A 56,031-nucleotide genomic window follows, 5' to 3' on the forward strand; every position below is an offset into this window, starting at 1 on the left:
TAAGGGCGCCGAGCGGGCTCGCCGCAAAGAGGGTGGACGCTCGTCGGCGATCTTGCTGAACAACGCAGGGAGGAATTGCCGCAGCCGAGCCGAACATTTCCTTCGCCATTGATGGGTGTCAAGCGACGCCCGGTGCTTATCGCTTAAGGTGATGTTATCGACAAGTCGGAGTGCGACTTCGTTGGCGAAGCTGCATTAGTAGGAGAAGCATCTGTGAGTGCACCTCTGCTGTTGACGTTCAACCCCGGCTCTTCGACGATCAAGCTCGGCTTGTTTCGAGTGACCGATGGCGTGCCCGTGCGTTTCGGTGCGGGCAGCATCGACTTCGGCCGCGTACCGCTGGCGCTCGAAATTTCGAACGCAGGGCAGTCGGCGACGATCGAGTTGAGCGCTTCGCTCACGGAGGATCTTCATGATGCGCTCGACGAGACCCTCGATTGGCTCTCCACGCATTTTGCGTTCAATGATTTCGCGTCGGTCGGACATCGCGTCGTGCACGGTGGCGATCGCTTCTCGGGCCCCGTCACGATAGACAGTGAGACGCTCGCCGCCATTGAGGCCCTCAGCCCCCTGGCTCCTCTCCATCAACCGGAGAGCGTGCGGCTGATCCGCGCGATCCGTGAATTGCGTCCGCACGTGCTGCAAGTCGCATCGTTCGATACCGCGTTTCATCGCACGCAGGCCGACATCGTCCGGCGCTTCGCGATTCCCCGACACTACTTCGACGAAGGAATCAAACGATATGGCTTTCACGGGCTTTCCTATCAGTACATAGCGACGCGGCTTGCCCGCGAGTTCCCGAAGCTGGCGGCGGGGAAGGTCGTCGTTGCGCATTTGGGCGGCGGAGCCAGCTTGTGCGCGCTCGATGCATGCGTGAGTCGAGACACGAGCATGGGCTTCTCGACACTCGATGGCGTTCCGATGGGGACCCGCTGCGGGGCGCTCGATCCGGGCGTCGTACTGCATCTTCTCGAGCGGAGAGGACTCAGCCCCCGCGAAATCGAGGACATCTTGTATCGTCAATCCGGATTGCTCGGTCTATCCGGTATCAGTGCTGAAATGCGCGAATTGAACACCTGCGGCCTGCCGCACGCTCGCGAAGCAATCGATCTGTTCTCGCTCCGTATTGCCGGAGAGATCGCCCGTTTGACCGCTACTCTTGGCGGGCTCGATGGATTGGTATTTACGGCGGGAATAGGTGAACATCAACCCGATGTACGAGCATCGATATGCGAGCACCTCCAGTGGCTCGGCGTCGATCTGAATGCACGGCTCAACGAGGATAACGCACGCATCATCAGCAATGAGGGAACCCCTGTCACGGTGCTCGTATTGGCCACCGACGAAGAATCCGTCATTGCTCGGGACACGGCATCGGTGCTTCGTCGTGGCGAGCGGCTTCCGGCCGGAGTGTGAAGGGTCGATGGGTGACGCGACGCGGCGCGGTACCGGCATGAGCCGGCCGGCGCCGCGGTGTGCGATTCAAATGCGTGAGAGCCGTTCGAAGTCGAGGATGCGGATTTGCTTCTCGCAGGCGTGCACAATGCCGTCCTTTCTGAATTTCGAGAGCATGCGGCTGACGGTCTCGAGCTTCATTCCCAGATAGCTACCCATCTCTTCACGCGTCATGCGTAAGTTGAATTCAGCGCTCGAATAACCACGCATTTTCAAGCGCTGCGATAAGTTCAACAAAAAAGCCGCGACGCGCTGCTCGGCGCTCATCGTCCCAAGGAGCATCATGATCTGCGATTCGCGGACGATCTCGCTGCTCATCATTCTATGCACGTGGCGCTGCATCGATTCTTTAGTGCGGCACATTTCCTCTAGTAAGCAGAAGGGAATAATGCAGACGTAGCTATCTTCCAACGCGATTGCATCGCAACTATGTTGACCGGTGCAGACACCGTCGAATCCGAGTGTTTCCCCGAGCAACTGAAACCCGGTAACCTGTTCGCGCCCGTCTGGCATTCTGATCACAGTCTTGAACGAGCCGGTGCGCACTGCATAGATGCTTTGAAACTTGTCGTCGGCGCGATAGAGTGCCTCGCCGGTCTTGACTTTCCGCTTCGCCTGGATCAGCGAATCCAACTGATAGAGCTCGCGCAGGGAAAGCTCGACAGGCATGCAAATGGAACGCAAGGTGCACGCCGAGCAACTCGGCGACTTCTGCTGCAAAACAGGCTCGCCAAGCGAGCGTGCGTTGTCGCATGCGGTGGCACCGCCAGCACCGTCTCGCGCGTACTGCGTCTCGTTATACATCGCAGCCTCCAGGTCGAGCCGTAGTCGGACCGTTCTCGAGGCGAACAATTCACCCGACCACCACTGCAGTATTCCCCAGTTTGCAATGAATCGATATAGGCGCTGTACGAAGCTGCGGTAGGAACAGCGGAAGGCGTGTAGGAGATCTCCTACGTAGGGGTAAATGGTCATACAAGCGTCATCGGCAACTAGCCGCCGAAGCGCTGTTGGCAACAGACAGATCGTCGCGGGCAAGCGATCGCTTTGCGGGTTGATAAGCGGCGTGCAGTGCGACTGCATGCCGCATCCCTCTTGTGTTTCTGCAAGCGGGCGTGGCAAAAAACAACCGCCCGTCGCCAAGTAGGCGCGCAACGAAGCCACCGCCCGTGTTTAAGCGGGCGCAGAAAAAAAAGACCACCCTTGGTGGTTGCGCGAAACCGACGAATTCAGTTTCGCGCGAAGGCCGTCAATGCGACATCAATACGGGTACCGTCATCGTTCGGAGCAGGGCATGCGTGACACCGCCCAGGACTCTTTCACGAGCACGCGCGTGGGCATATGCCCCCATGACAAGGAGATCGGCGTGCGTATCGCTGACCTGATTGAGAAGCGTTTCCCCTGTGCCGACACCGGAAATGCGAGGTATCGATTTAAATGCCGCGCGCACCCCATGCCGCTCCAGATAGCCGGCAACATCGAAGCCCGCGGGCGCTTCCCGGTCCGGGTATTTCTCGACGGTGCAAACCGTCACGAAGCGCGCGCGTTTCAGGATCGGGATCGAATCGGCCAGCGCCCGAGCGGCTTCGCGGCTGCCGTCCCATGCCACGACGATGTTCTCGCCAAATGTCGCAACGTGCCCTGCGTACGGCAGGACGATCACCGGCCGTCCCACGTTCATCACCATGTCTTCGACGAAGTCGCGAGCAACATACGAATCCTGATCGTCCGGATCTTCTTGCCCGAGTATGACGAGGTCGGCGTGGCGCGCATGGAGGACTGCCTCGTCGAGCGCCGGCCCCGGAGGGGCACGCCATTCGAACGAGCATCCTGCCTGTTCGGCAGCGGTGATGAAACGATCGTGCGCACGATTCGCCCGCTCAGCGTGCTGCGCTTCCAGTGCCGCTGGAACGAGACTCTCGTCGCCTTTCAGAAGCGGACGAAACAGATCCTGGCAAACCACGTACAGGCCGATCAAACAGGCGTCGTACTTGAGAGCAAGGTCGAGTGCGAAGCTTACGCGCTCATGGCTTTTTCGGCTGTCGTCGATATGGACAAGCAATGTCTTGTAAGTCATGGTGATTCCTTTTCGGGTTGGCAGGTCGCCCCCTGTGTGTTTATTTGTCGTCGATGCTTGAGGGGACTAGAAAGACAGCACAGCTCGTTGTCCGTCTGAGTCGATCAGTGCGTCATCAGCACAGGTACGGTCATCGCTTTTAGAATGGCGCGGGTTGCGCCTCCCAGGACGATTTCGCGCCAGCGCGAGTGGCCATAGCCACCCATTACGATGAGATCTGTGCCAAAGTCCGCGGCACGCGAAAGCAGCAGTTCGCCTATTGGGACGTCTCTCACGCCCTCCATCTCCTCGGTGACCACGTTGACGCCGTGCCGTGCAATGACGTTGGCGATATCCGATCCGGGAATGCGGCTTGTCGGTGCCTCGGCCTTGAGCGCATTGACCGTCAGTACCACGACTTGCTTCGCGCGAGTCAGGAAGGGAAGAGCGTCGTGCAGCGCGCGCGTCGCCTCACGACTTCCATCCCAGGCGAACAGGACATTCTCGCCGACGCTCGCGAATTCGACCGCATACGGTAGGACCAATACGGGGCGGCCTGCGGAGAGCAGGAGATTTTCGATGAACTGTTCGGCGACAAACGATTCGGCGTCTTCCGGATTGCGCTGGCCGACGATTGTCAGATCCGCGAGCCGAGCTTCCTCCGGAACGAGACGATTGGCGTACCCCTCCGAAAACTTCCATTCGCCGACCACTTTCTCGCGTGCGATTTCCGCTTTGAAGAAGCGTTCGAGCGCAGTACGGCGTTCGGCGCGCATAGCTTCGACTTCGGCGAAGTAATCGGCTGTGCCGGCCATCACGTAAAACGATCCGGGCTCCGGTCTGAACACTGTCAGAAGGCCAGTCAGGTGTGCGTCGAACTGCTTGGCAAGATGCAGCGCGAACTCGAGGCGCGGCCTCGCGGATGCGCTCAAGTCTAGATGCACGAGGATGCTCTTGTAACTCATTGCGATTGCTCCCGGAGAGAGGGACACGGAATTCGGCCCTGCTTTGCAGTCTAGGAGCGCATGCCGCGCGAGGGTTGATGACGGTCAAGCGATGCATGAGCGATTGGCGGCGCTTCACGTTAGTTTCCGCGCGGTTGATTGATGTCAAACGCCGGCGAGTGCAGCCACCTAGAGTCGACTACGTCACGCGGCTGCATAGCAAACGCGGCGCTTGCCTGGACCGTGACGAGTACAAGCCGCGCACGTTCGAACTGGAGCACAAAATGTCTGGCAAACGCGTTGCCTTCGTGACAGGAGGCATGGGAGGGCTCGGCGCGGCAATCTGCCGCCGTCTTCACGCAATGGGAATGACGGTCGCGATGACGCACTCGCCGCGCAACGACCATGTGACGACATGGTTGATGCGAGAGCGCGATGCTGGCCGCCAGTACCACGCTTATGAGGCGGACGTGGCGGAGTACGACTCCTGCGCGCATTGCGCCAAGCGCGTGCTCGATCAGCATGGCACGGTCGATATTCTCATCAATAACTCGGGCATTACGCGCGATGCCACCTTCGCGAAGATGACCAAGACCGATTGGGACGCCGTGCTTCGCACCGATCTCGATGCGTTGTTCAACATGACCAAGCCGTTTATTGGCGGAATGATCGAGCGCCGGTTCGGCCGCATCGTCAACATCGGTTCGGTGAACGGATCGCGAGGGGCATTCGGGCAGACGAATTACTCGGCTGCCAAAGCGGGCATCCATGGCTTCACGAAGGCGCTCGCGCTTGAGGTCGCAAGGCATGGGGTGACAGTGAATACTGTCTCGCCGGGGTACCTCGATACCGCGATGATCGCCTCGGTGCCAGCGGAGATCATGGATAAAAGAATACTGCCGCAAATTCCTGTCGGTCGCCTCGGCCGCCCAGACGAAGTGGCAGCGCTCGTCGCGTTTCTCTGTTCGGACGATGCAGCGTTTATTACCGGCGCGGAGCTCGCGATCAATGGCGGAATGCATATGCGATGAGCTAAGCGGCAGGCCGTGATGCCGCGCCAACGCCCCCACCCGAGAGCATCGATTGACCGGTATCAACCATGTCCGTGTGGCTTTCCATATTCTGGAGACTGCGGAATCCAATAAGAAAGAGAGCGACGTGTTCGCGCTCCAGCTGTAACGACGTTTCGGTACTCAACCCGAGGAACAAACATGTTGAAATTTCGTACTCAAAAATCCCGATTGGCTCGACTGCCTGTTGCATTGGTAGCCGGTCTCACGATAGCGAGCGCCGTTGCATTCGCGCAGGAGATGGCGACGATTCGTCCCGTCACCGAACATGGCATCACCTATCTGAGCGGTGGCGTCGGTGAGGACGAGGTATCGGCGATGCGTGCGATGGCGCCAAAATTCAATTTGCATCTGGTGTTCGCGCAAAAGAGCGGTGTCTACCTGGCCGACGTTGATGTGGGCATCTTCTCTACATCGGGGGAGCAAATCGCTGCAATGAAATCCGAAGGGCCCATGTTGTTCGTTAGCCTGCCGCCGGGACGATACCGCGTTACGGCGACATCGGATACGGTCAACGTGACGCACTGGGTTACCGTGCCGGCCCGCGGTGGCGCCGACGTCAATTTCTACTGGGGGTGAGCCTTTTTCGCAGGTCGGGTGCGGGTCCTCATGGCGGCGGCAATATGAACCCACGGACTCGCCAGGGTGACGATGTCTCGATGAGCCAGGAGGTTGAAATGAAGACGGACAAGCAATTGAAGCAGGAAATCGAAGAAGAGCTGGAGTACGATCCCGCGGTCACTTCGGCCGAAATCGGCGTCGAGGTGAGCGGCCGCGTTGTGACGTTGTCGGGCCACCCGACCAACTATGCGGAAAAGCTCGCCGCGGAGAAGGCGGCCCAACGCGTAGCGGGCGTCAAGGCTGTCGTCGTCGAGATGGAAGTGAGACTGCCGCATGCCGACGTACGAAGCGATGAAGAGACGGCCAATGCAGTGCGTTCGATGCTGCACTGGACGGTCGGCCTTTCGGAAGAAGCGGTGAAGGTACAAGTTGAAAAGGGGTGGGTCACGCTGAGCGGTGCCGTGCCGAATGCTCATCTGTCCCATCTGGCAACTCGCACGGTCAGTCATATGCGCGGCGTGACTGGCGTGTCGAACCTCATCGATGTGAGCAGCGGGGAGTCGGTCAATAACATTGCAGAGAAAATCGGCCGGGCATTGCAACGTCATGCAGAGCGTGAAGCGAAGCACATTCAGATTAATGTGCGCGACGGGTCTGTCACGCTTACCGGAAAAGTAGGCTCGTATGCCGAGCGCTCGGCTGTCCGCGGTGTCGCCTGGTCGGCGCCTGGCGTGCGCGCCGTCATAGACGATCTCCACATCGAATGAATGGGTGAATCAGCCAGCTACGGCCGACCGCGGCGATGGCGCCGCGGCTTGCCGTGTGCGTTCGGCGAGGAGCTTGCGGAGTGCGGCGTACACGGCGGTGTCACTGGCTCAAGACCCATTGCACGAGCGTGCGCGCGTCCTGCTGCGAGATTGGCCCCCCGCGTTCCGAGGGTGATGGCATCGGGGTGTCGCCCCAATGAGCCCTACCTCCCTTGCGTAGCTTGTGCTCGAGCATCACGCTCGCGTTCGGTTGATCACGATAGCGCTCAGCAATCTGACGGAACGACGGTGCGAGAAACGGCGCGTCGATCGTATGGCAGAACATGCAGTGCTGCCGGTCGATCAGGTCGGTGGGCTCCGGCTTTGCCGATGCCGTCCAACATTGCAAGCCGGCCAGTAGGCCGGCCATTCCGATCATCCATCGTTTATGCAAACCATTCATCACGAGCACCCGAGTGCGCCTTTCGCGTTGATTTCAGTCTACGGGTGCGGGTGCATTTCGCGTTGACACGCGTCAAGCGGGACGCGCGCGGGCGACCAGCCGAGGTTGTCGGAGCGTCCGACATCGCGTCAACGCGGGGCCGACCGGGTCCGCGACGGAAGTAACGTGCACATGGGACGGCCGGCATCTATCGATTCGGCGATGAGTTGATGCGCGTCAACCGGGCCGGCTCGGTGCTGTCTAGAGTGGTCTTACTCCGTCTCGTGCCGACCGACCGCGAGCCTGCATTGGGGTTGTAACTGGACCGACGGAATAGTCCGATGCGAGAGTGACTTCTCGGGGCTCAGGGGAATTCGCTTGACACTACTAGCCGACGGGCGCCAACGAGGCATTCATTATGACGATGTCAGGAAGGGTCAGCGACAGCGATTGGGCGGTTTCGGCTACGGTCGATCCGGTATCCGGTGGTTTTACCTGCGCGATCGAGGTTGAGCACAGCGATGAAACGCGAAAATTCGCGCACCAATTCAAGCATCACCGAGTCTTCGAGACGGAGCGGGAAGCGGTGCTCGATGGCTTGCGCGAGGGATTGGTCTGGATCGAACGGAAGATGGCGCACTCGATCCTTTGTAGCGGAGACGGGTGATCAAATCCGATGAGCATTGATGCAGGACGCGAAGGCCGAACTGCATTGGAACCCCCTATCGACACTAGCCATATCGATGTGAAAGTTCACAACGGAACGCTTACGTTGAGCGGCACGGTCCCCACCTGCGCGCCGCATTTGAAACCATAAGGCGTCAATGCGAAGCTCAGTGCATGGCACGATGCTGACATTGAGGCGGCGCGGTTGCCAATTGGGTGGCCAACCGTCCCGTAGCCTGTGAGGCGAGAACATCATGGCTTATCGAAGAATCATGCTGGCCGTGGACGGCAGCGCGTCATCGAAGCGGGCCACGCTGGAAGCGACGCGAATCGCCGCGCTTGCGCAAGCATCGGTGCTCGCGGTCCACGTCGTCGACCTCAAGTCGCTTCTTGCATCCGGCGAGGCTTATGCGCAGTCCTTGAAGGGCAACAGGGAGGGACACATCATCCTTGCCGAAGCGCGCGACGTCCTTCGATCCGCCGGAATCGCAAGCGAGGAAGAACTCGTCGAGACGAATGGGACAGGCGATGACATAGCAAGTTGTCTAGAGCGCTGTGCATCGCGTTGCGCGGCGGATCTCGTGGTCATGGGAACGCACGGCCGGCGTGGCGTCAAACGGTTGATGCATGGCAGCGTGGCCGCGCGATTTCTGACCTTTTCCACTCGTCCTGTCCTGGTCGTGCGGGCTGACAGCGACGAGGAAAGCACATAACGCCACGCCGGAAGGCGAAGCGACTGGACATTGGCATGCCGCACGATTCAGGTTAGAGGTGGCCATTTCCATCGGGTTGACGGGCGTCAATCAACTTTTCGGGGCGCGTCGTGCCTGCTGAAAGCGGGCTGGGGCGTCATTGGACGCATCTCAGGTCGTTCGTCATACCTAAGCCGTCGCCTTCCTATGTTGACGGCGCGTTCTGTATGAGTCAGCACACCGCTGCGTTCAGCGCGGTTATAAAATCGCGTGACAGCGTCAATTGGGCTGAGCCGAGAGTTGCGGACTGTGCGTTACGACAGTCGAGCCGAATTAATCCCCGGAGACTGAATTGGAGCCCCGCAAGCCGCTGATCGGTCTGCGCCAGCAACTCTTCCAACAGGTGGTGGAAGCGGCACCCAACGCCATGGTGATGGCGGACCGGGACGGCCGTATTGTCTTCGGTAACGCACAGATGGAAAAGCTTTTCGGCTATTCGCGCGAGGAGCTGCTCGGGATCAGTGTGGATCGCCTGGTGCCGGAGCGCTTTCGCGCCGCCCACGCTGACTTCCGTCATGCCTTTTACGCCGACCTGAAAACTCGCCCGATGGGCATGGGCCGCGACCTCTTCGCCCTGCGCAAGGACGGCTCCGAATTCCCGGTCGAGATCGGACTCAATCCGGTCACGACAGACGAGGGAGTATTCGTCCTCGCGGCAATCGCGGATATCACCGAGCGCAGGCGGCTGGAGGAGCGTTTCCGTCAAGTGGTGGAAGCGGCCCCGAACGCAATGGTGATGGTGGACCGCGAGGGGCGAATCGTCCTCGTCAATTCCCAGACGGAAAAGCTGTTCGCCTATGCCCGCGAGGAGCTCTTCGCGAAGTCTATCGAAACACTGGTACCGGAGCGTTTGCGTGGGGGACATCACAGCTATCGCGAAGCGTATTTCGACGAGTTGCAGCCTAGGCCAATGGGCTCGGGCCGCGATCTTTACGGACGTCGCAAGGATGGTTCGGAATTTCCGGTCGAAATCGGGCTCAATCCCGTGCGGACTTCGGAGGAGGTGTTCGTCCTTGCTGCCATCGCGGACATCACGCAGCGCAAGCGGGCGGAGCACGAACTGCTGAGAAGCACGGAGGAGCTCAAGGAGTCGCGCGCGGAACTCCAGCGCCTTTCCGCGAATATCCAACACGTACGCGAAGAAGAAAAGGCACGTGTCGCTCGCGAGCTGCATGACGACCTCGGCCAACAACTGGCCGCGCTCAAGATCGAGGTCGGCAAGATCGAAAACCGTGCGGAAGGCGCGAGGACCGCAATGAGCGGAGCCGACCTTGGCAATGTCGAAGACTTGATCGATCGGCTTGTCGTATCCGTGAGGCGTATCGCAGCCGATTTGCGCCCTGCGATTCTCGACGATCTCGGTCTGCTTCCGGCAATCGAATGGTTCACAGACGAGTTTACGTCACGGCATCGCGTTCGCGTCATCAGACATATCGCGGCCGACGATATCGAGTTCAACCGCAAGAGCGCGACGGCAATATTCCGGATTGTTCAGGAATCGATGATGAACGTTGCGCGGCATGCGGGTGCGACCGAGGTGACACTCGAAATCGAGTGCAAGGGAGCGAACTGTGTCGTGACTATCACGGACAACGGCCATGGCTGTCCAAGCGATGAGCGCCCATCGCCCAACTCGTTTGGTCTGCTGGGCATGCGTGAACGCGCGGCGGGGCTCAACGGCGAGCTATCGATCCGGACGGCGCCGGGCCGGGGCTTTGCGTTATCCGTTTCATTGCCTCTTGCGGCGATAGTGGGCCCGGAGTGAAGTGCGAGCGCGCCCAGCCAGCAATCCCAATTCGTTCATAGCATCACCGTACCGGTCGACCCGAAGGCTCGACGTTCGTTTCCCCTTGTTAAGCCCGGCGCAGGTGACGTCAACGCCCACGAGTTTGCGGCCGCTGACGCTTGCCTCGAAGTCTGCAATCAAGCGTCGTCCCGCGGCGACGGATTGAGCAGAAGGACGAACGCGGCCACCCCGACGACGATCGCGCCAATGCCGTAGTGAAACGCTTCATCAGTATCGAACACAAGACCGCGAATGGCCATGCCAAGACCGGCCAGCACGGCGAATACCGAAATTGTCGCGAGAGCGATGCGAACCCTGCTTTGTACCATGGCCTTATCCTTGCCGCGATGCGAGACCCACGCGCTACTGATCAAGCTGCCATCACTTCGTGCTTCGGCGCGGCCGCCTCAACACCACCAGGAACGAGCAACACGGGACAGCAGGACATCCGCACGAGCCGTTCGGCAACGCTGCCGAGCAGAAACCGCTTGACGCCTCGACGCCCATGCGTGCCCATGACGATAAGGTCGCAGCCGGTCGCGCGCGCCTCTTCGAGAATGCGCTCGGCGACGGTGCCGCCCGGCGCATCGGCCTCGACGACGCGCGCGGTACCCCTGACATTCTCGCGCTGCATCAGCGCTTGCGATTCGGCTTTCAGTTGTTCGCCTTGTTGCTGAAGTGCGTCGCGCACGATCGATGGATCGAAGCCCGGTGCTTGATAAGCCACGATTGGCACATCGATGACGAATAGCGGTATCAGTTCCGCCCCGGTTTCGCGTGCGAGCGAGAGTGCGAAGCCGAGCGCGCGCTGGGCGCTTTCGCTGCCGTCGATCGGCGCGAGGATGCGTTGGTACATGTTCGATCCTACCTGTGCGGACGTTGAGAACGGCGCAACCGGAGCGCTGCGCTTGATTGCAGTGTAGGAGCGGCATTGATTTGCCAAGTTGACGCCAATCAAGTGAGCGCGGCTAGAGCTGCGTCAATTGCGGTTCGCCGGAAAGCTTGGGCGCCGTGCGGATCGCTCTATGAAGAGTCTCGAGGCAGACTCCTAACGCTGCCGAAACCCATCGCAGCGTCATCATCCCTGAAACCGCGCATCTCCCGGCCGAAAGCGACACCCGAGCCGATATCTCGAACCCGGATGCACGAAACGTGCGAACGTCACTGCCGCGCCGGTCATCCAGGTGCGTCTCACGAGCACAAGGCATGGCTCATCAAGGCTGATTTCGAGGAGCGTCGCTTCGGCGCGAGTCGGCAGGCACGCATCGACGACGTGCTCGATCTCGTGCGCGGGCAAGGTCGCGGCGAGGTACTCCGATGGCTGCAGCGCATTGAAGTCCTGCTCCAGGAAATCCGGCACGGCAGCTGGGTTCACATAGCGATCCTCGAGCCGCACCGGCACGCCATTCTCGCGATGAACGCCGACCAGATGAAACACGGATGAGCTGGGCGGCAAGCCGAGCGCGTTCGAGACGGCGAGCGGCGCGCTCTCGCGTTGCACGAGCACGGTCTGGTAGTCATATTCATGACCCCGCGCGCGAATTTCCTCGCCGATATGCGCGATCATGAGCAGCGTCGACTGCGGCTTTGCCTCGGCCACGAAAGTGCCCACGCCCGAATGCCGCGTGATCCATCCTTCCCCGGTCAGCTCTCGCAGCGCGCGGTTGATCGTCATGCGCGAGACGCCGAGCGATTCGACGAGATCCAGCTCGGAGGGAATGCGGTCTCCGGGTTGCCAGGCACCCGATTCGATCTTTCCGCGAATGAAGCTTTTGACCCGCGCGTAGCGCGCCATCGGCATGTCGGACTCGCCTGCATTGTCCGCGGTGGGGGTGGGCTTCACCGACGTCGGTGCCGGCATGCCTGGTCTCCTCGCTCTTCGGGGTAGCGTGGCAGACATCATCAAGCGGGCTCGTCTTGCGCGCCCCGCGACCAGAACGCATTGCGATCGAAGTAGTTCTGCAGAAACTGGCGCAGGCGCGGATGCTTCGCGTCGTGGAATACTTCGCGCGGCTTGCCTTGCACCGCGATGCGCCCTTGATCGATGAACACGACCTTGTCCGCCACCTGCGCCGCAAAACCCATTTCGTGCGTGACGACGGCCATTGTCATGCCATCGCGCGCGAGCTGCTTCATTACCTGCAAAACTTCACCGACGAGCTCGGGATCGAGCGCCGAAGTCGGTTCATCGAAGAGCATGATGTGCGGCTCCATCGCGAGCGCGCGCGCGATCGCCACGCGCTGCTGTTGGCCGCCGGACAGCTTCGCCGGATAAGCGTCGCCCTTGTGCGACAGGCCGACCGTCTCGAGCATCAGGTCGGCGCGCGCACGCGCCTCGTGGCGCGAGAACCGCCGCACGCGCAGCAGCGCCTCCATTACATTGTCGAGCGCGCTCATGTGAGGCCATAGATTGAACTGCTGAAACACCATGCCGATATTGCGCCGCACGCGATTGATCTCTGCGCTCGATGCGCGTACGCGCCGCCCGTGTCGCTCGCGGTATCCGAGCAGTTCGCCTTCGATGCGCACTTCGCCTTCATCATAGGTTTCGAGCCCGGCGAGACAGCGCAGCAGCGTGCTCTTGCCCGAGCCTGAAGGGCCGATCACGCAGACGACTTCCGACTTGCCGATGTCGAGATCGATGCCGCGCAGTACTTCGGTTTCGTTGAAGCGCTTATGCAAGCCGCGCACTTCCACGAGCGGCGCAACGGACGCATTCACGAAGATCGGCCCCTCGTTGACTTCGGAGGGAGAAAGCGGGGAATCGATCATGGCAGGCGAGTCCGATACGTTCAAGCAAGAAAGCGGGTCACGCGTGCTTCGACCCAGATCCCGGCGCGCGAGGCAAGCTCGACGAGCACGAGATAGCAGACGCACAGTGCAAGCAAGGTCTCGACGAACGCGAACGTCGCCGAACCGATGCCCGTCAGCACGAACGTCAGCTCCGGCACGGTGACGATGGAGAGCACTGCCGTTTCCTTGCTGAGCACGATGATGAGGTTGATCAACGCGGGCACGATCAGCACCAGCATCTGGGGAATCTGGATGCGCCGAACGGTCTGCCAGCGCGTGAGGCCGAGACACGACGCCGCTTCCAGATGGCCACGAGGCACCGCCCCGAAGCCCGAGCGGAAGGCCTCGGCGAAATACGCGCTGCCATAGAGCCCGAGGCCGAGAACGCCGGCGGTGAGCGGCTCGAGCGTAAGGCCGAACGAGGGCCCACCGTAATAGAGCAGAAAGAGCTGCACGAGAAACGGCGTGCCGCGAAAGAGCTCGATATAGACGCGCAGCGCGCCGCGCACCCATCGTCCGCAAAAGAGGTGCGCGAGCGCGATCAAGAAACCGATGACGATGCCGAGCGCGACACCGACCACCCACGTGCCGAGCGTCGTCGCGAATCCCGCGCCGATGGCGGGTAGATTGTGCGTGAGAATGGTGGGATCGAATTGCTGCATGGCGACCGTCTCAGGCGTGCTGCAAGCGTAATTCGGCGGCGTGCGCGGCAAATGAAAGCGCGCCGCAGATCACGAAGTAGATGAGGCCCGCCGCGGCATACGCTTCGAGCGGACGATAGCTGCTCGCTGCGATGTTTTGCGCGGTGCGCGTGATTTCGGCCACGCCCACGACGGAGATCAGCGACGACGCCTTGATGAGCAGCACCATCTCGTTGACCAGCGAGGGCAGCGTGAGCCGGAACGCCTGGGGCACCTGAATACGGCGCAACATGTCGAGCGGCGAAAGCCCCAGCATCTGCGCGGCTTCGAGCTGCCCCGGCGGAATACTCAGGAAGCCGCCGCGCAGGATTTCAGCAACATAGGAAGCCGAGCAGAGCGCCACCGTGCTGATGGCTGCGACGAGCGGCGGCACGTTGATGCCCACGAACGGCAGCAGGTAATACACGAGCAGCAGTTGCACGAGCATCGGCACGCCGCGGAAGAAGAATACGTAAGCGCCGCCCGCCATCTTCCATATCTTGATGGAAGATAGCCGCGCGCTACACACCGCAACCGCGACGAAGAAACCGATCAACAGGCCCGCGAGCGAAATGCCAACCGTGGCGAGCGCCGCGTGCAACAAGAGCGGCACGCCTTGAGCGAACACACTCAGGCTGAACATGGCATCGGTTTCCCTGAAAAAAATCCGGGAACGTGCTTCAGTAGTTCGGGACGGGCATCGTGGAAGGCACGTCCATCGCTACGCCGAACCACTTCTTCTGCAGCGTGGCGAGACGGCCGTCCTTGTTCAGCTTCACGAGGGCTGCGTTGAAAGCATCGAGGAGCGATTTGCTGTCCGCATCTTTGCGTAGGCAGTAGGCGAAGTACACCTTCGCGCCGAAGGGCGGCTGCACCACGGCGAACGTTTCGGGCCGCTGCTTGGCCACGTAGGCGATGTTGGTCATCGAGTTCGCCACGGCCACGATACGGCCGGCCGCCAGATCCGCATACGCCTGATTGTTGTCGATGTACTCACGCACTTCCGGCGGCTTCGGCAGCGTGGCGACGTAGGCCTTCAACTGATCGAGCTGCGCCGAACCCTTGCCGCCGCCCACCACCTTGCCCGATACATCGGATGATTGCTTGATGGTCGAATCGTTGGCGCGCTTGAGAAAGGCATCGGTGGCATCGGCGATGGGCAGCGTGTACGCATAGCGCTCCATGCGCGCCTTCGTCACCGTAAGCGGGCCGCCGACCATGTCGAACTTTCCCGCTTCGAGGCCGGGCAGCACGCTCGGCCACGGCAGGTCGATGAAGCGCACCTTTACACCGAGTTCCTTGCCGATCTCGGCGAACAGGTCCTTGTTGAAGCCTGCTTGCTGGCCGTTCTCCAAAAAGTCGAACGGCGCGAACTGCATTTCGGTGCCGACGACGAGCTCGCCTGCCTTCTTCACCTTCGCAAGCTGATCCTCAGCGTAGGCGCACGCACTCGCGGCACACAGCGCGACCATCAGTACATGTCGTTTCCAGCCTGCAAGCATCTTCATGAGACGTCTCCGAGGTGGCGCGCGAGAGGGCGCGGTGGTCGAGCGTTGGGCTCAGTATATACCGCGAAAATTTGCGTACGGGAACAAAAAAACGATGCTCGGTTTCACTGATGCGGGCTCGTCCGCCGATCAATGAAAAGGCCGACAAAAACGCCTTGCATTGCAGCTTGCATGTGCCGTTTTGGCGGTATATACAACGTAAGAAGCGTGCACGCCGCACGCTCTCCACCGCGAGGAACCGCCGATGCCCGCTGCTCGAATTCCCGTGATCGACTTCGCCGGCGTGATCGAGGGCGATGCCGCCGCGCTTGCGCGCGCGGGGCGTGAAATCCATCAGGCGTGCACCACGATCGGCTTTTTCTACATCGTGAACCACGGCGTGCCGCAAACCGTCATCGACGCGGCCGCCGAGGCGGCGCGCACGTTCTTCGCGTTTCCGGTGGAGACGAAGCGGCGCGCAGCGGTAAATCAACGTCATCGCGGCTTCAACTCGCTCGGCGATGCGACCATGTATCAGGCGAAGAAGCCCGATTACAAGGAATTCTTCAGCATCGGCCTCGAATTGCCGGAAGACGATCCGGACGTGCTGGCGGGCCAGGCGCTGCGCGGGCCGAACAATTGGCCGGACTTCATGCCCGCGTTGCGCCCGGTGCTCTACGGCTATTACGAGGCGATCGGCGCATGCGGCGCGCATCTGCTGCGCGCCGTGGCGGCGAGCCTCGGCATCGACGAGCAGTTTTTCGCGGCACGTTATGGCAAGCGGATGCAGCGCACGCAGATGGTCTACTATCCGCCGCAACCTCCACAGTCTGACGCCGACCAGTTCGGCGTCGCGCCGCACACGGACTACGGCTGTATCACGCTCTTGTGGCAGGACGACGTAGGCGGCCTACAGGTGCGCGAAATTGCGAGCGATACATGGATCGATGCGCCGCCCATGCCGGGCAGCTTCGTGGTGAACGTAGGCGACTTGCTCGCACGCTGGACGAACGATCGCTTCAGATCGACGTTGCATCGCGTCATCAACGCATCGGGCCGCGAACGCTATTCGATCGCGACGTTCTATGACCCGACTTACGACGCCATCGTCGATCCGGTCGATCTCCGCACGCCTGCCGCAGACTCGCGCTATGCGCCGGTCGCGGCAGGCGACTATATTCTCGGGCGCATCAACGACTCCATGGGCTACCGCAAGAAGCGCGCGGCAGAGCGGGGCACGGCTGCATGAGCGGTGCATCGTCAGCCGTGCTAGAGCGCGTCATCGCCGCGCTGCGCGGCGCGCTCGGCGATGACGGTGTGCGCACCGGTCAGGCGATACCCGAGCAGGCGATGACCGACTGGACCGGCCATGCGCCGATGCGTCCCGCGGCGCTGCTGCTGCCGCGCTCGACCGATGACGTTGCGCGCTCGCTTGCCATCTGTAACGAAGCGGGTCAGCCCGTGGTGCCGCAAGGCGGCATGACCGGGCTCGCGGGCGCCGCGATCGCCCGTGCCGATGATATTGCGCTGTCGCTGGCGCGGTTCGCGGGCATCGACGAAATCGATCCGGCCTCCGCCACGATGACCGTGCGCGCGGGTACGACGTTACAGGCCGCTCAGGACGCCGCGAGCGCGGCGGGTTTCGAGCTCGGGCTCGATCTTGGCGCGCGCGGCTCGTGTCAAATCGGCGGCAACCTCGCGACGAATGCCGGCGGCAATCGCGTCATCCAGTCGGGGACGGCGCGCGATCAGGTGCTCGGTCTCGAAGTGGTGCTCGCGAGCGGTGCGGTACTGAGCTCGATGACCAAGATGACGAAGAACAACACGGGTTACGACTTGAAGCAGCTTTTCATCGGCTCGGAAGGGACGCTCGGCATCATCACGCGGGCCGTGCTGCGTCTCAATCCGCCGCGCGGGCGGCGCCATACGGCGCTCGTTGCGGTCGATGGTTACGATGCGGTGGTGAAGTTGTTGCGATCGTTGTCGGCGCGCTTCGGCAACGACATCGGCGCTTTCGAGATCATGTGGCCGGACTTTTTCGATTTCGGCGTTGCGCTGACGGCGCATGCGCGCTCGCCGTTCGCGGCGGCGCATCCGCTCTATGCGCTGATCGAGCATGCCGGGCTCGATGCGTCAGACGAGGGTGAAGCGTTCTTTGCCGTGCTGGCAGAGGCGCTCGATGCCGGTCTCGTGCGCGACGCGGTGCTTGCGCAGTCGGTCGCCGATGCACGCGCGCTTTGGGCCGTGCGCGAATGCACCGCCGAGTTTCCCTCGCGCATGGATCCGGTCAACTTCGACGTGAGCCTACCCATCGGTCTCATCGGCGAGTTCGTCGATGTGTGCCGCGCGGCGCTGGATAAGCGCTGGCCTTTGAACCGCAGCTACTTTTTCGGGCATATCGGCGACTCGAATCTGCATGTCACCGTGGACGGGCATTCGATTCCAGGCGTCGCGCACGACGACGTTTACGGCTTTGTCTACGAGATGCTCGCGCCGTATGGCGGATCGGTTTCGGCCGAGCATGGCATCGGATTGCTCAAGCGCGCCTACTTGCCGTTCTCGCGTTCGCCCGAAGAGCTTGCGGCCATGCGCGCGATCAAGGCGGCGCTCGATCCCAAGGGCATTCTCAATCCGGGCAAGGTGATCTGAGCTGCCGTATCCGAGCGCATAGCCGCTTGCAAGGCTTTACGGGTTATGATTTTGCCGCGGACGCAATGGTGCGCTACACTTCGATCGAAAAAAGCGCTTTCGAACCAAGCCACCAGAGACTGCACGAAAGAGAACATTGCCCACAAACGCGGATCCGCCGTCGTCCGGTTTTATCCAGAGGAAAAAATGACAATCAAACTCATGGTCTGGAACGCGCAGCATATGGACAATCAATCTTCTTTGAAACATTCTGGAGCGTTCAAGGAAAAGATCGACTTTCTCGACAAATACCTCGCGATGCAGAAGGACATCGACGTGCTAGCTTTTCTAGAAACGGGAAAGACGGGGAACGTCAATCAGACGCTGGAAAATGAGCTGTTGAAGACGAAAACCACCTACGTTCCTGTCGGTCATCTGGCGCAGGAGGGCGGAGCGTTCAAGAATACGACGCTCGGGATCAGCGTGTACGTCCGTTCAGACGTCGAGTCCGATTTTTGGATGGCAAACTTCACGTATGTGCTGAATCACAAGGAAAGACGGGCGCCGGTGACCATTCAACACAAAAGCGGGAAATATTTTTCATTCTATCACGCGAATGCCAATGAACGAACGTCTTTTGGATTTATAAGAGAGGCTATTCAATATATAAAGCAAAGCGAGAACGCGGGTGATGAATTGGTGTTGTTCGCGGGCGACATGAATTACGATTACCACAAGATGAACGAACAACTTGAAAAGCTCACCAAACTGGGTCCGGACGGCCCGGGATTCACGCATAGCAAGTTTCAGATCGTCAGGACCAGAAAGCTGGCCGAGGATATGGCGCGGCGCTATGAAAGCGTCATCAATTCCAGCAAGCTCAAGGCTCACTTCAACCGAACCTATGCCAGGAATCGGCAGGAGCAAAAGGAATTCATCAACTTACTTTCCACGGGTGCCGTTTTGGATAAGAGGCAAGCGACGAGACTCGAAAAATTGGATCGGTATGTCAAGGAGATCGATGCGGCCTTCGTTGTCGCGGAAGGCCAATACGACCGACAGTATACGGTATTCGAGAATGTTGTTCCGAAGGAAAGCGTGGTCGTGACCAACCGCTTTCTCGATTACGCATTTGTTGACGAAAAATCGAAGTGGAGCGCGGTTTGCCACGGCTCGATTTCGGTGATCAACGTCGCGGGTGTGGTGATCCAGCAGCGGTTTTGTGCCGGTTTGCCCATGCGAAGCGACCATTTTCCGGTCATTTATACGTACGCAGATGCTTGAGGCAAGTCGGCCTCAGTGGCGCGCACGCAGCATCTTTGCGCGCCGGTCCTGTAGCGCAGGTAGAAACTCTTCCCTTGCGACTGGCGGACCGTGCCAGTACGGGGCTTCGACAGCCAGTTCGAATACCCGAGAATCTCGTGAGAGTTCTTGGGGACGTTGTAACTGAGCAGGAAACGCATGAACCAAAAAATGAAGACGATCTCGATTGCTGTTGCCGCAATCGCGAGCTTGATGTGTGCCAACGCATACGCCACCCGTAACGCCGGCGGTGTGGATGACGCCGAGGGGGCTTACGCCGTGTTGTTCCCGCTGGCGCAGGCGGTACCGAAGCCGCGATTGACGCCGGGCGCACTGAATCCCGATGTGACACAGGCGACGATACATTCTACGATTTGCGTGAAGGGCTATACGCGCACCATTCGGCCAGAGGAAGGTTACACGCGGCGCCTCAAGCGAGAGCAGATCGCCGCATACGGCTACAGCGACCGACGGCTGCGTGACTACGAGGAAGATCATCTCGTGAGCCTGGAACTCGGCGGCTCGCCGACGGACCCGCGCAACCTTTGGCCCCAACCGCATCACGTCGTCGGAGGATGGGGCTCGTACGCAAAGGACCGCCTCGAAAACAAGCTGAAAAGTCTGGTATGCAAAGGTCGCCTGCCGCTGGCCGATGCGCAGAGCGCAATCGCGAGCGACTGGATCGGTGCCTATAAGCGGTTTGTCGGCCCGGCGGCGGACGACACGCGCGAGCGCAGATACGGAGACTGACGCACACTGCTACTTGCGAACGAAAGCGCTCCGTCATCGGCTCAACGCGTTGCGAGTGCCGGCGGAATCGCTTACCGATGAAAATAGTCGGGCAGGCGAAAGCCGTCAAAAGCATGATTATCGAGAATCGCATGGCGGAATTCATCCGACTGGTAAGCGGCCACGATATCGGCCGTCGCGCGTGAATTGCGGTTGGTCGCCTTCACGACGACCTGATTCACATAGGGCGATGTCATCTGCTCCAGCGCCAGCGCGTCGACGAGGCGATGACCGCTCGCAATCGCGAAGTTGCCCTGGATCGCCGCATAGTCGACATCCTCGAGCGCGCGCGGCGCCTGGGCGGATTCGAGCGGCACAATGCGGATGCCGGCCGGATTCGCGATGACATCGTGCTCGGTCACATCGACAGGATTGGGATTCGGTCGGATGCGAATCCAGCCGATGTTCTGCAGGATCTTCAGCGCACGCTCCATGTTGACGGGATCGTTCGGCACGGCGATCGTCGCACCGCGCTTCACCTCGGCGAGCGAACGATGCTTCGTCGAATAAAGGCCCATCGGCGGCGTCGGCACCTGTACGACAGGGACGAGATCGGTGCCGTTGCGATCGTTGTACGACTTGAGGTACACGCTGTGCTGCATCACATCAGCGGTGATTTCGCCGCTATAGACGGCGTGATTCGCTTCGAGGCCAGTGCTGAATTCAACGTACTGCACTTTGTAGCCCCTGCGTAGCAGTTGCGGCTCGATACCCTGACGAAACTCGTCGGCATACGGGCCGGGAACGAAACCGATACGCAGCGTCTGAAGTGTTGTCGCTGCTGTATCGTCGGCGGCATGTGTTGCGTTGGAGGACAAAAAAAGGATCGCACTGATTGCGATCGTGGCGAGGCGCGTGAAAAGGGTGGGCCTGTGCATCAAGACATTCCTCATCATATTTATTTGATGCCGATTATCGCGAAGCGTGGTTGCCGTGGTCAAAGAACGAATCCATCAATCGATAGCCGTCCTAGTGTTATCGGGGTCGCTGCCTGCTGCACGTATCGAACGTGCGCACGCCATTTCCGCCACACGAATAACGTAAGCGCAAATCCGTTGTTACTCGAGCGAAGGCGCGTCTCTATACTCGAACGCTTGTCTGCCGTCGAAGCTTCGCTGTCCGGTGCGCGTGCCGGCCTGCATGTCACGAAACGAGGAACAACGAATGTCCGCTCAAGACCTCTCGAATTGCGCCGCGCGTGCACCGCTCCAGGCAGCGCTCGCCGGACTGCCGGCGCTCGCAAAAGCCATCGGCGAAGGCGCCGCGGCGCGCGAGGCACGGCGCGAACTGCCGTTCGATGCCTTCGCGCTTTTCCGGCAATCGGGCCTCGGGCGTTTGCGCCTGCCTATGGAATGGGGAGGCCTCGGCGGCTCTCTCGAAGACGAGTTTCATGTGATTGCCACGCTCGCCGCGCAGGAGAGCAACCTTGCGCACGCGTTGCGCATTCATTTCGACCAGACCGAGACGTTGCTTCTTTCGCCGCGCACACCGTTCAACGAGGCGCAGATCAAGAGGATCGCGGACGGCGCGATTTTCGGCGGCGCATCGACAGAACTCGGGACGTCGCGTCCTGGTGAAATCACGACGCAACTGCGTCGCGACGGCCCACATTTTCGGCTGAGCGGCCGCAAATACTATGCAACGGGCACGGCGTTCTCCGACTTCGCACGCCTGAACCTGCACGATGAGAACGGCAACGCCGTGATCGCCATCGTCCCCGTCAAACGTGAAGGCTTTCGCGTGCTCGACGACTGGGACGGAATGGGTCAGAGGATGACGGCAAGCGGCAGCCTGGAATTCGACAACCTGCTCGTTCGCGAAGAAGAGGTGACGCCTCGCGTGCAGGCGTCACTGGTTGGCCGCCACTGCAGCGCGCTGCGACAGTTGCACCTTGTGGCGGTGGGCGCGGGGATCGTGCGCAACGTGGTGGCGGACGCCAAAAACTACGTGCTGCGGCATGGCCGCCCTGTGCTGCACAGCCCTGCGCCGTCCGCGCGCGAAGACGCGTTCATCCAGCAGGTCATCGGCGAGCTGGCAGCTCACAGCCATACGGTCGACGCACTCGTGCGCGACAACGCCCGCGTGCTGGAGCGCTCTTCGCAGGCGATCCGCAACGGCGATCCCGGTGCGGAAGCGCTCGTGCTCGAAGGCGCACTCGCGACGGCACGCACGCAACTGGTCGTCAGCAAATTGGCGCTGTATGCGGCCGAGCGCATGTTCGAAGCAGGCGGTGCATCGGCAACCTCGCGCGCGCACAACTTCGACCGTCACTGGCGCAACCTGCGTACGATCTTCAGCCACAATCCGCTGACGCATAAAGCGCGCGTGATTGGCGAGTACGAGCTGAACGGCGTGACGACGCATTTGACGGAAGGCCGGGTTTTTTGAAGAAGAACGGTACGCGCGGCGAGGCATCGCAGATGCATAGCGCGCAACCGCATATCGATGTGCCGATTTCTTCGTGGCGGCGGGTGGGCCGGCATTCGACAATATCCGCGTTACGTTCAACCGGGGTTTGCTAGACGATGAGCCGTGTCACGACAGAGGCAGTGCCGCGTCGCCTGCATCTAAACATCAACATCCTTCACTCAGGCTTTGTCCCCTCGGCGTGGCGGCTCGACGATGCGGACCCGCGCGCATTCGTCGACGTGAATCATTACATGCGCGTCGCGCAAATCGCCGAGGAGGGCAAATTCGATGCGGTCTTTCTTGCGGACAACGCGGCGATTGTCGACCAGATCGATTTCCGCCCGATCACTGCGCTCGAGCCGACGGTGCTGCTCGCCAGCATTGCCGCCGCGACAACGCGCATTGGCGTGATCGGGACAGCGTCGACCAGCTACAACGAGCCGTACAACATCGCGCGGCGATTCGCGACGCTCGATCACGTGAGCAATGGGCGTGCGGGATGGAACGTCGTAACGACGGCGGACTTGGCGTCCGCGCGCAACTTCGGCCGCGATGCCGTACCCGGTCACGCGGAGCGCTATCAGCGTGCCGCCGAATTCACCGAGCTCGTGAAGGCGCTTTGGGACAGCTGGGAGGACGATGCGTTCGTGGGCGACAAGGCGGGTGGCCGTTTCGTCGACGTGTCGAAAGTGCATGCCGTTGGGTATCGGGGCCGGTACTTCGATGTGCAAGGGCCGCTCAATTTGCCGCGATCGCCGCAAGGGCATCCCGTCGTGGTGCAGGCGGGCGGCTCGCCGGATGGACGCGATCTGGCCGCACGGCATGCGGAAGCCGTGTTTTCGGCTTCGCAGTCCTTCGATGAATCAGCGGCGTACCGGCGACACCTCAATGCACGCGCTGCTGCATACGGTCGGCAAGGCGTGAAAGTGCTGGCCGGTCTCACGACGATCATTGGCTCGACTGAAGCCGAAGCTGTGCGCCGCCGAGACGAATTGATCGACCAGATTCCATGGCGCTACAGCCTCAACCGCCTGGCCGGCACGCTCGGTATCGACGTGGAGCGGCTGGAGCTCGACGAGCCGTTGCCCGACGATCTCACTCTGCCCGCGGGCGGAAATGGGAACCATACTTTTTTTCACGCGACCATCGCTCAGGCTCGCCGGCATGGCTACACCGTGCGCGAATTGATCCGCTCGCTCGCGGGCGGAACCGGCCATCGTGTGATAGTCGGTACGCCCGAGCAGATCGCGGACGACATCGAGCGATGGTTCAATGGCGGCGCGGCCGACGGCTTCAATCTGATGCCGGATGCTCTGCCGAGCGGCCTGCGCGACTTCGTGGACGGCGTCGTGCCGATCCTTCGGAAACGCGGCATTTTCCGCAGCGAATACGAAGGTACAACGCTGCGCGAACACCTTGGGCTGACGCGTCCCGACCATTCGCAGTCATGGCGCAAGCGCGCCTAGCCCACCCCCGCCGTACCGATGTGCAGGTCGAGCAGAGCTCCCATCGGCACACGCTACCTGAGCGAGCAGCTCACCTAGCGAATCGCCCGCAGGGCCCGCTTCGCGCTCAGCATCATCAACAGGCTCGACAGGGCGTTAAAGACAAAGAGCCCGCTCGGGCCGATGACGGTCATCAGCAGGGAGGCGATAGCGGGGCCGATCAGACCGCCGATCGAAAACAGCAGTAAAAGTGTGGCGGAGACTGCCACGCGCAGGTGGGGTTCGGTGCGGTCGTTGACGTGCGAGACGATCAATCCATATTGCGTGAACGTCACCGCGACAAACGCGAGCATGCCAACCCAAACGACCGCGGGCACATGAAAAACAACGAGCACGAGGCTAAGACCCGCGGATATCTGCGCCGTCGTATAGACGAGCCGCCGCCTGTCGATGCGGTCGGACAGCCGTCCCATCGGCCACTGCGGAATGAGCGCACCGATCAGCGCCACGCCCATGAACGTCGATAGCTCGGAAGTCGAGAAACCCGTGCGCGCGAGGAACACGGGCGTCATCGAATAGAACGTGCTGTAAAGAAAGCCGGCCAGTATGCAGCCCGGTATCGCAAGCGGCGTCGCGTGCGCCATCGAGCGAAGACTGTTGCGCCAGCTATGGGCGGGCAAGCGATCGAGGCTTTCGTCGGCCACGCGGACGGGCCACCCTTCGAACAGCGAAACGGGCATGACCGCGGCGGCGAACAGCGCGGCAACGAGCGAGAACAGGCGGCCGTCGGGACCGTCGCCCAGGTGCAGCAGGAACTGCCCTGTCCCGACCGCCAGATAGTTGAGGCCCGCGTATAAGCCAAAGATTTGTCCCCGGTTCTCGTTGCGGGATGTTCCGCTGAGCCAACTCTCGATCGACGTATACAGTCCCATGAACGCAAAACCGGTCAGCGACCGGATGAGCGCCCATGCCAAGGGCGACTCGAAGACGTTGAACGCCAGTGCAAGGATGGCCACGGCCGCTGAGAAAGCAACGAACGTCCGGTGCTGGCCGATCCTGTCGATGAGCCGGCGGTTGCATACCGCACCGACCACGAATCCGCCGTAGTAGCACGATTGCACCAGCCCGACGACGAACGTCGATACGTCGGCATGCAGCATCCGCAAGGGAATGAGCGTCTGGAAAAGCCCGTTGCCGACAATGAGCAACGCATAACCGCTTAGCAGTCCGGCGAGCGATTGATAGCCGCCGAGCGCTTGGGCGCCGGGCCGGTGTGTCGTCGCGGCGGCGGGTGGCGTTCGCCGCCCGAGAAGCTTGGCCTCGGAGAGTGGCCCGGTTCGCACGGGCTCCTGGGGGGGCAGGTCCGTTTTTTCCCGGCTGGTGCCGGGCTCTGAAAGTGATTCCTCGCGAAACTCTGACATGACACCTTCTTGGTCACCGCCGTCTTTGCGACACCGGGCTTGCTCTGTTCAAGGGGCGTTCGATCCGCACAGCGCGAGGAGACAGCATCTCCCCGGAGCGGGCGCAAAGTCATCAGGATAACGGGCTCTTATCGAGATGGTAAGAGACAGTGAGCGTTCGGCCGCGTATGGGGCGGCTCTCTATCGTCGCGGAAAATGGGGTACGAATTCGTGAGACGAACGGGGGAGGGTAGCCCGACCGAGGTGTGAACGCGGTGCAGCTCGAGGCAGCTCGAGATGTATCACTCGACCTTGATGGGCGAAACGCGCCGTTCGATTGACGGCCGGACGTTGCTGAGCGTGCGCAGCCGGTGGTGGAACGTATGGTATCCGCGGCGTTGCAGGCAGTCCGTGCATTGCCGCGGCGAGGGATTGCTCCTGCCTGACCGATCAGAGCGATTTCGTCAGTTCGGGCACGACTTCGAAGAGGTCGGCCACGAGACCATAATCGGCGACGCCGAAGATGGGCGCTTCCGCATCCTTGTTGATCGCGACGATGACCTTCGAGTCCTTCATGCCCGCCAGATGCTGGATGGCGCCTGAGATGCCCACCGCCACATAGAGTTCGGGCGCCACGATCTTGCCGGTTTGGCCGACCTGCAGATCGTTGGGCGCATAGCCCGAATCCACGGCGGCGCGCGAGGCCCCGATCGCCGCGCCGAGCTTCTCGGCGAGCGGATCGAGTAGCGCGAAGCTCTCCGCACTGCCAAGGCCACGGCCACCCGAAACGACGACGGGCGCCGCCGTCAAATCCGGGCGTTCGTTCGCGGCAATCTCGCGGCGCACGAACGTCGACAAGCCCGTGTCGGCCACGGCGGCGACTTCCTCGAGTTCAGCGTTGCCGCCTTCCTTGGCCGCTGCTTCAAAAGCGGTGGTGCGAATCGTCGCGACCTTGATGGGGTCCGGCGACTGCACGGTCGCAATGACGTTGCCGGCGTAGATCGGGCGCTGGAACGTATCGGCCGAGTCGATCGCGATGACGTCCGAAATCTGCGATGCGTCGAGCTTGGCCGCAACACGCGGTGCCGTGTTCTTGCCCGCGGCCGTGGCGGGAAAGAAGATATGCGAGTAGTCCTTCGCAAGGGCGATCACCTGTGCAGCGAGGTTTTCCGCGAGGCCGTCGGCGAGATGCGGAGCATCGACGAGGACGACCTTGTCCACGCCCTCGATCTTTGTCGCCGCCTCGGCTACGGTGCGCGCGCCGCTGCCCGCGACCAGCACGTGAATGCCGTTCGCCAGCGCACCTGCGGCCGAAATTGCATTGAGCGTCGAGCTCTTCAGTTGGACGTTGTCGTGTTCGGCAATGACGAGGGTAGGCATTCAGATCACCTTTGCTTCGGTTTTCAATTTCTCTACGAGCGCGGCTACGTTCGCAACGAGGGCACCCGCCTTGCGAACCGGCGGCTCGACGACTTTGAGCGTCTTCAGGCGTGGTACCGGGTCGACGCCGAGGTCCGCGGGCTTGATCGTTTCGATCGGCTTCTTCTTCGCCTTCATGATGTTCGGCAGCGTGACGTAGCGCGGCTCGTTCAAGCGAAGATCGGTCGTGATGATGGCCGGAAGACGCAGAGAGACGACCTCGAGTCCGCCGTCCACTTCGCGCGTGACCGTTGCCGTGCCGTCGCCGATCTCGATGTTGCTGGCGAACGTGGCTTGCGGCCAGTCGAGCAGGGCGGCGAGCAGTTGGCCCGTTTGTCCCGCATCGTCATCGATTGCCTGTTTGCCGAGAATCACGAGCTCAGGGCGCTCGCGATCGATGACCGCCTTGAGCAGTTTCGCCACGGAGAGCGGCTGCAGCTCGACATCGGTCTCGACCAGGATGCCCCGGTCGGCGCCGATCGCCAGCGCCGTGCGCAGCGTTTCCTGGCTTTGCGCGACGCCGCACGAGACGGCAACGACCTCCGTCGCCTTCCCCGCTTCTTTGAGGCGGGTCGCCGCTTCCGTGGCTATCTCATCGAACGGGTTCATCGACATTTTTACGTTGCCGATATCGACGCCGCTTTGATCGGATTTGACGCGAACCTTGACGTTGTAATCGACAACGCGCTTGACTGCCGTAATCACCTTCATTGTTGCAATCCCCACTATTTCAATTGTTCATGCGAATGGCGGCAGGCTCGATGACGACGAGCACAGGCGGCCTGATCTCATGGGCTGGCGCTGACGCGCACACGGCAGGCGTGAGCCACAGAGGCCGATCGACCAGATATACGATCATCGCCTGCCCCGGTTCGGCGGTGCCGGCCGTCGAGGTCGGCTGCTCGCTATAGCTGCACGCGCTGTCGAGCGCAACAACGACGGCCGCACAACCGGGCGGAACGATCGTCGCCTCCCGGATCGCAAGAACTTTCGCTCGATACCGGCCAGACGAGCTCATCACGTTCAATACCGTGACCGGCCCATTCATGAGCCCGGCATTCCACGCCGTTCCGCCGTCATACTCGGCGGCCTCGAACGGCTTCAGTACGACGGCCGACGCTTCGTGACGCAGCGTCACGCCGCTGCCGCGCACGACGAAAGAAACGCGCGTGATGCCGTCGAAGCGGGAGTAAGGACCATCGCGCTCGACCTCGGCGAGACTGATTCGCCACGCGCCATCCTTTACCGCGAGAGTTCTCGTGATTCCGCCGCCGTTTCGCCATGGCTCCGCGGGCACCGCGGAGAGCGAACGGATCTCGATGGCAGACATCGTTGGCGTCTCAGGACACAGCGCCCAGGCCGTACTTGCCCGTCAACAATTCGCCCGTCGCGAACCGTTCGATCGAGTACGGCTTCAGCGAAACGTCAGTCGGCAGGCCGAGTGCTTCTTGCGCGAGAACACGGCCAACCGTTGGCGAGAGCTTGAAACCGTGGCCGGAGAACCCATAGCCCAGGACGAGGCCTTCGATGCCGGGAAGCTTGCCGAGCACGGGGTTCCAGTCGGGCGTGACGTCATACACGCCTGTCCAGGACGACGCGATCCCGGCCGTCTCGTATTCGGGGAAGCGTTCCGCCACTTGCGCGCCTACCTCGATTACGTAATCCATCGGAATATCGCCTTGCTCAGTTTCGGCCATGTTGAGCTTCTCACCGACGACGCCTTCGCTGACGAGCATCTGATTGCCGCCATAACTGCGGTAATAGAGCATGCCGGTCGATGCCAGGTCCTTGAAGACGGGCATCGAATAGGTGTACTTGGCGGCTTCACATTCGAGCGCGAGCACGGCGTGGCGCTCGGGCATGAGCGGAAGATCGCGCCCCGTCCAGCCTGCCAGCTCGGGCGTCCAAATGTTCTGCGTGCTGATGACCGTCGAAGTTGTGAAATCGCCGATGTTGGTCGATACCCCGACAACCTTGTCGTTATCGAACAGGATCTTGTTCACCGTGACGTTTTCCCGGACTGTCACGCCGCCGCGCCGCGCGGCACGCGCGAAGCTCGTGGCCACGAGATAGGCATCGGCGAAGCCGGCTTCCGGTTCATAGCCGATGAGCGCCGCATCGTCGAACCGTGCGATCGGCAGCAGTTCCTTCGCCTGCTTGGCATCGAGCAACTCGAGCGGGATGCCTTGATCCTTTTGCTGGGCGAGCGACGCGCGCAGCGGTTCGAGCTTGTCCCCCTCGCTAGCCACGATCATATAGCCGCACTTCACGAGGCCGCATGAGGCTTCGTCGTCGCCGAGGTACGTCGCGAAATCGTTGAACACCTCCCACGATTTGCGGGCGAGCTCGACGTTCTCCTTGACCGAGTAGTGGGTCCGCAGAATGCCCGAGGATTGCGAGGTCGTTCCGGCACCGATGGTTCCCCGGTCGACGACCAGGACGTTCTTCGCGCCCAATTTGGACAGTTGGAAAGCCACCGAGCTGCCAATGACACCGGCGCCAATCACAACAACGTCATAAGTGTTCACGGTCCGTTCCCTTTTCGAGCAAGGCATGGACGAAGTGTGAGGCGAGGAAATCCGGGGCACGAGAATATAAGCGGAATCGATGCTTAGCAGAAGCGAACCTTGCCATCGCGAGGCAAGAGCCGCCGCAGCGAAGGCGGTTCTCGCGCGTTGATGCCTATTCGCGCTTCGCACCCGAACATGTGATATCGGAGGGCGGGTTTGAATGAACCACACTGAAATCTATTCGTTGTCCGAAGGAATAACGATGTGCCAAAACCTCGTTTGGTCGCGCCGCGGGTCGCTGATAGTTTATGCATAGAGTCGGTCTGATGGGCTCACTTTCAACTCACGCTCACGCATTCCATGACATTTTCCCACTTCAACGACGCGCCCATTCTCTCGCGAGGTGCCGATTACGAGCAGGTCGCTTCGCGTTTTCGGCCGATCTTCGATCGTATTGCCGAAGGCGCAATAGAGCGCGAACGCGAACGCACGCTTCCCCATGAGCAAATCGCCTGGCTCAAGCAGGCTGGCTTCGGCGCGGTACGAGTCCCGGCCGAGTACGGTGGTGCCGGTTTGTCGCTGCCGCAACTCGTGCAATTGCTCATCGAGCTCGGCGAAGCGGACACGGCATTGCCGCAGGCACTGCGCGGTCATTTCGCTTTCGTCGAGGATCGTCTCAATGCGCCGGCAAGCGCGAACCGCGACACATGGTTCCGGCGCTTCGTTAACGGTGAAATCTTCGGCAACGCGTGGACGGAGGTTGGAGATGTGGCGATCGGCGACGTCATCACCCGTGTTTCGCGCAACGGAAACGGCTGGGTCGTCAATGGAACGAAGTATTACACGACGGGCAGCATCTTCGCGGACTGGATCGACGTCTATGCGCGCCGCGACCCGGATGGGACGGATGTGATCGCGGCGGTGAGCACGCATCAGCCGGGCGTGAGGACGACCGACGACTGGGACGGATTCGGGCAACGTACGACAGGGAGTGGAACGACGGTATTTGAAGCCGCGCACGTCGACGAAGAGAACATCATCGACTTTTCGACGCGCTTCAAATATCAGACGGCGTTCTATCAACTGGTCCTGCTTGCGACTACCGCTGGAGCGGGGCGCGCAGCGTTGCGCGACATCTCGCGCGAAGTGCGCGAGCGCCGACGCGTCTTCAGTCACGGAAACGCGTCGTCGGTCAGCCAGGACGTGCAGGTTCAACAGGTGGTCGGCCAGGTCGCGGCGCGGGTGTTTGCCGCTGAAGCAACGTCAGTCAGCGCGGCGCAGGCCTCACAGCGGGCCTACGAAGCGCGTTTCGGTGGCGACGAGCGCGAGGAGCGCGACGCGAATATCGCCGCGGAGCTCGATTCCGCAAGAGGTCAGATTGCCGTAGCGTCACTCGTCCTTCAAGCGACAACCGATCTGTTCAATGCGCTCGGCGCCTCCGGGACAAGCGAGTCCAGGCTGCTCGATCGGCATTGGCGCAACGCCCGCACAGTGGCATCGCACAATCCGATCATCTACAAGGAGCGCATCGTCGGCGCGTGGGAAATCAATCGCACGGAGCCGCCATACGTCTGGCAGATCGGCAACGGCAGGTCGAAGTAGGTACCGCCGGGAGCAGCCCATCAATTTTTTTCTGCCTGCGTTCATGACACTTCTTTCTATGGATTGCACGAATACAACGACACCACCATGGAGCGATGTCGTGGAGGCCGTTTCGAACTCGCTCACTGAAACTGCGGCGGCTCGTGACGAGGCCGGGGGGACGGCTCTCAATGAGCGAAATCTTCTACGCAGCAGCGGGCTCCTGAGCCTCACGGTTCCGGCCGACCTCGGCGGGTTGAACGCCGACTGGCGCTCGACGCTCGACGTCGTTCGCCGCTTCGCGCGCGTCGACAGCTCGATCGCACATCTGTTCGCCTTTCATCACCTGTTGCTCGCCACCGCGCGCCTGTTCGGACAACCTGCGCAGTGGCGCCCGTGGCTCGAGCAAACCGTCGAGCACCGCTGGTTCTGGGGTAATGCGCTCAATCCACTCGACAGGGGCACGACGGCAACCACCGGCGAGCCGGCCTCGGGCGGCGGCTATGTCTTTACAGGACGTAAGACGTTTTGCTCGGGGGCGGCCGATTCGGACAGATTGCTCGCGTCGGCATTCGATTCGAACGGACGCCTGCTGATTGCCGTCGTGCCGACTGCGAGAAAAGGCATCTCGGTCATCGACGACTGGGACAACATGGGCCAGCGTCAAACAGACAGCGGAACGGTCGTTTTTGAGAATGTCGAAATCGAGCGAGGCGAACTGCTGCTCGACCCGGGGCCGTTATCGACACCGTTTGCCTGCCTGCGGCCGCTGCTCGCCCAACTGATTCTCGCGAATATCTATCTGGGGCTGGGCGTGGGTGCCTTGCATGAGGCTCGCGAATTCACGCTGAAGAACGGGCGAGCCTGGGTCGCATCGCCGGCCCCCAGTGTTCGCGAGGATCAATATGTGCTTGCGCATTACGGCGATCTCTGGCTCGCCCTCGAAGGTGCCCGGCTACTGGCCGATCGGGCTGCCGATCTCTTTGACGAAGCATGGCAACGCGGCACCGCGCTGACGGGAAGCGAACGCGGCAAGGTTGCTATCGCCGTGGCGGCCGCGAAGGTGTCGGCGGCGCGGGCGGGGCTCGACGTTGCGAATCGAATGTTCGAAGTCACGGGCCCGCGTGCGACCACAGCCCGGCTGAGGTTCGATCGGTACTGGCGCAACGTGCGTGTCCATACGCTTCATGACCCGCTCGACTACAAGGTGCGCGAGCTCGGCGACTGGGCGCTCAACGAGCGGTTCCCCACGCCGTCCTTCTATTCCTGACATCGCTCGTTTCACTCGAAATCAACGTATTTCACAATTTTAGGAGTCCCAATTATGAGCAGTAAGTTGAACGTCGTTGCCGTCTCGGGCGGGCTGCAACGCCCCTCGCGCACCTTGGTGCTGACGAAGGCACTGTTGCGTACACTCGGCAAGGCGCTACCGATCGAGACTCATCTGATCGAGCTTGGCGAGATTGCTCCTCAGCTTGCAGGGGCGGTGTACCGGACACAGCTCCCGGCGGACATCGAAGCGAAAATACGCCTGATTGAATCCGCGGATCTGCTCGTCGTGGCGAGTCCTGTTTTCCGCGCCTCGTACACGGGTCTTTTCAAGCATCTCTTCGATTTCGTCCATCATGAAGCGCTGATCGACGTGCCCGTCCTGCTGGCAGCGACGGGCGGCAGCGACCGGCATGCGCTCGTCATCGATCATCAACTGCGTCCGCTTTTCAGCTTCTTCCAGGCGCGCACCCTGCCCATCGGCGTCTATGCATCCGAGCAGGACTTCAGCGGCTACGACATCGGCAGCGATGCATTGCTCGAACGCATCGACCTCGCGGTGACGCGAGCATTGCCGATCGCGCTCGCGGCTCGTTCCGCGGATACGTCGCGCGAGGCGACGTCACTCGCCGCGTAAGTGCCTTTCTCTTGACTCTAGATCAGCGGGACATTTTCATGAGCAACAACACATCTTCTGGCGATGCCGTCAAATTCGCCTACTGGGTGCCGAACGTGAGTGGCGGCCTCGTCGTCAGCACGATCGAGCAGCGCACGGATTGGAGCCTCGAATACAACCAGAAGCTCGCGCAAACGGCGGAGCGTGCGGGATTCGAGTATGCATTGAGCCAGATCCGTTTCACGGCGGGCTACGGCGCTGAATACCAGCACGAGTCGGTTTCTTTCAGCCAGGCGCTGTTGCATGCCACGACGAAATTGAAGGTGCTCGCGGCCATTCTTCCAGGCCCGTGGAACCCGGCCGTCGTGGCGAAGCAGCTCGCCACGATCGACCATATTTCTGACGGGCGCATCGCGATCAATGTCGTCAGCGGCTGGTTCAAGGACGAATTCACCGCGATCGGGGAGCCTTGGCTCGAGCATGACGAGCGCTATCGCCGCTCGAAGGAGTTCATCCAGGCGCTCAAGGGCATCTGGACGCAGGACAACTTCACTTTTAGGGGCGACTTCTATCGGTTCACGAACTACACGCTGAGTCCGAAGCCCGTGCAGAAGCCTCATCCCGAAATCTTTCAAGGGGGAAGCTCGCGCGCCGCACGCGACAACGCGGCGAGTGTCTCGGACTGGTACTTCACGAACGGCAATACGCCGGAGAACCTGAAGGCGCAAATCGACGACATCAAGGCCAAGGCGGCTAAAAACAATCACCAGGTGCGTATCGGCGTGAACGCGTTCATCATCGCGCGCGATACCGAAGTGGAAGCGAAGGCCGTGCTCGATGACATCATCGAAAACGCACACATCGAAGCGGTCAACGCATTCGGCGACGCGGTAAAGCAGGCGGGCAAAGCATCGCCGGAAGGGGAAGGCAACTGGGCGAAATCGACGTTCGAGGACTTGGTCCAGTACAACGACGGCTTCCGCACGAATCTTATCGGCACGCCCGAGCAGATCGCGGAACGGATCGTCGAGTTGAAGTCCATCGGCGTAGATCTCGTCCTCGCGGGCTTCCTGCACTTCGTCGAGGAAGTCGAGTATTTCGGCAACAAGGTGCTGCCGCTCGTGCGCGAGCTGGAAGGACGTCAGCGCGAGAAGGCCGCGGCTTGAGGCGGACCGCCGCTCGCCCGTCGGCGGCATCACGCTGCCGCGACGCGTTTCGCCATTCCAGCCATTCCTTCACCTAACGGATCTCCGATGAAGCTCTCAACCCCGACGAACGCGCGGCCGTTGCTGTCGCTCGATCGTATCTCGCTGTCGTTCAACGGCGTGCCGGCCGTGACCGACATCAGCTTTGACGTCGTCGCCGGTCGCATCAGCGCGCTGATCGGTCCGAACGGCGCGGGCAAGAGCTCGCTGCTGAATGTGATCAGCGGCATCTATCGGCCGCAACACGGGACGCTGCGTTTCGACGGCCGCGAATACCGGCGTATCACCCCGTACGCCGCGGCGCGCGCGGGAATCGGCCGCACGTTCCAGAATATCGCGCTGTTTGCGCGGATGAGTGTCTTCGACAACGTGTTGACCGGGCGCAGCCTTCACCGGCGGGGCGGATGGCTTGCACAGACGCTCGGCATGCCCGCCGCCCGCCGCGATGATGCCGAGCAACGCGGATACGCGGAAGCGGTGCTCGATGCGCTCGATCTGCAGCGCTATCGCGAGACCGAGGTTGGCACGCTGCCGTACGGCATCCGCAAGCGCGTCGAGCTCGCACGCGCGCTGGCCGGCGCACCCCGGCTGCTGCTGCTCGACGAGCCAATGGCCGGCATGAACGCGGAAGAAAAGCGCGCAATGGCTGGTTACATCCGCGACGCCAATGCGCGTTTCGGCGTGACCGTGGTGCTGATCGAGCATGACATCGGCGTCGTGATGAGCTTGTCCGACCACGTCATCGTGCTCGACTACGGACGCAAGATCGCCGATGGCGCGCCGGCACAAGTGCGCGCGAACCCTGACGTGCTGGCCGCTTACCTCGGCACGCAACATTGAGGGACCGCGTCATGACGTTCTTCACCGAAGTGCTCGTGGGCGGACTGCTTGCCGGCGTCATGTATTCGCTTGTCGCGATCGGCTTCGTGCTGATCTACAAGGCGTCGGGCGTGTTCAATTTTTCTCAGGGCGCGCTCGTGCTGTTCGGCGCGCTCACGTTCGTGAGCCTGATCGAGCGGCACGTCGCACCATGGCTTGCATTCGCTCTCACGCTCATTGCATTGTCATCGATCGCGCTGGCGATCGGCCAATGGGTGCTGAAGCCGCTCGTCAATCGGCCACCCATCGTGCTGTTCATGGCGACACTCGGGCTGAGCCTGATTCTCGAAGGCGCGGCCCAACTGCTGTGGGGCGCGCAGGTTCATGGTCTCGATCTCGGTATCGATGACCGGCCGCTCGCCATCGGCGGCGTGATGGTCAGCCAGTTCGACCTTTTTGCCGCCGGCTCCGCGGCGGTGCTCGTGGCCGGACTCTCGCTGCTGACGCGTTTTACGCGCTTTGGGCTGTCGCTGCGGGCGGTCGCTGATGATCCCGTAGCAGCGCTCGCTGTCGGTATCCGGCTTCCGCGCATTTGGGCAGCGGTGTGGGCGCTCGCCGGCTTCACGAGCCTCGTTGCCGGACTGCTGTGGGGCGCGCGGCTCGGCGTCCAATTCTCGCTGTCCCTCGTCGTATTGAAGGCGCTGCCGGTGCTCATCATCGGCGGCTTCTCGTCGATCGGCGGTGCCATCGTGGCTGGCCTGCTGGTCGGGCCGGCCGAAAAACTCGCCGAAGTTTACGTCGGCACGGCGATCGGTGGGGGAATCGAGAACTGGTTTCCGTACGTGCTCGCGATGCTTTTCCTGCTGATCCGGCCGGCGGGCCTGTTCGGCGAAACCCCGGTCGAACGTGTGTGAGGAGCCGATGTCGTCGATTCAGATTGAACCACTATCCACGCGCCCCGAGTTCGCCCGCAGGTCCTGGCCGGGCCGCGCGCTTTTGGCCCTGGCGGTCGCCGTGCTCATTGCGCTTGCTCGCGTTGGCAGCGACTACTGGCTAAGCGCGATCCTCGTGCCGTTCCTGATCCTGTCGCTCGCCGCGCTGGGGCTCAATCTCGCGACCGGCTACGCGGGGCAGCTATCGCTCGGCTCGGCCGCGTTCATGTCTGTGGGCGCGTATACGGCATACAACTTCGCGGTGCGCGTACCGGCGCTGCCGTTCGCGATCGATCTCACTTTCAGCGCGCTCGCTGCCGCCGCGGTAGGAACGGTGTTCGGGCTGCCGAGCCTGCGAATCAGGGGCTTTTACCTGATTGTCTCGACGCTCGCCGCGCAGTTTTTTATCGAATGGCTCTTTACACGCGTGAGCTGGTTCTCGAACGACGATGCATCGGGCGTGCTGAGCGCGCCGGCCGTGACGGTCTTGGGCCATCGGATCGACACGCCGGGCACTCGCTATCTGCTGGTCCTCGCTGTCGTGGCCGCAACGTTCGCGGCGGCCGCGCGGCTTGTACGCAGCGAGCTCGGGCGACGCTGGATGGCGATCCGCGACATGGAGACGGCCGCCCGCGTGATGGGATTTCGGGTCGGCCAGGACAAGCTGCTCGCGTTCGCGTTCAGTTCGGGCGTGCTCGGCATCGCGGGCGCACTGTGGGCGTTTGCCTATCTCGGGACCGTCGAGCCCCACGGCTTCGACCTGAACCTGTCGTTCCAGGTGCTGTTCATCGTGATCATCGGCGGAATGGGCAGCATTGGCGGCAATTTCCTCGGCGCCGCATTCATCGTACTGCTGCCGATCCTGCTGTCGAATGCGGCGGGATGGTTCGCGCATGTCGGTATCGAGGCCGGCCAACTCCAGAACCTGCAGAAGATCATCTACGGTGTACTCGTCATCGTATTTCTGATCAGGGAACCAGAAGGGCTGGCTCGACTCGCGGGATATGCGCACCGGCGATTGCGCGGCCGGCAAGCAGATGCCTGATCTCCCCAACGTGCTGCATCAGTTTTTCTAAGACAATCAATTAGGAGTTCTAGATACATGAAATCGACAGCACAGTATCGCCGCTGGTTGCAAGCTATCGCGCGGCTGATTGCAGTAGGTGGTGCGGCCGTCTCGCTGATTGCGGGTGGCGTGGGCGCCGCGCAGGCGGCAGGCGAGCAGTATTTCCCGCTGCAGAGCTATCGGGTCGGCCCGTACGCTGCGGGCGGAAGCGGCTTTTTCGGGGGCTTCATCGACTACCTGCAACTGGTCAATTCGCGAGACGGCGGCGTGAATGGCGTCAAGCTCACGTGGAGCGAATGCGAAACAGAGTATGTCGTGGAAAAGGGAGTCGAGTGCTACGAGCGGCTCAAGCATGGATTGAACGGCGCGCCGGCCGCGGCGACGAATCCGCTGTCCGTCGGCATCGCGTACGCGACGATCGACCGCTCGACTGCCGACAGGATTCCGCTCATCACGATCAACCACGGGCGGACGGATTCGACGGACGGCGCCGTGTTCCCATACGTGTTCCCGCTGCAGCTGAATCCCTACAGCGAGGTATCCGCGATCGTCAACTATATCGCGCAACAGTCCGGTGGCCCTGCGGCGCTCAAAGGCAAGAAGATCGTCGTGCTGTACCACGGCTCGCCCTATGGACGCGAGACGATTCCAGTGCTCGACATCCTCGCGAAGAAGTACGGTTTCGAGCTCACGCAGCTCGAGGTCCCGCACCCGGGCAACGAGCAGGGCTCGCAGTGGCTGACGATCCGCAGAATCCATCCTGACTGGGTCATCCTGCGCGGCTGGGGCGTGATGAACCCGGTCGCACTGAAGTCGGCGCAGAAAGTGGGCTACCCCGCCGATCACATCATCGGCAACATCTGGAGCAATTCCGAGGAGGACGTGCGACCGGCAGGCGACGCGGCAAAAGGCTTCATTTCGATCACGACGCATCCGTCCGGTACCGACTTTCCCGTGCTGCAGTCGATCGATCAATATGTGATCAAGCCCGGTAACGGCAACCTGAAAGATCCCGCGCGTTTCGGCACGGTCTACTACAACCTCGGCGTCGTCAACGGCATTCTGAACGTGGAGGCGCTGCGCGTCGCCCAGGCGCACTTTGGCGACAAGCCGCTCACGGGCGAGCAGGTGCGATGGGGCTTCGAGCATCTGAACCTCGACGATGCGCGGCTGAAGCAGCTCGGCGCATATGGGCTGGTGCAGCAACTGAAGCTGTCGTGCGCGGATCATGAGGGCGGTGGTGCCGTGCGGTTCCAGCAGTGGGACGGTGCGCACTGGAAGGTCATCAGTGGCTGGGTGCAGGCCGACCGTGCGCTGCTGCGGCCGATCATCGAGAAGTCGGCAATCGGCTACGCGAAGGAAAAAGGCATTACGCCGCGCGACTGCAGCAAGGAGAGCTGAGCATGGGACACGCGCCGATCTTGCAGGTCGACGATATCGCGGTGATCTACAACCAGCAGGCTTCCGCGCTGGGCGGTGTGTCGCTGACCGTGCCCGATGGTGCGATCGTCGCGCTGCTCGGGGGGAACGGCGCGGGCAAGACCACGACGTTGAAGGCGATCTCGAGCCTGCTGCGCGTCGAGCGCGGCACGCTCGTGCGCGGAATGATCCGCTACCGCGGCAGGGATGTGACCGACGCCGATCCGTGGCGGCTTGCCGAGGAAGGGCTCGTGCAGGTTCTGGAGGGGCGGCGCTGCTTCGCGCACCTGAGCGTCGAGGATAATCTGCGCATCGGCGCGTTCGTGCGCCGGCCGTCCGCGCGGGGGATCGCTGAAGCGCTGGAACGCATCTATACGGTCTTCCCGCGGCTCAAGCTTAGTCGGCGGAAGGCGGCCGGGTACACCTCCGGCGGCGAACAGCAGATGATCGCGATCGGTCGCGCGTTGATGTCCAGGCCATCGCTCGTGCTGCTCGACGAACCGTCAATGGGACTGGCGCCGCAAGTGGTCGAGGAAATCTTCGAGATAGTCGGCAAGCTCAACCGCGACGAAGGGGTGAGCTTTCTGCTGGCCGAGCAGAATGCCGCGGTCGCGCTGCGCCATGCGAAGGCTGCGTACGTGCTCGAAAGCGGGCGAGTCGTCGCGTACGGCACGCCGGAGCAACTGCGTCAGGCCGACGTGCTGCTCGATGCATATCTCGGCGCAGCGGCGGTGGGCGCGCGATACGAAGATATAACGATCTGACGATCGAACAATAGACAATAGACAATAGCCAATATAAAAGCTGAAAACGATCGTTCATCACCGCCTCGCGCGTCGAAGACCCCCGTCCACGACGACGCGAGTGTCGCCGTCTCATAGGCGGGAAAACGCTCCGCGACTTGCGCGCGCGAGCTCGGCGTCATAGCTGAGCGGCATCTCGCCCTGTTCCCGTTCCGCTCATTGAGCGTTTCCCCCAGCACCCTGCCGACACATCCATCTGCCCGCCGCCGTAGCCGCGGAAATGCGCGGCAATTTTGGATTAGGCAAACTTATAACTTGCCCCCGAAATTGCTCATTGTGAGTACGGGCCGATTTTGACCACGCAGCATTCGACATCGTCGCGCGCCATTCGACGAATGCCGCGGACACTGGAGTCACGATGAGACGATCTCAAACGCCGATCGATCTGCGCGCGCTGCAGGCCTTCGTCGCCGTGTGCGAAACGGGCTCGATGACGGGCGCGGCGAAGCAGCTGGGCGTGAGCCAGAGCGCGATCAGCCAAGCGGTGTCGGCGCTCGAGCGCGATCGGGGCATGACGCTGTTCGATCGGGAGAGCCGCCCGCCGCGGCCGAACACCGCGGGGCGCGCGTTGCTCGAGCTCGCGGGTGCGCTGCTCGAGCATGCACAGATGGTCAGCGCGCGGATCGGGGACGCATCGCACGCGGGGACGCTGCCGGTGCGGCTGGGTTGCGTCGATTCGTTCGCGGCGACGGTCGGGCCGGAACTGATTCGCGCGGTGTCGAATTCGGCGCGGCAGATCGCGTTGTGGTCGGGGCTCACACCGGGGCTGTCGAAGCAGTTGCACGACCGGGAGGTCGACCTGGCCGTCTGCACGCAGACGACCCTGAACGACGCGCGCATTGTCGAAGTGCCGCTCTTTTCCGAAGCGTTCGTTGCCGTCGTCGCACGAAGCCATGTCGCTGGCCGTCCGCAGGTCGACTGGCGCACGCTCAACAAGGAGCTGCCGCTGATCCGCTACACGGCGCGCTCGGTGATCGGCCAGCAAGTCGAGCGATTCGCGCGGCACCTCGGCATCGACAGCCCGCGCCGCTACGAATTCGACGCGACTGATCCGCTGCTGAGCCTGGTGGCGGCCCGGCTCGGTTTTGCGATCTCGACGCCGTTGTGTCTATGGCAGGCGCGGCACTATCTGGAGGAGATCGCCGTTCTGCCGCTGCCATCCGGGCGGCTCGGGCAGCGCGACTTCTTCCTGCTGCACCGGCAGGGCGAGTGGGACGATTTCGCGAGCGAAATCGTTACGTTGACGCGAACGGTCATCGATCGCTCGATTCAGCCGGCGCTGGCGCGTGCTTTGCCGCAGCTCCCCGCCGACGCGTTGCGCTAGCGTCACGTGCGGCCGGTATTGCGTCGGATGACCGAGAGTGCGCTGTGCGCGTCGTCGGCTTCATAAGTCGGGCTGATACACCTTCGTAACCCGCATTGCCGTTTCAGTGCGCGTTTGCACCGCATTCACGATTCGGTCGCACCGCGGGCAAGCAGCAACGAGTTGGGCAAGGAGACGAGAAGGACCCTGGTGCGCCGCCGATGTTTATTGCCAGGAACTTTTGATTCTTATCGATAAACGTGGCATGGACGTTGCATCAGAGCTGGATAGTTGACTGGGTCGCGCAGTTCATTCGGCGGCGGGCTGCGAATAGACGAAGATCGACAGGAACTGGATCGGCGTCTTGATCAAGCGTTCGGGGCCATGCGGAATGTCGCCTCGGAACGTGAGCGTGTCCCCGGGATGCAGGATGTATGTCTGCTGGCCATGGCGGTACTCGATCACACCCTTGAGCATGTGGATGAACTCCGTCCCCGGGTGCTCGAAGACGGGAAAGCGCTCCGACTCGTCGTCCATCGTGATGAGAAACGGTTCGAAGAGCTTGCGCGGGCCTTGGTCGTAGGCGAGTAGGTGGTACGTATGGCCGCGCTGCGTGCCCTTGCGGACGACCTCCATGCCGGCGCCCTTCTTGACCAGTTGGGCGCCGCCTTGCGGGACGTCGAAGTTGCGAAAGAGCGCCGACATCGATACGCCGAGGGCCATGGCGATGCGATGGAGCACGTCGAGGCCGGCCGAGGTTTGCGCGTTCTCGATCTTCGAGAGCATGCCGCGGCTGATGCCGGCCTGTTCGGCGACCTGTGCGATGGTCAGTCCGTGGGACTGGCGCAGTTCGCGGATGGTCGTGCCGAGATAGCGTTCGAGCGGTGATTTGCTGTCGTCCGCGGTTTGCATGGGTAAGCCTCGGTAAAGGGTAGCAAGGTTGACAGAGCGCCCCGGTTTGCGCGCCTCGGGAGCGAGCACGATTGCGCGCGGCGGGTTTCCTGACAGGAAATTTCGTTGCATCTTAATAAATATGGCAAGGAGTGACAATGAACCTGAACGATGCGAGCAAGCTGCCGGCCGCCGTGAACGAGCTCGGGAGCGTGCCGCGCTTCGACACGGCTGAAAGCGCGCAGGCTTGGCTCACGCAGCAGGGCGTGAAATACGTGCTGGCGCAGTTCGTCGATATTCACGGCGTGGCGAAGGCGAAATCCGTACCGGTAGCGCATCTGAAGAGCGTACTGACCGCGGGAGCGGGTTTCGCCGGCTTTGCGATCTGGGGAGTCGGGATCGAGCCGAACGGTCCCGACTTCATGGCCGTCGGCGATTTGTCGACGCTTGCGCCTGTGCCCTGGCAGCCCGGCATCGCTCGTATCGCGTGCGATGGCCATGTCGACGGCAAGCCATGGGCGTTCGATTCGCGGGTGACGTTGAAAAAGCAGGTCGCGCGCATGACCGAGCGCGGCTGGACGCTCTACACAGGGCTGGAGCCGGAGTTTTCGCTGCTGCGCCGCTCCACCGCGGGCGTACTGGAGCCGTGCGATCCAAGCGATACCCTCGCGAAGCCGTGCTACGACTACAAAGGCCTCTCGCGTACCCGCGAGTTCCTGGAAAAGCTCACCGAATCGATGCGGGCCGTCGGTATCGACGTCTATCAGATCGACCACGAAGACGGGAACGGCCAGTTCGAGATCAACTACACCTATACGAATTGCCTGACGTCGTGCGATCACTACGTGTTCTTCAAGATGGCCGCGTCTGAGATCGCGAACGAGCTCGGCATGATCTGCTCGTTCATGGCGAAGCCGTTCGCGAACCGCCCGGGCAACGGCATGCACATGCATATGTCGGTCGGCGATGGCGAGCGCAATCTGTTCGCGGACAAAAGCGATCCGCTCGGCATGGGCCTCTCGACGCTCGGCTATCAGTTCACGGCCGGCCTGCTCGCCCACGCGCCGGCGCTGGCCGCGCTCTGCAATCCGACTGTCAATTCGTACAAGCGGCTCGTGGTGGGCCGCTCGCTGACGGGTGCGACGTGGGCGCCCGCCTACATCAGCTACGGCGACAACAATCGCTCGACGATGGTGCGCATGCCGGGCGAGCGCATCGAGCTGCGCCTGCCGGACGGCTCGTGCAATCCGTATCTGGCGACTGCCGCCGTGATCGCGGCCGGGCTCGACGGCATCGAGCGTGAGCTGTCGCCGGGCGCGCCCGCCAACGAGAACCTCTACGACTGGACGCCGCGGCAATTGCGCGAGCACGCGATCGGCGTGCTGCCGCAGAACCTCGAGCAGGCGCTCGACGCGCTCGAAGCCGACCGCCTGATCTGCGATGCGCTCGGTCCCGTCGCCGGCGAATTCCTCAAATTGAAGCGCATGGAGTGGCTCGAGTACATGCGCCACGTATCGGATTGGGAGCTGAAGAGCTACCTCGAATTTTTCTAAGGAGACGCACCATGTGTGGAATCGTAGGTTTGCTGGTCAAGACGCCGGCACTACGTGAACGGCTCGGCGAACTGATGGTGCCGATGCTGATCGGCATGACGGAGCGCGGCCCGGATTCGGCGGGGCTGGCCGTTTTCGGCAAGGCTGTCGATGCGCACCAGCGCAAGCTGAGCCTCTACTCGGGCTTCACGGAAGAGGGTGAGCGCTTTGCCTGGCAGCCGCTCGTCGACGCGCTGAACGCCGCGATGGACGTCACGGCGCGCATCGAAGCGAAAGGCAACCATGCCGTACTGACGCTGCAAGGCAATGTCGATAACGTCAAGCGCTGGCTGCGCGAGCACTATCCGCAGTTGTATCTGCTCTCGACGGGCCGCTCGATCGACCTCTACAAGGACATCGGCTCGCCCGCGCAAGTCGCGCAACGCTATGGCTTCGCGGACATGAAGGGCTCGCATCTGGTCGGGCACACGCGGATGGCGACCGAATCGGCAGTCACGCCGGATCGCGCGCATCCGTTCACGGCGGGCGAGGACTTTTGCCTCGTGCACAACGGATCGCTTTCGAATGCGCATGGTGTCCGGCGCAAGCTCGAACCCGAGGGCATCCACTTCGATACCGACAACGACACGGAAGCGGCGTGCCGCTTTCTCGAGTGGCGTCTGCGCGAAGGCGACGCGTTGCCGGACGCGCTGCAAAAAGGCTTCGAGGAGCTCGACGGGTTCTACACGTTCCTGATGGGCACGACGACGGAACTGGCGCTCATCCGTGATCCGTTCGCCTGCAAGCCCGCCGTGGTTGCGGAGAGCGACGAGTATGTGGCGATCGCGTCGGAATTCCGTTCGCTTGCTCATTTGCCCGATATCAAGAACGCGAAGGTCTTCGAACCCGCCCCCGAGGAGATGTATGTATGGAAAGCGTGACATTCGACCTTGAGCGCTCGCCGGTCAGGGAATTGAACCAGTACCTGCACGGCGATGCCGCCGCGCTCGCCGGCCGGCGCATCAAAGTGAGCTCGCCCAACGGCGCGCACAACATCGCGGTCGGCGTCGATGCCGACGTGAGCATCACGATCGACGGTCATGCCGGCTATTACGCAGGCGGCATGAACCAGCACGCGACGATCGTCATCGAGGGCAGCGCGGGCACCGGGGTCGCCGAAAACATGATGAGCGGCAAGGTGCACGTGAAGGGTTTTGCGTCGAACGGCGCAGGCGCTTCGGCGCATGGCGGATTGCTCGTCATCGATGGCGATGCGGGTCTGCGTTGCGGGATTTCGCTGAAGGGGGGCGACATCGTCGTTGGCGGATCGGTGGGCAGCTTTTCGGCCTTCATGGCGCAAGCGGGACGCATGGTGATCTGCGGAGACGCGGGCGACGCGCTTGGCGACTCGCTTTACGAAGCGGTGCTCTATGTGAAAGGCGAAGTGAAATCGCTCGGGGCGGACGCCCGCTTCGAGCCGATGACCGATGCGGATCTGACGGCCGTCGCCGCGCTGCTCGATGCGGCCGGGCTCCAGCACGATCCGCGTGCATTCAGGCGCATCGCTTCGGCCCGCACGCTCTATCACTGGAACGCTGAAGCCGACCAGGAATACTAAATCACCGAGAAAGCCCTCATGGAAAAAACCGTTCACTTCGCCCGCTTGCAGCAGGAAGAGTCGCAAGGCTACGACCGCAAGACGATCGACTACATCCACGCGGCTGCGCAACGCGGCCTTTATGAAATCCGCGGCCTCGGCGCGAAGCGGCGCGTGCCCCACTTCGACGATCTGCTGTTCTTGGGCGCGTCCCTCTCGCGTTACCCGCTCGAAGGCTATCGCGAGAAATGCACGACCCAGACACTGCTTGGCACACGTTTTGCGAGCAAACCCGTCGCGCTCGATATTCCGATCACGATCGCCGGCATGAGCTTCGGCGCGCTTTCAGCGAATGTGAAGGAAGCGCTGGGCCGTGCGGCGACGGCGGCCGGCACCTCGACGACGACCGGTGATGGTGGCATGACGCAAGAAGAGCGCCGCTCGTCGAAAACGCTCGTCTACCAGTGTCTGCCGTCGCGCTATGGCTTCAATCCGGACGACGTGCGTCGTGCCGATGCGATCGAAGTCGTGATCGGCCAAGGCGCGAAGCCGGGCGGCGGGGGGATGCTGCTCGGGCAGAAGGTGAACCCGCGGGTCGCCGCTATGCGCACGTTGCCCGCGGGGGTGGATCAGCGTTCGGCGAGCCGTCATCCGGACTGGACGGGTCCCGACGATCTCGCGATCAAGATTCAGGAATTGCGCGAAATCACCGATTGGGAAAAGCCGATCTACGTGAAGGTCGGCGCGACGCGCACGTTCAACGACGTGAAGCTCGCGGTGCATGCGGGGGCGGACGTCGTGGTGATCGACGGAATGCAAGGAGGCACCGCGGCGACGCAAACGTGCTTCATCGAGAACGTCGGCATCCCGACGCTGGCCGCGGTGCGGCAGGCCGTCGACGCGCTCGAGGACCTGAATATGAAGGGGCAGGTGCAGTTGATCGTTTCCGGCGGCATCCGCACGGGGGCGGACGTGGCGAAGGCGCTCGCGCTCGGCGCCGATGCCGTGGCGATCGGGCAGGGCGTGCTGATGGCGCTCGGCTGCAACAGCGACACCTATTTCAAGGACGGCGCGCTGCACCCGGCCGCCGCGGAGTACGCAGCGCTCAATACGGCGCCCGGCTTTTGCCACCACTGCCACACGGGTAAGTGCCCGGTCGGCGTGACGACGCAGGACACCGTGCTCGAGCAGCGACTGCAGCCTGAAGAAGGCGCGCGCCGGGTACGTAATTACTTGAAGACGCTGAACATGGAATTGACGACGATCGCACGCGCCTGCGGCAAGCAGAACGTGCATCACCTCGAACCCGAGGATCTCGTGGCGTTGACGGTGGAGGCCGCCGCGATGGCGCGAGTGCCGCTCGCCGGCACCTCGTGGATTCCGGGACTGGCGAACGTTTGAGCACCCCGAGACCTGGCGCGGTGCGCCAGGCACTTCGATCTATGGAGAGTCAGCATGAGCGTATCGCAGCAATCCACGTCGGTTCCTTCGCAGTCCGTCAATCTTCGATCATCGAGCTTGGGCTTCATGGAGACCATCGGCCAGTCACTGGCCAACATCTCTCCCACCCTGACGCCTTCGATCAACGTCGTGGCGGTCGCGGCGCTCGCCGGCGCGGGCAGTTGGCTCGTCTACGGGCTGTCGACGCTCGGGCTCATGTTCGTAAGTCTCAACATCGCCGTGCTGGCGAGCCGCTTCGCGGCGGCCGGGTCGTTCTTCATCTTCATCTCGCGTGCGCTCGGACCGATTGCGGGCGGCATCGCCGGATGGGGGCTCATTGCGGCGTACACCGGCACTGCGATGGGCGTGCTCGCCGGCGAGGCCATCTTCGTGCAAAACGCGTTCGCGCCGTTCGGCATCGCCGTACCGACCTGGCTCATCTATCTGATCAGCGCGGCGTTGGCTTGGTTCCTCTCGTCGCGCGACATCAAGCTGTCGTCGCGCCTGAGTCTCGCAATCGAAGCCGCCTCGATCGCGATCGTCGGCGGCGTGCTGTTCGTGGTGTTCTACCAGCATCCCGAACGCGTCGTCGATCATGCGCAGCTATCGCTGCAAGGCACGACGCCTAAAGGCATGGCGGAGGCGATGGTGCTCGGCATCTTCTCGTTCGTCGGATTCGAGAGCGCCGCGTCCCTCGGCAAGGAAACGAAGGACCCGTTAAAGGCGATTCCTCGCGCGATCATCTGGAGCATGATGGTGGCCGGCGGCTTCTTTATGTTCGTTGCCTACTCGATGGTCGTCGCGTATGGCGGAGACGTGAACAAGCTTGGCAACGATACGGCCCCGCTGCAGACGCTGCTCACCGGGCTCGGCGCGCCGGCACTGGCCCCGCTGTTCTATTTGATTGCATCGGTGAGCGCGTTCGCCTGCGTGCTGGCCTCGATCAACGCCGCGAGTCGTCTGCTGTTTTCGATGGGCCGATATCAATTCGTTCATCGCTCGATGGGCATGGTCCATACGAAGCATCAGACGCCGCACTATGCGGTGGCCTTTGCCGCGCTCCTCTCGCTGGCCGTGAATCTCGCGTTGCTCGGCACCGGTGCGTTGAACACGTTCGGCTATACGAGCACCTTCGCGACCTTCGGCTTCATCGTGGCTTACTTCCTGATCTCGGTATCGGCGCCGATCTATTTGAAAAAGCAAGGACAGCTCAAGCTCGCCAATCTCGTGGTGGGCATCCTCGGCGCGATCGCGATGATCGGCGGGTTCTTCGGCAGTGTGTATCCGGTGCCCGCCTGGCCGTACAACATCCTGCCGTATCTGTTCGCTGCTTACATGGCGTTCGGCATGGGCTGGCTCGCGATGCTGAAGAAGCGTGCGCCGCAGGTTCTCGATAAGATCGAGCATGACCTCGAATCGAGCGAGGCCGAGATTTTCGACAGGAAATGAACGACGTTCCCCTCGCGAGCCTCACCGAGCAAGGGGGTATGACGCTGCGGCCAGAGCGCGGCGAATGCCCCGAGCTCGACATCGCCTTCATTTCCGAGGCGGGCCGCGGCGCGCGCAACGAGGACTACGTCGGCGTGATGCTGGGCGACGTCACGCAACGCACGACGCGCGGCAGCGTGGTGGCGCTGGCCGACGGAATGAGCGGCGGGCGGGGCGGGCGCGTGGCTGCCGAGCTCGCCGTGCGCAGCTTCATCGACGGCTACTACGCGCCTCCTGACACGCTGGCGCCCGATGCCGCCGCATCGCGCTCGCTCGATGCGATTCACCGCTGGCTGCACCAAATTGGCCGCGGCGATGCCGAGCTGAGCCAGATGGCGGCGTGCTTCGCGGCGCTCATGATCAGGGGCGGCGCCGCCTGGCTGATCGGCGCGGGGGATGTGCGGCTCTACCAGATGCGCGGGGGCGAGCTGTCGCAACTCGGCGGCGACGACGTCATGGACGTGCCGTTCGGTGCCTTCGTCGCCCATGCCGTTGGACTGCAACGCGAGCTCGTGACGCGCATCGAGCGCTGGGCGCTTCAGGAAGGCGACCGCCTGTTGCTCTGCTCCGACGGGCTCTATCGGCGTATGCCGGCGCGCGAGCTGCGGGCCATGCTGTCGGCGCAGGCGTCCGCAGACATCGTAGCCCGTCGGCTCGTCCAGACTGCGCGCTCGCGCGGCTCCATCGACGACATCTCGGCGGTCGTGGTCGACGTGCGCAAGATTCCAGTACTCGACTATCGCTATCTCGAAGGCGTGCTTGGCGATCTGCCGATTCTCGCGGCTCCCGCGTGCGGGGATGTGGTCGATGGTTATGCGCTGACCGCGATCCTGAGCGACGGCCGCTACTCCCGCATCTTCATTGGCCACGATCTAGCCGAGCCGAATGTGCGGCTCGCGCTCAAGTTCCCGAAGCCGCGCGTGGACGAGGACGCGAACGTGCGCCAGGCGATCGTGCGGGAACGTTGGCTCGCGGGGAAGATCGACGACGAGTACATTCTTGCGCCGAGCGCGATCGATCCCGCGCGGCAGAGCCGCCTCTATGTCGTGATGCCGTTCCTCGACGGCTCGACACTGGAGACCCTGATGACCCAGACGCCGATATCGCTGATGCTCGGGCTGGCGATCGCACGGCAACTCGGCCATGCGATCCACGCGCTGAATCGGCTGGGCATTTTCCATCGCGACATCAAACCCGAGAATGTCCTGGTCCTGCCCGACGACAGCGTGAGGCTCCTCGATCTGGGCTTTGCCTATATGCCAGGAATGCTTGCGCCGGGGCCGTCCACCGCGCCGGGTACTCCCGCCTACATGGCGCCCGAGCTCATCAAGGGCGCGCAGGGCGATGCGCGCTCCGAGGTCTTCGCGTTCGGCGTCACCCTGTATCGCATGTTCAGCGGCGGACGCTCGCCCTACGGCTTCAATGGGCGAGTGCCGCTGTATCGACACCGGCCCGGCCTTCCCGTGTGGCTCGACCTCGTGCTCGAAAAAGCGACGCAGACCGATCCCGAACGCCGCTATCAGGATGCACTCGAGGTCTGCGCCGACCTCGATCGATTCGCCGCGGGCGGCGGCGAAACGGAATCCGCGGCGCGGCTGCCGTTGATCGCGCGCAATCCGGTGATGTTCTGGAAGACCGTGGCGCTGGTTCTTCTTATTCTGTTGCTGATTGCGCTGGCGCACGGTTTGGGGGGAACTTGAGCGAGGCGGGGAGCGGCCGTCGGATAGATCGACAAAAGAGGCAATCGAAGATGGACGATAATATGGCATTCCAACGCGTGGACTTCAGTTGGCTCGATTCGACGCGTGGCTTCGTCCCTTTTATTTTTGCTCCCTTATGCCAGACCTCAAAATCGACCGCAACGCCAAGACGCTTCGCGAGCTCACCCTGGACAAACTGCGGGGCGCGATCGTCCAAGGTTATTTCCGTCCGGGCGACCGCCTTGTGGAAAGAACACTGTGCGATGAGCTCGGCGTGAGCCGCACCGTCGTGCGGGAAGTGTTGAGGCATCTGGAGACGGAGGGACTCGTGGAAATTGCGGCGGGGCACGGGCCGATCGTCGCGCGGCTCGATCCTGCGCTGATCGGCGAGATGTATGAGTTGCGCGGCTTGCTCGAGGCCAACGCGGCGCGTGCGTGCGCCGAGCTGGCCACACCCCAGCTCGTCAAGCGGTTGCGCAAGATCCGCAAGATGATCGAGGACGCATTCGAGAAGGAAGACCTCTCGCGCGTCCTGGAATACACCGAGCACTTCTACGACGCGATGTTCGAAGGGGCGGGCAAACAGGTCTCGCTCACCGTTGTGAAGTCGCTGAACGCGCGAATCAACCGGCTTCGCGCGATGACGATTGCGATGCCCGGCCGCGGCGCGGAGTCGAACCGGGAGATGAACGCGCTGCTCGACGCGATCGAGCGGCACGACGGAGAGGCGGCATCGGCGGCGTCGGCGGCGCATATCCGGCGCGCATCCGAACTCGCGTTGGATGCGCTCGCGGAGCAGGAACGGCAGCAGCAAGAGCCAACGAGCCGCCGCGCCTGAACGACTCTCGCAGGGAGTTCGCCCAGAGGTTGGATCGGCGTCCGACTTTTGGGGTGCAATCGACCCGACGGCCTTTGTTTTTGGGCCTGGCGGAGCGCCGCATGTCGACCCATGGCGCGCTGAAGTTCCGTCTGCCATATCATGGTATTCCATAATATTGAAACGCTTGGTGTGGCCAAATTGATGGCATACCATAATCTCCGAAAGCGACACCAACGGGCACTTCGCAAGGAGAACGGGTATGAAATTGGAGATGCGCAAGCTGGTCACCTACGCCGAGACGACGTTCATCGAGGGCGGCAAGGAGGCGGCGCAGCCATTGAAGTTGTTCGGCGCCGCCGCGGTGATCCGCAATCCGTGGGCGGGGCGCGGTTTCGTTGAAGACCTGAAGCCGGAAATCCACGCGCTCGCGCCGCAGCTCGGCGAGATTCTGACCGCCGAAGTGCTCCGTCTCGCCGGCGGCGGCGAGGCTGTCGAGGGGTACGGCAAGGCGGCGATCGTCGGCACTTCGGGCGAGGTCGAGCATGCTTCGGCGCTGATCCACACGCTGCGCTTCGGCAACAAGTTCCGTCAGGCGGTGGGCGCGAAGAGCTACCTGAGCTTCACGAATCTGCGCGGCGGACCGAACTGCCCGATTTCGATTCCGCTGATGCACAAGCACGACGAAGGGATGCGTTCGCACTACCTGACCGTGCAGTTCTCGATTGGCGATGCACCCGCTCCAGATGAGGTCGTGATCGCATTGGGCGCATCGATCGGCGGACGGCCGCACCACCGCATCGGCGACCGCTATCAGGACCTGAAGGAGCTCGAGGCCAATGAAGGCTGACCGCGCGCTCGATCCTGCCATGATGTGCGACGTCGCGGGCACGAGCTACAGCGTTTTTCCGCCGCGGGCGAGTGGCGCGTGCGAGTCAGTCGTGCTGATCCATGGCGTAGGCATGAACCAAAGCGTCTGGTCTCCGCAGATCGATGCGTTGACGACGCACTATCGCGTCATCGTCTACGACATGCTCGGACATGGCGGCAGCGCTTTGCCGGGGCCCGAGCCTACGCTCGGCGAATACGCCGAGCAACTCGAGCGTCTGCTCGACGCATTGCTGATCGAGCGCGCGCATGTCGTTGGTCATTCGATGGGCGCGCTCGTCGCACTCGAGTTTGCGCTGGCACATCCGAATCGCGCGCTCAGCGTCGCGGCGTTGAACGCAGTGTACGACCGCACGCCCAGCCAACGCCAAGCAGTCATGGGTCGAGCGGCCATGCTTGGCAATACGCCCGACGAAGCGGGTATCGATGCCACGCTCGCAAGGTGGTTTGGCGATCCGGTTCCGGCGCATCTGACGAAGGCGGCGCAAGCGGTACGCGCGCTGCTCTCGAACGTCGATCCTGACGGATACGCACGTACGTATCGCCTCTTTGCGCGATCGGACGACGCGCATGTCGGCCGGCTGGCGAGTCTGACCATGCCCGCGCTTTTTCTTACGGGCGAATGCGACGCGAATTCGAATCCCGCGATGTCGCGCGCCATGGCGGCTGCCGCGCCTTTCGGCCGCGCGGAAATCATCGCTAACGAGCGCCATATGATGAACGTGACCAATCCGGCGCAAGTGAACGAACGGCTGCTCGCATTTCTGCTCGGAGCGGGGCGCCTGGCAGAAAGCGCGGTGCGCGATCAGCGGATCGAAGTCGGGAGGACGCAATGAGTGAGCCAATCAACGAAGAGGCCATCGATATCGCCGAATTTCGCCGTGCGCTGGGCGCGTTCGTGACGGGTGTGACGGTCGTGACGACGATCCAGCCAGACGGGTCCCCGCGCGGCTTCACAGCAAACTCGTTCACGTCGGTTTCGCTCGATCCGCCGCTCATTCTCGTTTGCATCGCGAAGACGGCATCGAGCTTTCCGGTGTTCTCGCGGACGCGTCATTTCGCTGTGAGCGTGCTGGCCGAGGACCAGAAGGCCGTGTCGGGTGTATTCGCCTCGAAGGCGGCCGACAAATTCTCGCAAGTAGCTTGGCATGCGCGCATCACCGGCGCCCCGGTCATGGATGGGGCGGCGGCCAGCTTCGATTGCGCAACACACGAAGTAGTCGATGCGGGCGACCACATCATTTTGATCGGTCGCGTCCTGGACTTCATTCATACGCCCTCGTCGCCGCTTGGCTACTGCCGCGGCGCCTACGTGAACTTCAGCCTGTCGCTCGACGCGCTGGCCGCGGCGGGACCGCGTGCGCGAGTCGGCGCGATTCTCGAGCATCGCCATGGGCTCGTCATGCTCGATACGCCCGAGGGCTTGCAACTGCCGACCGGCGCCAAGCTCGAGCCGGAAAGCGACCCTGCGAGCCTGCATGGCGCCTTGGCGAAGCTCGGCCTCCAGGCGCATCTGGACTTTCTTTTCGCCGTGTTCGAATCGGGCAAGGGGCCGACGCCCGGCGTGAACATCTACTACCGCGGCCGCGTGAAGAACGATATCGGACCGCAGTCGGGCGGTGCGCTTCGAATCGTCCCGTTGCATCAGATTCCCTGGGATGCATTGCACGACGCCGCCGTGCGCTCGATGCTCGAACGCTATGTGCGAGAGCGTAGCGAAGATGCGTTCGGCATCTATGTCGGCGATACCGAGGCCGGCATGGTCCAACCTCTCGCGCCGGCTCACTGAACGCGTTCATCGATCGAGGCGCGCGGCGAAACGATGCTCCGGACGTGCCCATTGGAGATTCAAGATCATGAAGTTCTCGTTGTTTCTACACATGGAGCGGTACGACACGAAGACGTCGCATCGCGAACTGTTCGATCAGATGACCGAGCTCGTGCAGATTGCCGAGCGCGGAGGGTTCGAGACGGCGTGGATCGGCGAGCATCATGCGATGGAATTCACGATCGCGCCGAATCCGTTCGTCAATTTGTCGTATCTCGCCGCGAAAACGGAGCGCATTCGTCTGGGCACGGGTACTGTCATCGCGCCGTTCTGGCATCCGATTGCACTTGCCGGCGAAGCCGGCATGGTCGACGTCGCGAGCAACGGCAGGCTCGATCTCGGTATCGCTCGCGGCGCCTATTCGTTCGAGTACGAGCGCCTGTTGCCCGGGCTCGATGCGATGAGCGCGGGAGCGCGCATGCGCGAGCTCGTGCCGGCTTTGCGCAAGCTGTTCGAGGGTGATTACGCACATCAAGGCGAATTCTGGTCGTGGCCCGCCGCGACACCCGTCCCGCGCCCGATCCAGCAGCCGCATCCGCCGATGTGGCTCGCCGCGCGCGATCCGAACTCGCATGCGTTCGCCGTGGCGAACGGCTGCAACGTACAGGTCACATCGTTGGCCGCGGGCGATGCCGAAGTCGCTAGCCTCATGGAGCGCTTCAATGCCGCATGTGCCGCGAATCCCGAGGTGCCGCGCCCGCAAGTGATGATGCTGATGCACACGTTCGTCGGCGCCAATGCGGCCGAGGTCGATGCGGCCGTGGAAGATCTCGCGCGCTTTTACCGGTACTTCAGCAAATGGTTCAAGAACGAACGCCCGATCGCGCAAGGATTCATGGAGCCGCTCACCGATGCGGACGTCGAAATGTTCCCGCAGTATTCGCCTGACGCAATCCGCAAGAACCTTGTCATCGGCGAGCCGAAAGAAGTCATCGCGCGGCTGAAGCGCTACGAGGAATTGGGCTACGACCAATACAGCTTCTGGCTCGACAGCCATATGAGCTTCGAGCGCAAGCGCAAGTCGGTCGAGCTGTTCATCTCCGAAGTGATGCCTGCATTTAGCGCACGCTGACGTATTGCCTTCGGCCATTTTCATGAAGGGAGCGGCTGAAAATGTCTCAACGGTTTCAGCAATACATCGATGGTACGTTCGAAGATGCTGACGAGCATTTCGATAGCATCGACCCGTCATCCGGCAGCGTTTGGGCGCAGATGCCGAAGGCGAGCGCGCAGGATGTCGACCGTGCGGTGCGCGCGGCACATCGCGCATTGAGCGATCCCGCATGGGCCGATCTCACTGCGAGCGCGCGCGGCAAGCTCTTGTACCGGCTCGCCGAGTTGATCGAAGGGCATGCGCCGCGGCTCGCCGAGCTCGAAACGCGCGACACGGGCAAGATCATCCGCGAGACGCGCAGCCAGATCGGCTATGTCGCCGAGTATTACCGCTATTACGCGGGCGTGGCGGACAAGATCCAGGGGGCATGGCTGCCCGTCGACAAGCCCGATATGGAAGTCACGCTGCGGCGCGAGCCGGTCGGCGTCGTCGCCGCGATCGTCCCTTGGAATTCGCAGTTGTTTCTCTCGGCCGTGAAGCTCGGCCCCGCGGTTGCCGCGGGTTGCACCGTCGTGCTGAAGGCCTCGGAAGACGGCCCCGCGCCTCTGCTCGAATTCGCCCGGCTCGTTCATGAAGCCGGCTTTCCGAAGGGTGTCGTCAATATCGTGACCGGCTTCGGTAACGACTGCGGACGCACGCTCACGAGCCATCCGCTCGTCTCGCGCATCGCGTTCACGGGGGGACCGGAAACCGCGCGCCACGTGGTGCGCAACTCAGCCGACAACCTGGCGGCGATGTCGCTCGAGCTGGGCGGCAAGTCGCCCGTCCTCGTCTTCGACGATGCCGATCTCGATAGCGCATGCAACGCCGTCGTCGCAGGCATCTTTGCCGCGACGGGCCAGAGCTGCGTGGCCGGCTCGCGCCTCCTCGTGCAGCGCGGCATCCACGACGCGCTCCTCGAGCGCTTGATTGCGCGGGCTCGCGCCATCCGCATCGGCGATCCGCAAGATGCCGCAACCGAGATGGGGCCACTCGCGACTCTCCGCCAACTCGAACACATTCAAGGCGTACTGCACGCGAGCGTGGAAGCGGGGGGCCGCGTCGTCGTCGGGGGATCGCGTCCGGAGGCTTTGAAGGCGGGCCACTATTTTCTGCCGACCATCGTCGATTGTCCGCATGCGCGGGTGCCCAGCGTGATCGAAGAGCTGTTCGGTCCCGTGCTGAGCGTCGTGACGTTCGATACGGAGGCCGAGGCGATCGCGCTCGCGAACGACACGCGCTACGGGCTCGCGTCGGGCGTCTTCACGCGCGATCTGACTCGTGCGCATCGGCTGACCCGTGCCCTGCACGCGGGCATCGTCTGGGTCAATACGTATCGTGCCGTGTCGCCGATCGTGCCGTTCGGTGGGTACGGCCTGAGCGGTCTCGGCCGCGAAGGCGGACTTGAAGCCGTACTCGAGTACACACGCACCAAGTCGGTCTGGATTCGCACGTCGGACCAGCCGATCGCCGATCCGTTCGTGATGCGTTAAGAGGGGAGCACGCGCATGTTCTACGAAATCCGTACATATCGCATCAAGACGGGCGCAGTGCCCACCTATCTGAAGCTGGTGGAAGAAGAAGGCATCGAGCTGCAAAAGCGGTATCTCGGGCAACTGATCGGCTATTTCCATTCCGAGATAGGCCCGCTCAATCAGATCGTCCACATCTGGGCCTATCCGAGTTTGGATGAACGCGAACGTCGGCGGGCGGCGCTTGCCGAAGACCCCGCCTGGCGGGCTTTCGCGCCGAAGATTCAGGCACTGATGGAGGAAATGGAAAGCAAGATCATGAAGCCGGCGCAATTCTCGCCGCTGCAATGAATATTCGGCGATTCGCCGGGATCGTCGCTCGACCATCGATTACCACTGAGGATAGGAAAGAGATATGAACAGCAAGCGCGTCTTTTGCACGGCAGTGCTGATTGCCACGTGCGCGGCAGCCTTCGCAACGGCAAGCGTTCGCGCGGCCGAGCCGATCGTCTTCACGAGCTGGGGCGGCACCACCCAATCGTCGCAGGACAAGGATTGGGCGCAGCCATTCACCAAGGCAACAGGCATTCACGTGCTGATGGACGGCCCGACCGATTACGGCAAGCTGAAGGCGATGGTCGATAGCGGCAACGTGACGTGGGATGTCGTCGATGTGGAAGGGGATTTCGCGTATGCCGCGCAGAAGGCCGGGCTGATCGAGCCGATCGACTTCTCTGTCGTCAAGAAGGACGACCTCGATCCCCGCTTTACGTCGCCGGGTGCGGTGGGAAGCTTCTATTACTCGTTCGTGCTCGGCTACAACAAGTCGAAGTTCACGGGCGCGCAACCGTCGACGTGGGCGGACCTGTTCGATATCAAGCGCTTTCCTGGAAAGCGCACGCTGTACAAGTGGTCCGCGCCCGGCGTGCTCG

Annotated in this window: 55 protein-coding genes (1 of these 55 cut by a window edge); 36 read left to right on the plus strand and 19 right to left on the minus strand. The window is 62.2% G+C overall.

What is annotated here, in order from left to right:
- The first annotated feature begins 213 nt into the window (after positions 1 to 213).
- Positions 214 to 1,416 (plus strand): acetate/propionate family kinase, encoded by a 1,203-nt coding sequence (locus AB4Y31_RS23645; RefSeq protein ID WP_368676094.1) that lies wholly within the window; start codon positions 214 to 216, stop codon positions 1,414 to 1,416.
- A 66-nt stretch (positions 1,417 to 1,482) separates the two neighbouring features.
- On the opposite strand, the gene AB4Y31_RS23650 is transcribed toward AB4Y31_RS23645, so the two are convergent.
- From AB4Y31_RS23650 to AB4Y31_RS23660, 3 genes are all read right to left on the minus strand, one after another.
- Entirely contained in the window at positions 1,483 to 2,175 is a 693-nt protein-coding gene (locus tag AB4Y31_RS23650; protein WP_368676580.1) for a helix-turn-helix domain-containing protein, read from the minus strand.
- 529 nt (positions 2,176 to 2,704) lie between these two features.
- Entirely contained in the window at positions 2,705 to 3,532 is an 828-nt protein-coding gene (locus tag AB4Y31_RS23655) for a universal stress protein (protein WP_368676095.1), read from the minus strand.
- A 104-nt stretch (positions 3,533 to 3,636) separates the two neighbouring features.
- On the minus strand, positions 3,637 to 4,476 hold the full coding sequence (locus tag AB4Y31_RS23660; RefSeq protein ID WP_368676096.1) for a universal stress protein: 840 nt from the start codon (positions 4,474 to 4,476) through the stop codon (positions 3,637 to 3,639).
- A gap of 263 nt (positions 4,477 to 4,739) precedes the next feature.
- Between AB4Y31_RS23660 and AB4Y31_RS23665 the strand changes: the two genes are divergently transcribed.
- From AB4Y31_RS23665 to AB4Y31_RS23675, 3 genes are all read left to right on the plus strand, one after another.
- The gene (locus AB4Y31_RS23665) at positions 4,740 to 5,486 is read left to right on the plus strand and encodes a beta-ketoacyl-ACP reductase (protein WP_368676097.1); all 747 of its coding nucleotides are present in this window, start codon (positions 4,740 to 4,742) and stop codon (positions 5,484 to 5,486) included.
- Positions 5,487 to 5,666: 180 nt separating this feature from the next.
- Complete coding sequence (locus AB4Y31_RS23670; protein WP_368676098.1) at positions 5,667 to 6,104, plus strand: carboxypeptidase regulatory-like domain-containing protein; 438 nt, start codon at positions 5,667 to 5,669, stop codon at positions 6,102 to 6,104.
- Between the two features lie 98 nt (positions 6,105 to 6,202).
- On the plus strand, positions 6,203 to 6,853 hold the full coding sequence (locus AB4Y31_RS23675) for a BON domain-containing protein (RefSeq protein WP_368676099.1): 651 nt from the start codon (positions 6,203 to 6,205) through the stop codon (positions 6,851 to 6,853).
- Between the two features lie 100 nt (positions 6,854 to 6,953).
- Here the strand turns inward: AB4Y31_RS23675 and AB4Y31_RS23680 are convergent, their stop codons facing one another.
- Positions 6,954 to 7,262 carry a c-type cytochrome gene (locus AB4Y31_RS23680; RefSeq protein ID WP_368676100.1) on the minus strand — a complete coding sequence of 103 codons (309 nt, stop codon included), beginning with the start codon at positions 7,260 to 7,262 and terminating at the stop codon, positions 6,954 to 6,956.
- Positions 7,263 to 7,701: 439 nt separating this feature from the next.
- Positions 7,702 to 7,914 carry a hypothetical protein gene (locus AB4Y31_RS23685; protein WP_368676101.1) on the minus strand — a complete coding sequence of 71 codons (213 nt, stop codon included), beginning with the start codon at positions 7,912 to 7,914 and terminating at the stop codon, positions 7,702 to 7,704.
- A gap of 280 nt (positions 7,915 to 8,194) precedes the next feature.
- Between AB4Y31_RS23685 and AB4Y31_RS23690 the strand changes: the two genes are divergently transcribed.
- Together AB4Y31_RS23690 and AB4Y31_RS23695 are read left to right on the plus strand one after the other, a co-directional pair.
- Positions 8,195 to 8,653, plus strand: coding sequence for a universal stress protein (locus AB4Y31_RS23690; protein WP_368676102.1), 459 nt, complete (start codon positions 8,195 to 8,197; stop codon positions 8,651 to 8,653).
- Positions 8,654 to 8,984: 331 nt separating this feature from the next.
- Positions 8,985 to 10,457, plus strand: coding sequence for a PAS domain S-box protein (locus tag AB4Y31_RS23695; protein WP_368676103.1), 1,473 nt, complete (start codon positions 8,985 to 8,987; stop codon positions 10,455 to 10,457).
- A 158-nt stretch (positions 10,458 to 10,615) separates the two neighbouring features.
- Here AB4Y31_RS23695 and AB4Y31_RS23700 read toward each other — a convergent pair whose 3' ends face one another.
- From AB4Y31_RS23700 to AB4Y31_RS23730, 7 genes are all read right to left on the minus strand, one after another.
- Positions 10,616 to 10,807, minus strand: coding sequence for a DUF2964 family protein (locus AB4Y31_RS23700; protein ID WP_368676104.1), 192 nt, complete (start codon positions 10,805 to 10,807; stop codon positions 10,616 to 10,618).
- A gap of 41 nt (positions 10,808 to 10,848) precedes the next feature.
- Positions 10,849 to 11,334 (minus strand): universal stress protein, encoded by a 486-nt coding sequence (locus AB4Y31_RS23705; protein WP_368676105.1) that lies wholly within the window; start codon positions 11,332 to 11,334, stop codon positions 10,849 to 10,851.
- 222 nt (positions 11,335 to 11,556) lie between these two features.
- On the minus strand, positions 11,557 to 12,339 hold the full coding sequence (gene hutC, locus AB4Y31_RS23710) for a histidine utilization repressor (protein ID WP_368676106.1): 783 nt from the start codon (positions 12,337 to 12,339) through the stop codon (positions 11,557 to 11,559).
- A 41-nt stretch (positions 12,340 to 12,380) separates the two neighbouring features.
- Positions 12,381 to 13,250, minus strand: a complete 870-nt coding sequence (locus AB4Y31_RS23715; RefSeq protein WP_102606885.1) for an amino acid ABC transporter ATP-binding protein — start codon at positions 13,248 to 13,250, stop codon at positions 12,381 to 12,383.
- Positions 13,251 to 13,270: 20 nt separating this feature from the next.
- Complete coding sequence (locus AB4Y31_RS23720; RefSeq protein ID WP_102607088.1) at positions 13,271 to 13,933, minus strand: amino acid ABC transporter permease; 663 nt, start codon at positions 13,931 to 13,933, stop codon at positions 13,271 to 13,273.
- Between the two features lie 10 nt (positions 13,934 to 13,943).
- Complete coding sequence (locus tag AB4Y31_RS23725; protein ID WP_102606884.1) at positions 13,944 to 14,594, minus strand: amino acid ABC transporter permease; 651 nt, start codon at positions 14,592 to 14,594, stop codon at positions 13,944 to 13,946.
- Positions 14,595 to 14,631: 37 nt separating this feature from the next.
- The gene (locus tag AB4Y31_RS23730; protein WP_102606883.1) at positions 14,632 to 15,459 is read right to left on the minus strand and encodes a transporter substrate-binding domain-containing protein; all 828 of its coding nucleotides are present in this window, start codon (positions 15,457 to 15,459) and stop codon (positions 14,632 to 14,634) included.
- Positions 15,460 to 15,703: 244 nt separating this feature from the next.
- Between AB4Y31_RS23730 and AB4Y31_RS23735 the strand changes: the two genes are divergently transcribed.
- The 4 genes from AB4Y31_RS23735 to AB4Y31_RS23750 all read left to right on the plus strand — a co-directional run bounded on the left by AB4Y31_RS23735 (position 15,704) and on the right by AB4Y31_RS23750 (position 20,118).
- Positions 15,704 to 16,687: an isopenicillin N synthase family dioxygenase gene (locus AB4Y31_RS23735; RefSeq protein ID WP_368676107.1), complete on the plus strand. Its 984-nt coding sequence runs from the start codon at positions 15,704 to 15,706 to the stop codon at positions 16,685 to 16,687.
- Positions 16,684 to 18,087 (plus strand): FAD-binding oxidoreductase, encoded by a 1,404-nt coding sequence (locus AB4Y31_RS23740; RefSeq protein ID WP_368676108.1) that lies wholly within the window; start codon positions 16,684 to 16,686, stop codon positions 18,085 to 18,087. Before AB4Y31_RS23735 ends, AB4Y31_RS23740 begins: the two co-directional genes overlap by 4 nt.
- Positions 18,088 to 18,273: 186 nt before the next feature.
- Positions 18,274 to 19,350: an endonuclease/exonuclease/phosphatase family protein gene (locus AB4Y31_RS23745; RefSeq protein WP_368676109.1), complete on the plus strand. Its 1,077-nt coding sequence runs from the start codon at positions 18,274 to 18,276 to the stop codon at positions 19,348 to 19,350.
- A 177-nt stretch (positions 19,351 to 19,527) separates the two neighbouring features.
- Positions 19,528 to 20,118 (plus strand): hypothetical protein, encoded by a 591-nt coding sequence (locus tag AB4Y31_RS23750; protein WP_368676110.1) that lies wholly within the window; start codon positions 19,528 to 19,530, stop codon positions 20,116 to 20,118.
- 71 nt (positions 20,119 to 20,189) lie between these two features.
- Here AB4Y31_RS23750 and AB4Y31_RS23755 read toward each other — a convergent pair whose 3' ends face one another.
- Positions 20,190 to 21,035 carry a MetQ/NlpA family ABC transporter substrate-binding protein gene (locus AB4Y31_RS23755; protein WP_368676111.1) on the minus strand — a complete coding sequence of 282 codons (846 nt, stop codon included), beginning with the start codon at positions 21,033 to 21,035 and terminating at the stop codon, positions 20,190 to 20,192.
- Positions 21,036 to 21,321: 286 nt separating this feature from the next.
- Here AB4Y31_RS23755 and AB4Y31_RS23760 point away from each other — a divergent pair, with 286 nt between their 5' ends.
- Positions 21,322 to 22,545, plus strand: a complete 1,224-nt coding sequence (locus AB4Y31_RS23760; RefSeq protein WP_368676112.1) for an acyl-CoA dehydrogenase family protein — start codon at positions 21,322 to 21,324, stop codon at positions 22,543 to 22,545.
- Between the two features lie 137 nt (positions 22,546 to 22,682).
- Positions 22,683 to 24,032: an LLM class flavin-dependent oxidoreductase gene (locus AB4Y31_RS23765; RefSeq protein WP_368676113.1), complete on the plus strand. Its 1,350-nt coding sequence runs from the start codon at positions 22,683 to 22,685 to the stop codon at positions 24,030 to 24,032.
- Positions 24,033 to 24,106: 74 nt separating this feature from the next.
- Here the strand turns inward: AB4Y31_RS23765 and AB4Y31_RS23770 are convergent, their stop codons facing one another.
- The 5 genes from AB4Y31_RS23770 to AB4Y31_RS23790 all read right to left on the minus strand — a co-directional run bounded on the left by AB4Y31_RS23770 (position 24,107) and on the right by AB4Y31_RS23790 (position 29,358).
- Positions 24,107 to 25,432, minus strand: a complete 1,326-nt coding sequence (locus AB4Y31_RS23770) for an MFS transporter (RefSeq protein ID WP_368676114.1) — start codon at positions 25,430 to 25,432, stop codon at positions 24,107 to 24,109.
- A gap of 429 nt (positions 25,433 to 25,861) precedes the next feature.
- Positions 25,862 to 26,791 (minus strand): electron transfer flavoprotein subunit alpha/FixB family protein, encoded by a 930-nt coding sequence (locus tag AB4Y31_RS23775; RefSeq protein WP_368676115.1) that lies wholly within the window; start codon positions 26,789 to 26,791, stop codon positions 25,862 to 25,864.
- Positions 26,792 to 27,541, minus strand: coding sequence for an electron transfer flavoprotein subunit beta/FixA family protein (locus tag AB4Y31_RS23780; protein WP_368676116.1), 750 nt, complete (start codon positions 27,539 to 27,541; stop codon positions 26,792 to 26,794).
- A gap of 19 nt (positions 27,542 to 27,560) precedes the next feature.
- On the minus strand, positions 27,561 to 28,160 hold the full coding sequence (locus AB4Y31_RS23785; RefSeq protein WP_368676117.1) for a HutD family protein: 600 nt from the start codon (positions 28,158 to 28,160) through the stop codon (positions 27,561 to 27,563).
- Positions 28,161 to 28,170: 10 nt separating this feature from the next.
- Entirely contained in the window at positions 28,171 to 29,358 is a 1,188-nt protein-coding gene (locus AB4Y31_RS23790; protein ID WP_368676118.1) for an NAD(P)/FAD-dependent oxidoreductase, read from the minus strand.
- Positions 29,359 to 29,700: 342 nt separating this feature from the next.
- Here AB4Y31_RS23790 and AB4Y31_RS23795 point away from each other — a divergent pair, with 342 nt between their 5' ends.
- From AB4Y31_RS23795 to AB4Y31_RS23840, 10 genes are all read left to right on the plus strand, one after another.
- Positions 29,701 to 30,942, plus strand: a complete 1,242-nt coding sequence (locus AB4Y31_RS23795; protein WP_368676119.1) for an acyl-CoA dehydrogenase family protein — start codon at positions 29,701 to 29,703, stop codon at positions 30,940 to 30,942.
- 58 nt (positions 30,943 to 31,000) lie between these two features.
- Positions 31,001 to 32,191, plus strand: coding sequence for an acyl-CoA dehydrogenase family protein (locus AB4Y31_RS23800; protein WP_368676581.1), 1,191 nt, complete (start codon positions 31,001 to 31,003; stop codon positions 32,189 to 32,191).
- A gap of 54 nt (positions 32,192 to 32,245) precedes the next feature.
- The gene (msuE, locus tag AB4Y31_RS23805; protein ID WP_368676120.1) at positions 32,246 to 32,827 is read left to right on the plus strand and encodes an FMN reductase; all 582 of its coding nucleotides are present in this window, start codon (positions 32,246 to 32,248) and stop codon (positions 32,825 to 32,827) included.
- Positions 32,828 to 32,865: 38 nt separating this feature from the next.
- Positions 32,866 to 33,972 carry a dimethylsulfone monooxygenase SfnG gene (sfnG, locus tag AB4Y31_RS23810; protein WP_368676121.1) on the plus strand — a complete coding sequence of 369 codons (1,107 nt, stop codon included), beginning with the start codon at positions 32,866 to 32,868 and terminating at the stop codon, positions 33,970 to 33,972.
- Positions 33,973 to 34,059: 87 nt separating this feature from the next.
- On the plus strand, positions 34,060 to 34,851 hold the full coding sequence (locus AB4Y31_RS23815) for an ABC transporter ATP-binding protein (RefSeq protein ID WP_368676122.1): 792 nt from the start codon (positions 34,060 to 34,062) through the stop codon (positions 34,849 to 34,851).
- An 11-nt stretch (positions 34,852 to 34,862) separates the two neighbouring features.
- A complete protein-coding gene (locus AB4Y31_RS23820; protein ID WP_368676123.1) occupies positions 34,863 to 35,744 on the plus strand; it encodes a branched-chain amino acid ABC transporter permease in 882 nt (293 codons plus the stop codon).
- A 7-nt stretch (positions 35,745 to 35,751) separates the two neighbouring features.
- Complete coding sequence (locus AB4Y31_RS23825; protein ID WP_368676124.1) at positions 35,752 to 36,807, plus strand: branched-chain amino acid ABC transporter permease; 1,056 nt, start codon at positions 35,752 to 35,754, stop codon at positions 36,805 to 36,807.
- A 57-nt stretch (positions 36,808 to 36,864) separates the two neighbouring features.
- The gene (locus AB4Y31_RS23830; RefSeq protein ID WP_368676125.1) at positions 36,865 to 38,229 is read left to right on the plus strand and encodes an ABC transporter substrate-binding protein; all 1,365 of its coding nucleotides are present in this window, start codon (positions 36,865 to 36,867) and stop codon (positions 38,227 to 38,229) included.
- A gap of 2 nt (positions 38,230 to 38,231) precedes the next feature.
- On the plus strand, positions 38,232 to 39,011 hold the full coding sequence (locus AB4Y31_RS23835) for an ABC transporter ATP-binding protein (protein WP_368676126.1): 780 nt from the start codon (positions 38,232 to 38,234) through the stop codon (positions 39,009 to 39,011).
- Positions 39,012 to 39,408: 397 nt separating this feature from the next.
- Positions 39,409 to 40,374, plus strand: coding sequence for a LysR family transcriptional regulator (locus AB4Y31_RS23840; protein ID WP_368676127.1), 966 nt, complete (start codon positions 39,409 to 39,411; stop codon positions 40,372 to 40,374).
- A gap of 288 nt (positions 40,375 to 40,662) precedes the next feature.
- On the opposite strand, the gene AB4Y31_RS23845 is transcribed toward AB4Y31_RS23840, so the two are convergent.
- Positions 40,663 to 41,265, minus strand: coding sequence for a helix-turn-helix domain-containing protein (locus AB4Y31_RS23845; RefSeq protein ID WP_368676128.1), 603 nt, complete (start codon positions 41,263 to 41,265; stop codon positions 40,663 to 40,665).
- Between the two features lie 137 nt (positions 41,266 to 41,402).
- Between AB4Y31_RS23845 and glnT the strand changes: the two genes are divergently transcribed.
- The 14 genes from glnT to AB4Y31_RS23915 all read left to right on the plus strand — a co-directional run.
- A complete protein-coding gene (glnT, locus tag AB4Y31_RS23850; protein WP_368676129.1) occupies positions 41,403 to 42,797 on the plus strand; it encodes a type III glutamate--ammonia ligase in 1,395 nt (464 codons plus the stop codon).
- 11 nt (positions 42,798 to 42,808) lie between these two features.
- Complete coding sequence (locus tag AB4Y31_RS23855; protein ID WP_102606861.1) at positions 42,809 to 43,717, plus strand: class II glutamine amidotransferase; 909 nt, start codon at positions 42,809 to 42,811, stop codon at positions 43,715 to 43,717.
- A complete protein-coding gene (locus AB4Y31_RS23860; RefSeq protein WP_368676130.1) occupies positions 43,705 to 44,394 on the plus strand; it encodes a protein glxC in 690 nt (229 codons plus the stop codon). The genes AB4Y31_RS23855 and AB4Y31_RS23860 overlap by 13 nt, the downstream gene beginning before the upstream one ends.
- 18 nt (positions 44,395 to 44,412) lie before the next feature.
- Positions 44,413 to 45,774: an FMN-binding glutamate synthase family protein gene (locus AB4Y31_RS23865; protein WP_368676131.1), complete on the plus strand. Its 1,362-nt coding sequence runs from the start codon at positions 44,413 to 44,415 to the stop codon at positions 45,772 to 45,774.
- Positions 45,775 to 45,828: 54 nt separating this feature from the next.
- Positions 45,829 to 47,262, plus strand: a complete 1,434-nt coding sequence (locus tag AB4Y31_RS23870; protein ID WP_368676132.1) for an APC family permease — start codon at positions 45,829 to 45,831, stop codon at positions 47,260 to 47,262.
- Positions 47,259 to 49,001: a protein kinase gene (locus tag AB4Y31_RS23875; protein WP_368676133.1), complete on the plus strand. Its 1,743-nt coding sequence runs from the start codon at positions 47,259 to 47,261 to the stop codon at positions 48,999 to 49,001. Before AB4Y31_RS23870 ends, AB4Y31_RS23875 begins: the two co-directional genes overlap by 4 nt.
- Before the next feature lie 136 nt (positions 49,002 to 49,137).
- Positions 49,138 to 49,839, plus strand: coding sequence for a GntR family transcriptional regulator (locus AB4Y31_RS23880; protein ID WP_368676134.1), 702 nt, complete (start codon positions 49,138 to 49,140; stop codon positions 49,837 to 49,839).
- A gap of 241 nt (positions 49,840 to 50,080) precedes the next feature.
- A complete protein-coding gene (locus tag AB4Y31_RS23885; RefSeq protein WP_102606855.1) occupies positions 50,081 to 50,668 on the plus strand; it encodes an amino acid synthesis family protein in 588 nt (195 codons plus the stop codon).
- On the plus strand, positions 50,658 to 51,542 hold the full coding sequence (locus AB4Y31_RS23890) for an alpha/beta fold hydrolase (RefSeq protein WP_368676135.1): 885 nt from the start codon (positions 50,658 to 50,660) through the stop codon (positions 51,540 to 51,542). Before AB4Y31_RS23885 ends, AB4Y31_RS23890 begins: the two co-directional genes overlap by 11 nt.
- Entirely contained in the window at positions 51,539 to 52,495 is a 957-nt protein-coding gene (locus AB4Y31_RS23895) for a flavin reductase family protein (RefSeq protein ID WP_368676136.1), read from the plus strand. The genes AB4Y31_RS23890 and AB4Y31_RS23895 overlap by 4 nt, the downstream gene beginning before the upstream one ends.
- A gap of 67 nt (positions 52,496 to 52,562) precedes the next feature.
- Positions 52,563 to 53,606 carry an LLM class flavin-dependent oxidoreductase gene (locus tag AB4Y31_RS23900; protein WP_368676137.1) on the plus strand — a complete coding sequence of 348 codons (1,044 nt, stop codon included), beginning with the start codon at positions 52,563 to 52,565 and terminating at the stop codon, positions 53,604 to 53,606.
- 41 nt (positions 53,607 to 53,647) lie between these two features.
- Entirely contained in the window at positions 53,648 to 55,120 is a 1,473-nt protein-coding gene (locus AB4Y31_RS23905) for an aldehyde dehydrogenase (RefSeq protein WP_368676138.1), read from the plus strand.
- Positions 55,121 to 55,135: 15 nt separating this feature from the next.
- Complete coding sequence (locus AB4Y31_RS23910) at positions 55,136 to 55,450, plus strand: NIPSNAP family protein (protein ID WP_107152564.1); 315 nt, start codon at positions 55,136 to 55,138, stop codon at positions 55,448 to 55,450.
- Between the two features lie 64 nt (positions 55,451 to 55,514).
- Positions 55,515 to 56,031 carry the 5' portion of an ABC transporter substrate-binding protein gene (locus tag AB4Y31_RS23915; RefSeq protein WP_368676139.1) on the plus strand. It continues 515 nt past the right edge of the window, so only the first 517 of its 1,032 coding nucleotides appear in the window; the start codon lies at positions 55,515 to 55,517; the stop codon falls past the right edge of the window.

The organism is Trinickia sp. EG282A (genome assembly GCF_040965455.1).
In the GTDB taxonomy this organism is placed as follows: domain Bacteria; phylum Pseudomonadota; class Gammaproteobacteria; order Burkholderiales; family Burkholderiaceae; genus Trinickia; species Trinickia symbiotica.

What these genes read in the sequence shown, in the direction of transcription:
- AB4Y31_RS23860 (WP_368676130.1), top strand. Translation starts at nt 43,705, where the DNA reads ATGGAAAGCGTGACATTCGACCTTGAGCGCTCGCCGGTCAGGGAATTG.
- AB4Y31_RS23660 (WP_368676096.1), bottom strand. Translation starts at nt 4,476, where the DNA reads ATGAGTTACAAGAGCATCCTCGTGCATCTAGACTTGAGCGCATCCGCG.
- msuE (WP_368676120.1), top strand. Translation starts at nt 32,246, where the DNA reads ATGAGCAGTAAGTTGAACGTCGTTGCCGTCTCGGGCGGGCTGCAACGC.
- AB4Y31_RS23825 (WP_368676124.1), top strand. Translation starts at nt 35,752, where the DNA reads ATGTCGTCGATTCAGATTGAACCACTATCCACGCGCCCCGAGTTCGCC.
- AB4Y31_RS23845 (WP_368676128.1), bottom strand. Translation starts at nt 41,265, where the DNA reads ATGCAAACCGCGGACGACAGCAAATCACCGCTCGAACGCTATCTCGGC.
- AB4Y31_RS23730 (WP_102606883.1), bottom strand. Translation starts at nt 15,459, where the DNA reads ATGAAGATGCTTGCAGGCTGGAAACGACATGTACTGATGGTCGCGCTG.
- AB4Y31_RS23885 (WP_102606855.1), top strand. Translation starts at nt 50,081, where the DNA reads ATGAAATTGGAGATGCGCAAGCTGGTCACCTACGCCGAGACGACGTTC.
- AB4Y31_RS23675 (WP_368676099.1), top strand. Translation starts at nt 6,203, where the DNA reads ATGAAGACGGACAAGCAATTGAAGCAGGAAATCGAAGAAGAGCTGGAG.
- AB4Y31_RS23910 (WP_107152564.1), top strand. Translation starts at nt 55,136, where the DNA reads ATGTTCTACGAAATCCGTACATATCGCATCAAGACGGGCGCAGTGCCC.
- AB4Y31_RS23775 (WP_368676115.1), bottom strand. Translation starts at nt 26,791, where the DNA reads ATGCCTACCCTCGTCATTGCCGAACACGACAACGTCCAACTGAAGAGC.
- AB4Y31_RS23880 (WP_368676134.1), top strand. Translation starts at nt 49,138, where the DNA reads ATGCCAGACCTCAAAATCGACCGCAACGCCAAGACGCTTCGCGAGCTC.
- AB4Y31_RS23905 (WP_368676138.1), top strand. Translation starts at nt 53,648, where the DNA reads ATGTCTCAACGGTTTCAGCAATACATCGATGGTACGTTCGAAGATGCT.
- AB4Y31_RS23690 (WP_368676102.1), top strand. Translation starts at nt 8,195, where the DNA reads ATGGCTTATCGAAGAATCATGCTGGCCGTGGACGGCAGCGCGTCATCG.
- AB4Y31_RS23800 (WP_368676581.1), top strand. Translation starts at nt 31,001, where the DNA reads ATGGATTGCACGAATACAACGACACCACCATGGAGCGATGTCGTGGAG.
- AB4Y31_RS23680 (WP_368676100.1), bottom strand. Translation starts at nt 7,262, where the DNA reads ATGGCCGGCCTACTGGCCGGCTTGCAATGTTGGACGGCATCGGCAAAG.
- AB4Y31_RS23735 (WP_368676107.1), top strand. Translation starts at nt 15,704, where the DNA reads ATGCCCGCTGCTCGAATTCCCGTGATCGACTTCGCCGGCGTGATCGAG.
- sfnG (WP_368676121.1), top strand. Translation starts at nt 32,866, where the DNA reads ATGAGCAACAACACATCTTCTGGCGATGCCGTCAAATTCGCCTACTGG.
- AB4Y31_RS23720 (WP_102607088.1), bottom strand. Translation starts at nt 13,933, where the DNA reads ATGCAGCAATTCGATCCCACCATTCTCACGCACAATCTACCCGCCATC.
- AB4Y31_RS23865 (WP_368676131.1), top strand. Translation starts at nt 44,413, where the DNA reads ATGGAAAAAACCGTTCACTTCGCCCGCTTGCAGCAGGAAGAGTCGCAA.
- AB4Y31_RS23750 (WP_368676110.1), top strand. Translation starts at nt 19,528, where the DNA reads ATGAACCAAAAAATGAAGACGATCTCGATTGCTGTTGCCGCAATCGCG.
- AB4Y31_RS23835 (WP_368676126.1), top strand. Translation starts at nt 38,232, where the DNA reads ATGGGACACGCGCCGATCTTGCAGGTCGACGATATCGCGGTGATCTAC.
- AB4Y31_RS23870 (WP_368676132.1), top strand. Translation starts at nt 45,829, where the DNA reads ATGAGCGTATCGCAGCAATCCACGTCGGTTCCTTCGCAGTCCGTCAAT.
- AB4Y31_RS23700 (WP_368676104.1), bottom strand. Translation starts at nt 10,807, where the DNA reads ATGGTACAAAGCAGGGTTCGCATCGCTCTCGCGACAATTTCGGTATTC.
- AB4Y31_RS23760 (WP_368676112.1), top strand. Translation starts at nt 21,322, where the DNA reads ATGTCCGCTCAAGACCTCTCGAATTGCGCCGCGCGTGCACCGCTCCAG.
- AB4Y31_RS23755 (WP_368676111.1), bottom strand. Translation starts at nt 21,035, where the DNA reads ATGCACAGGCCCACCCTTTTCACGCGCCTCGCCACGATCGCAATCAGT.
- AB4Y31_RS23815 (WP_368676122.1), top strand. Translation starts at nt 34,060, where the DNA reads ATGAAGCTCTCAACCCCGACGAACGCGCGGCCGTTGCTGTCGCTCGAT.
- hutC (WP_368676106.1), bottom strand. Translation starts at nt 12,339, where the DNA reads ATGCCGGCACCGACGTCGGTGAAGCCCACCCCCACCGCGGACAATGCA.
- AB4Y31_RS23795 (WP_368676119.1), top strand. Translation starts at nt 29,701, where the DNA reads ATGACATTTTCCCACTTCAACGACGCGCCCATTCTCTCGCGAGGTGCC.
- AB4Y31_RS23770 (WP_368676114.1), bottom strand. Translation starts at nt 25,432, where the DNA reads ATGTCAGAGTTTCGCGAGGAATCACTTTCAGAGCCCGGCACCAGCCGG.
- AB4Y31_RS23840 (WP_368676127.1), top strand. Translation starts at nt 39,409, where the DNA reads ATGAGACGATCTCAAACGCCGATCGATCTGCGCGCGCTGCAGGCCTTC.
- AB4Y31_RS23655 (WP_368676095.1), bottom strand. Translation starts at nt 3,532, where the DNA reads ATGACTTACAAGACATTGCTTGTCCATATCGACGACAGCCGAAAAAGC.
- AB4Y31_RS23725 (WP_102606884.1), bottom strand. Translation starts at nt 14,594, where the DNA reads ATGTTCAGCCTGAGTGTGTTCGCTCAAGGCGTGCCGCTCTTGTTGCAC.
- AB4Y31_RS23665 (WP_368676097.1), top strand. Translation starts at nt 4,740, where the DNA reads ATGTCTGGCAAACGCGTTGCCTTCGTGACAGGAGGCATGGGAGGGCTC.
- AB4Y31_RS23785 (WP_368676117.1), bottom strand. Translation starts at nt 28,160, where the DNA reads ATGTCTGCCATCGAGATCCGTTCGCTCTCCGCGGTGCCCGCGGAGCCA.
- AB4Y31_RS23900 (WP_368676137.1), top strand. Translation starts at nt 52,563, where the DNA reads ATGAAGTTCTCGTTGTTTCTACACATGGAGCGGTACGACACGAAGACG.
- AB4Y31_RS23740 (WP_368676108.1), top strand. Translation starts at nt 16,684, where the DNA reads ATGAGCGGTGCATCGTCAGCCGTGCTAGAGCGCGTCATCGCCGCGCTG.
- AB4Y31_RS23875 (WP_368676133.1), top strand. Translation starts at nt 47,259, where the DNA reads ATGAACGACGTTCCCCTCGCGAGCCTCACCGAGCAAGGGGGTATGACG.
- AB4Y31_RS23745 (WP_368676109.1), top strand. Translation starts at nt 18,274, where the DNA reads ATGACAATCAAACTCATGGTCTGGAACGCGCAGCATATGGACAATCAA.
- glnT (WP_368676129.1), top strand. Translation starts at nt 41,403, where the DNA reads ATGAACCTGAACGATGCGAGCAAGCTGCCGGCCGCCGTGAACGAGCTC.
- AB4Y31_RS23890 (WP_368676135.1), top strand. Translation starts at nt 50,658, where the DNA reads ATGAAGGCTGACCGCGCGCTCGATCCTGCCATGATGTGCGACGTCGCG.
- AB4Y31_RS23765 (WP_368676113.1), top strand. Translation starts at nt 22,683, where the DNA reads ATGAGCCGTGTCACGACAGAGGCAGTGCCGCGTCGCCTGCATCTAAAC.
- AB4Y31_RS23855 (WP_102606861.1), top strand. Translation starts at nt 42,809, where the DNA reads ATGTGTGGAATCGTAGGTTTGCTGGTCAAGACGCCGGCACTACGTGAA.
- AB4Y31_RS23895 (WP_368676136.1), top strand. Translation starts at nt 51,539, where the DNA reads ATGAGTGAGCCAATCAACGAAGAGGCCATCGATATCGCCGAATTTCGC.
- AB4Y31_RS23715 (WP_102606885.1), bottom strand. Translation starts at nt 13,250, where the DNA reads ATGATCGATTCCCCGCTTTCTCCCTCCGAAGTCAACGAGGGGCCGATC.
- AB4Y31_RS23780 (WP_368676116.1), bottom strand. Translation starts at nt 27,541, where the DNA reads ATGAAGGTGATTACGGCAGTCAAGCGCGTTGTCGATTACAACGTCAAG.
- AB4Y31_RS23830 (WP_368676125.1), top strand. Translation starts at nt 36,865, where the DNA reads ATGAAATCGACAGCACAGTATCGCCGCTGGTTGCAAGCTATCGCGCGG.
- AB4Y31_RS23705 (WP_368676105.1), bottom strand. Translation starts at nt 11,334, where the DNA reads ATGTACCAACGCATCCTCGCGCCGATCGACGGCAGCGAAAGCGCCCAG.
- AB4Y31_RS23820 (WP_368676123.1), top strand. Translation starts at nt 34,863, where the DNA reads ATGACGTTCTTCACCGAAGTGCTCGTGGGCGGACTGCTTGCCGGCGTC.
- AB4Y31_RS23670 (WP_368676098.1), top strand. Translation starts at nt 5,667, where the DNA reads ATGTTGAAATTTCGTACTCAAAAATCCCGATTGGCTCGACTGCCTGTT.